Source organism: Desulfonauticus sp., assembly GCF_055126295.1.
The window spans coordinates 1-56,541 of the sequence record NZ_JBSRHE010000009.1; the positions used below are offsets into that span (position 1 = coordinate 1).

Genomic DNA, 56,541 nt, shown 5'->3' on the forward strand with positions numbered 1-56,541 from the left:
GATTATTGACTCTGAGTATCAGGCCATGGCTTCAGAAATTACCCGAATTGCCAATGCCACAGACTTTAATGGCATTTATCTCTTAAATGGAAACCTCTCTGCAGGAACTTCCCATCTTGACCAATCTGCTTGGTACAATGACCACAATGGTGCTGGCTTAACTCCCACAGGTCCTTTAAAGGTACACTTTGGTACAGGTAATGATTCTGCAGAAGACTATTACTACATTGCCATTCAAACCGCCACAGCCTCTGCCTTTGGCCTGGGTAATAGTGCTGCTAGTACTGCTGCTGGTTATACCATCTCCACTCAAAGTGCTGCCCAAAATGCCCTTACTGCTATTCAAGACGCCATTGTTTCCAAGGATAGAATCAGGGCCTCTTTAGGTGCTTTACAAAACAGATTGCAAAACACCATTACCAACTTACAGATTCAGGCGGAGAACCTCCAGGCTGCAGAATCTCGTATCTCTGACGTGGACGTGGCCACAGAAATGACCGAATTCGTAAGACAACAGATTCTCACTCAATCTGCAGTAGCCATGCTGGCTCAGGCCAACAGCTTACCCAGAATGGCCTTGCAATTGATTTCTGGTTAATGTTTAAGTGCTTTCTTAGACTAAAAAAGGGTAGGCTCAGCCTACCCTTTTTTTAACTCAGGCATTCTTTTTGCATATTTTCCAGGCAAAAGGACTTTTTTGCCGGGGGAAAAATGGTTGCAGAAACTGATTATCTCACTTCAGGACAAATCCACTTTACAGGTCTTGGCTCAGGCACAGATTTTGACACCATGATTAACAAGCTGGTGGAATTAGAAAGCCAGCACATTACTCGTTTACAAACCTGGAAACAATCCTGGCAGGATAAAATAACTGCCTTTCAAGAACTAAATATTGCCATGCTCAACCTGGAAAGCACCTTAAAGGGCATGGATTCCTTGCAAGAATTTTTTATCAAAACCACTGATACCACAGATAGTACTGTTTTAACTGCCAGTGCTTCCAGTTCAGCGCAGGTGGGCACTCACTCCATTGAAATCAACCAGCTGGCCCAAAATCATGTCCTGGTCAGTAAAAACTCCTTTGCCTCTGAAGATACTATCATCAATAATACCGGCGGAGACGAAACCTTAACTTATACTTACAATGGAGAAAATGTAACCCTTACCATTCCTGATGGGACAAGTCTTTCTACCCTGGTTAACCTGATTAACAACGACCCCAATAATCCGGGTATCAGGGCTTCTATTCTCAAAAAATCAGATAATACCTACCATCTACAGCTAAAAGGCCTGGATCTGGGCAGTAATTATAGCATCACTATTAGTAGTGGTCCCAGTAGTTTTGATTCAGATGCCTCTTCTAGCATAGACAACAGTGATTTTTTTGAAACTCAAAGTGCCCAAAACTCCCAGATTAAGGTAGATGGTTTTCCCAGTGATGGCACCTGGATTGAACGCAGTTCCAATACCCTGGATGATGTGATCACAGGGCTTACTCTGAACTTAAAAGATACAGGAACTGTTCAACTTACTGTAAGTAATGATACTTCGGCCATAAAAGAACAAATCGTTACCTTTGTGGACCAGGTAAATAGTATCTTAAGCATTATTCGGGAGCAAACCAAGGTAGATAATTCCACCGGAGAAGGCTCCCTACTTACTGGAAACTATGGCCTGCAAATCATTCAGCAAAAAATAAAAGATATCCTCTCCTCTAAAGGTATAGGTTTTGACCGCAATAGTGATACCTACACAGTACTTGCCAGCATAGGCATAACCACAGATGCCAATGAATCCTCTCCCACTCTGGGACAACTACTTCTAGATGAAAGCAAGTTGGATGAAGCCTTAAGCAATGACCCGCAAGCAGTAGCTGAAATTTTTAGTGCTGATTATGTACCTACTAGCTCCAGTTCTGATTTTCGCTATTATTCCCATATCTCTGGCATAACCCAGGGAGGAGTTTATACTGTCTCCTATACGGTGAGTGGAGGAGTGATTACTTCTGCTACCATAGACGGCAAAACAGCTAGTATTTCCAATAATATTCTCACCGCTACCGAAGGAGATGCCAAGGGTCTAGCCATTCAGGTGGACAATCTTACAGATGGCACCTATAGCGGAACCCTGCGCTTAAAATACGGTAAAATTTTGGAATTAAGGGACAGCCTAGATGAACTAACAGACTCTGATACAGGCCCCCTGAATGTGCTGGAAGACAATTATAATGAAATCATTGAAGATATAGACGAAAAAATTGCCTGGGAACAAAAACGAATTGAGCGCTATGAAAGCGACCTGCGAGATAGATTTGCCCGTTTAGAAGAATTACTGGGCTACTACAATCAACTGGATACTCAACTATCTTCCCAAATCAAATCCTTAGGTAGTGGAAGTAGTTCTTAAGGAGGAACACCCAAAATGCAACTAGCTCAAAACTATCTTAAAGTTCAGGTAAATACCACTTCCCAAGAAGAACTGGTGGTGCTAATCTTTGAAGCTGCAATCAAATACCTGGAACAAGCCAAGGAAAAAATAAAAGAAAAGGATTATGCCCAGAAGGGAATTTTAATCTCCAAGGCCTTGGATTGTATAGCTGAGCTAGATTCCAGTTTAAATATGGAAAAAGGGGGAGAAATAGCCAAAAACCTTCACGCCCTTTATTTTTACTGTCAAAGTAAACTCCTTATGGCCAACCTAAAGCTAGACTGCCAGGTCATTGATGAGGTCATTGGTATTTTGCGCAAAATAGGCTCTGCCTTTGCAGAAATTACCCAATCTAGCTAATTCTTTTCTTGTGTTTTTTTTCTCTTACTTGCCTTTTTAAAGCCAACAGCCTATCTAGGTTTTATATCTTTTTAGCTGGTAACTTATGTCCTACTTATTACAATTTTATCTCTTAATTGACCCCTTGCTTATTTTCTTCTTTAGAATTCCTAAAATCCCCATTCTGGGCTTTTACCTGGGCAATGGGGTGCTAAGCCTTATCTGTGTACTTCTAGGCGAAATAACCATGGTCTTAATTTATCGCTACAATAAATCCTATTTTGACCAATTAAACCAGGAAATGCTCCAAAACCACACCCTATCCATCAAGGCAATTCTATTTAAAAGTAAAGAGCACTACAAAGCTGCCAACACCCTGGCCAACGAAGCCTTTGGAAAAACCTTTTTTGCCAGCTTAGCCCTTTTTGCTTCTTCTCTCTGGCCTATTCCCTTTGCTTTGGGCTGGCTTAGTTTTCGTTTTAATGAAGTAACCTTTCCCCTTTGGCCCACTTCTTTTGAATTGGGATATGTGGGAGTATTTATTCCCATCTATATTTTAATCCGAATGCTCTTGGGAAAAGTGAAAAAAAAGATTTCCTGGTTGCAAATTGGAGACAGCAGCCTAGAGGAAGAGGAAATTCTCTCCTGGCAAGACTTACATAAAAAAAGTGAGGAAAAATAAATGCGTTTGGGCGAATACTCTTTTCAAGAATTTATTGAAGTCGTCAGAAAGTTTCACGGTAGTCCTGCTCCAGGCATACTTTTAGGTGGAGTTATGTTGGAAGTGGGTAAGAAACTTCTTCCTCCCAAAACCATTTTTGACGTTATCTGTGAAACCCCCAAGTGTCTCCCTGATGCTGTGCAACTCCTTACTTTATGTACCATTGGTAATGGCTGGTTAAAGATTTTTAACTTAGGCCGCTATGCCCTTACCCTCTATGACAAATATGAAGGTACAGGAGTCAGAGTATATGTAGATAGCGAGAAATTAGACCAGGCACCTGCCTTAAGGGATTGGTTTTTAAAACTGGTTCCCAAAAAAGAACAATCCTTGAGCCAGATTCTGGAAGAAATAAGGGAAAAAGGAGAAAACATTCTATCCACTACCGAGGTAAAGGTTAATTTAAATCTGGTCAGCAAAAGTAAGCGCTCTCAAATAGGTATTTGTCCCTTATGTAAAGAAGCCTATCCTCTAAAGGACGGCTCCATTTGCCGTGCCTGTCAGGGAGAAAGTCCTTATCTGGATACAGAAATTAGTACTCCTCAGTTAAAAACCATTCCAGCCCATAAGGCCCTGGGCAAACCCTTAACTCACGACCTTACCCAAATAATCCCGGGCCAAAGCAAAGGAGCAGTCTTTAAAAAAGGAGATATTCTCAGTGCTGGCGATCTCTGTCGACTCCAGCAAATGGGCAAGGAACATCTCTACGAACCCTTAGATGATAATCAAAATTTTATCCATGAAAACGAAGTAGCAGAAGCCTTTGCCCAAAAAATGGCTGGACCTGGAGTAAGTTATGACCTTCCTCCCAAAGAGGGAAAAATAAACTTTAAAGCCAGTAGGGATGGACTCTTTGTAGTAGATAGGGAGAGACTTGTTTCCTTTAACCTGGTGCCAGAAGTAATGTGTTCCTGCAGGCAAAACTACTCCCTGGTCAAAAAAGATGGGCTCCTGGCTGGCACCAGAGCTATTCCTCTTTATCTGGCAAAAAAGTATTTTCTCCAGGCCTTAAGTTTTTTGGATACTCCTCTTTTTAAGGTACTGCCTCTACCAGAAAAAAAAGTAGGGCTTCTCATTACTGGCAATGAGGTCTTTTATGGACACATAGAAGATAAATTTGAACCCATTATTACCAATAAGGTTGAAACCCTGGGAAGCAAGGTCATAGCCACTGTAAAAAGCCCGGACAATACTAAAGAAATAAAAGACGCTGTTCACTTGCTCCTGGAGAAAGGGGCAGACCTTGTCATTACCACAGCGGGGCTTTCTGTAGACCCGGATGATGTCACCCGCAAAGGGCTAATAGAAGCTGGGTTAAAAAATTACCTCTATGGAGCACCCATTTTGCCAGGAGCCATGACCCTTATAGGGGAAATAGGCCAGGCAAAAGTGCTGGGCGTGCCAGCTTGTGCCCTTTATTTCCAGAGGACCAGCTTAGACCTTATTTTACCCAGACTTATTGCTGGAGTTAACATTCAACGCAAAGACCTGGCTGAAATGGCTGAAGGCGGACTTTGCCTTAATTGCAAGCAATGCACTTTTCCCAAGTGTTATTTTGGTAAATAGCCCTCCTAATCCTTCTCCAATAACCCAAATCTCCTAACCCACCTGGTTTCTTAAGAAGAGGTGGGTTTCCTTTTATTTTTTTCTTTAACTTGACTTAAAAACTACTCTTTTTTAGTTTTAAAACCAGAATAACCAATAAAGGGAGATCCTACATGGAACTGAGTAAAAAATTCCTGGTTACGGTAAGTGAAGATTATTCCAAACTTTATGGAGTAAAATTTTTAGCCAGTTTTTTAACCAACCTCAAAAACATCTTCATTGACCTTATCTACATCGCTCCCAACCCCAAAAAAAATCACCCCCAAAACGGTAGTGAAGCTCTCATTACACATAATTTAAAAGAAAGTTATCAGAAAAAAGGCCAAGAGGCTTTAAATACAGCTCTAGACTACCTCGTTAACCACAATTTTAAAAAAGAACATATAAAAACTATCTTTAAGTATCAAAGTTATTCTACAGCAGAAGATTTAATTTATGAAGCCCATAAGGGGTTATATGATGCGTTAGTCTTAGGCAATAGAGGCCTTTCCTTTTTAGAAGAAAAAATATTTGGAAGTGTAACCAAAAACATTTTAAAGGCTAAAATAGATTTTCCAGTCTGGGTCTGTAGAGAGCCTCAAATCAAAAATAGAGATGTAGTTATTTGTGTAGATGGAAGTAGAGAAAGTTATTGTGTAGCTGACCATGTGGGATTTGTTCTAAATGACCAGCCAGAGCACAAGATATACCTTCTCCATATCTTAGATAAAGATAGTAAAGATCCCTATCAACTATTTAAAAAAGCAGAAGAAGAGATTACTGGCAATGGCTTTCCTCGTACCCACATTGAAAGCAAAATACTCCAAGGAAAAGATGTGTGTTCCCTTATTTTAAATTTTGCAAAAGAGAAAAAAGCTGGGGTGGTAGCTTTAGGTAAAAGCGATTCGGAAGAAAAAATTTTTAGTTTATTCTTCAAAAGTAATTCAGTCTCTTCCGAAATATTCAAACGCTTTGAACATATGGCCTTGTGGATGTGTAAATAAACTAAATATATCCCTTCAAGTCAGACCAAAGGAGGCCCAAAAGCTCGTAAAAAAGCCTCTCGCTTTTTTGCACTCCCTTATAAGAGGGAAAATACTCCCAGAGGGTATAATTGGAAGTTTTTCTCGTTAGGTAAGGACTGGGCGAGGGAATGGGATTAAGGCCTTCTTTTTGAAAAAGTAAAAGAGCTCTTTGCATATGGGTAGCTGAAGTAACCAGGACAAAATTTTTACCCTTTAATAAGCGCTTCAAATTTAAAACTTCTTCTCTCGTATCTAAAGAAGTTTCTTCCACTAAAATATCTGTAGCAGGCACTCCTAACAACACAGCCACTTCTTTCATTACCTGGGCATTGCTCTTTTGGTCCTTTATTTTACCCCCAGAATAAATCAATTTAGCCCCTGGGAACATCTTTTTCAATCTAATGCTTTCAATAACCCTAGGTAAAGTCAAGGGCTGGAGCTCAGAATTGGGAGGCAAAAATTCATTACTATCATGCCCTCCGCCTAAAACCACAATATAGCTAATGGGTTCTTTAGGGATTTCATTTAAAGGTAAATAGCGATGTTCAAAGGGATAAAGTACCTGATCCATAAAAGGTTCAGAAGAAACTAAAAATAAAAAAACTGCACCAAAAACTACAAACCCAATCCCATAGTTTCTTTTTTTCTTATTTTTATAGCAGATATAGACACCTAAAAGTATAAATTCCAGGGCCAAAGGCAAAGGGAAAAGCAGACGCGAAATTATTTTTTTTAAATAAAAGGCAACCAAAATTTACTCCCTTTTTATTTTGCTTTGTTGTAAAAGGACAAAATCCGCCAGCACCAACAAAACCATTGCCTCCAATACTGGAACTATCCTGGGAATAGCTGAAATATCATGCCTTCCACCAATACGAATCTCTACCTCTTCTCCCTGCTGATTGATGGTTTTCTGGGGTTTGGCAATAGACGGAATGGGTTTTACCGCTGCTCTTAAAACCAAAGGTTGGCCAGAAGAGATTCCTCCCAAAATACCTCCGGCCTGGTTGCTTAAAAAGCCTTCTTTACTCAAAGGGTCATTATTTTCACTGCCCAAAAGCCTGGCTGCTTCAAATCCACTTCCTATTTCCACTCCTTTTACAGCTCCAACTCCCATGAGGGCATAGGCCAATCTGGCATCCAGCTTGTCAAAAACAGGCTCTCCCAAACCTGCAGGCACATTTTCCACCACTATTTCCACTATTCCACCCAGCGTATCTCCGGCCTTACGCACCTCTTTTATCCTTTGCTCCCACAGGGAAATAACTTCCGTTTCAGGGGCAAAAAAAGGCCTGCTTTTAGATCCCCTTATATCTTCTCTTTGAGCTCTAATTCCTCCTAACTCCAGAGTATAGCTAAAAATTTCTATCCCTAAAGTTTTTAAAAAGGTCCTGGCAATAGCTCCTCCTACTACCCTGGAAACAGTTTCTCTACCTGAAGCCCTGCCACCACCTCGATAGTCTCGAATCCCGTATTTCCGGGCATAGGTAAAATCAGCATGCCCTGGTCTATAGATATCCTTTAGGAAACCATAATCTTTTGAACGCATATCTTCATTGGCAATATAAAAACCAATGGCAGTACCAGTGGTTTTACCCTCAAAAACCCCGGAAAGCAGTTTAACCTTATCCCCTTCTTTCCTCTTGGTAGCCGCTATACCCTGCCCAGGACGACGCAAGTCCAAATCCCTTTGAATTATTTCTTCACTAAGTTCTATTCCTGGAGGGCAACCTTCTACTACACCGCCCAGGCCCGGGCCATGAGATTCTCCAAAAGTAGTTAACCTAAAAATTCTGCCAAAGGTATCTCCACTCATTTTCTGACCTTATTTAAAATCTCATTTACAATTAGTTCTAAATTTTTATTTCCATCTATAATTTCAGTAGCACAGTCAAGATAAAATTTTTCCCTTTCCTGTAAAACTGTTTCTATTTCTTTTTCTAAAGACAGGTTGGTTAAAGGAGGCCTGTTGGTTAAGGCCTCTTTATGGCCAAGTCTCTTTAACACTTCTTTAACACTTACCTCTAAATAAAATACCCATTTTTTCTGTTTTAAAAAAGCTCTATTTTCCTTTTTTAAAATAATTCCACCACCAGTAGCTATTACAGTACTAGTCAAATTACCAGTTAAGTAAAGCACTTCTGTTTCCAGAAGACGAAAATAGTCCCAGCCCTTTTCTTCTACCAGTTGAGTAATATTTTTCCCCTCTTTTTCAACGATGAGCTCATCAGTATCCAGAAAAGCAAACTCTAAATTTTGAGCCAACAATTTACCCACCGTGGTTTTTCCACTTCCCCTGGGGCCTATTAGATAAATGTTTTCCTCTGCTTTTATTTTTGCGCCCATTTTAGCTCCCACTCAGCAAGTTCTTCAGGAGTTAAAGAAGGGCTTGCATACAAGCCTTTTTTTTCTCTTTGCCTGAAGGCTTCATACAAGATAATGGCTGCAGCTACAGAAACATTAAAACTTTGCACCATGCCCACCATGGGGATATAAAGCTCATGGGGCACAAGTTTAATTAAGGCTTCTTCCACGCCCCTGTGTTCATTACCCAAAATAACTGCCGTAGGTTTACTAAAATCCCAATCCTGCACCCTAAGAGCTGTGGAAGAAAAACCAGTTCTAACCAAGGTAAATCCCTGACTTTGTAAAGATTCAACCATGTCTCTGGCCTCTTTGTGCCGAATACACTCCACCCATTTTTTGGCTGAAGCAGAAGACTTTTTACCCAGTACAGGAAAGGCTTCTTTTGAATAGTAAAGATGTACCCAGCCCACGCCAAAGGCATCACAACTTCTCAAAATAGCCGAAACATTGTGAGGGTCATGAATATTGTTCAGGATTAAAGTAAGTTCCTTTTGTCTTTTGCTTAAAACCTGCCTGATTTTCTCCCTTCTTTTCTCTGTAAGAGTCTCCACTGGTCTAAACAAGGCTAACTCTCCTCCTTAATTATTCTCCATTTTTTAAAGCATAGAGAAGATATTCCTGGTTCCCTTTAGGGCCTTTGATTTTAGAAGGGACCGTACCTCTAACTTCCAGTCCCAGTTCTTCTACCTTAAGACATATCTCTGTAAGCACTTGCTGTTGCTTATCCCAGGAAGTCACCACTCCCTTTTTAGTTTCGCCTTTGCCTACTTCAAACTGGGGCTTAACCAGAGCAACTACTTCTCCTTTGGCCTTTAAAAACTTCAATGCTGCAGGAAGGACCAGCTTTAAACTGATAAAGGAACAATCTATGGTCAAAAAATCTACCTTTTCAGGCAAAAGTTCTGGCTCGGCATAACGAATGTTTATCTTTTCCAGATTAATCACCCTGGGATCCTGGCGCAATTTATAATCCAGTTGTCCTTCCCCCACATCCAGGGCATAGACCTTTTGGGCTCCGTGTTGTAAAAGACAATCTGTAAATCCTCCAGTAGAAGCTCCCACATCCAGGCACACCTTATCCTTTAACTGTAACTTAAAGTGCTCAATGGCAGTTAAAAGTTTATAGCCCCCTCGACTCACAAAGCGCTCTTTTTCTTTGAGTTTAAATTCTGTTTCTTCTAAATAGGCACTGCCAGGCTTTTCCACCAGATACCAGTGTCCCTCTCTTTGAAAGAAAACCTGGCCAGCCATAATAAGCCTTTTGGCCTTTTCTCTAGAATCCACCAGTTTTTTTCGCACCAAAAGAATATCTGCCCGCTCTTTTCTTTTTTTGCTAGCCAACCCCTTCCTCCAATTTACATCTTGCTTTCCCCAGGCGTTAGTTCTATTATTCTTTTTACCTCAAGCCAAAGGAGTAGTAAGTAAAAGTGAATGAGCTTCCTGTAAAAGTCAAATTTTTATCCCCTCTTTGTACCCCTCAAAACTTAACCTATGCTACAGAACACTCCGCCGGGCTGGACCTTAGGGCCTGTATCTCAGAAAAAGAACTGTGGATAGCTCCTGGGGAAAAGAAAAAAATTCCCACTGGCATTGCCATAGAAATAACTCAAAAGAATATAGCTGGCTTTATCTTTTCCCGTAGTGGTCTAGGGACCAAAGAAGGACTGGTGGTAACCCAGGGAGTAGGCGTGGTGGACCCAGATTATAGAGGGGAAATCTTTGTCTCTCTTTACAACTTAAGCTCTACTCCCCAAAAAATAGAACAAGGCCAGCGCATAGCCCAGCTTATTTTCCTGCCTTTTTTTAGAGCCAAGCTTATTCCTGCTGATACCCTGGCTGAAACTAAAAGAGGGGCAGGAGGTTTTGGACATACTGGCAAACAATAACTACCCCCCACTAACACTATGGATTCCTTTTTAGCCATTTTAAATACAGTTTTACCTGTGTTTTTACTGATTTTTCTGGGTTATGGATTAAAAAAAGTGGGTTTAATCTCTGAAACTTTTTTGCAAGAAGGCAACAAAGTTATCTACTATGTTTTCTTACCCCTGCTTATCTTTTATAAAATAGCTCTAGCTGACTTTAAAACCAGCTTTAATCCCTATCTGGTTTTAGCCTCTTATCTGGCCTTAATCCTTTGTTTTCTAGCTTTTATGCATATACCTAACAAATCCCCGGCCCTAAAGGGTACTTTTGTTATGTCTTCTCTACGGGGGAATTTGGCGTACATTGGACTTTCTGTAATCTATCAAGCCTACGGAGATAAAGGGCTCCTGATTGGCAGTGTTTTAATGGGATTTCTGGCTCCTCTGCTCAATTTAATCTCTGTGCTAGCCTTTGCCTTTCGCAAAGACATTCAGGTCTCTATTAAACATATTATAGTCAAAGAAATCTTACTCAATCCTCTTATTTTAGCTTCTTTTTTGGGTATTGCCTTTAGTTTGTGGGAAATAAAACTTCCTATTCTTATTGACAGGACCATAGCTCTTTCCTCTGGACTTACTTTACCTCTGGCTTTAATCTCCATAGGTGGCACTTTTACCTTTGAAAAGATAAAGGGAAATTTAAAAATACTTGTGCTCTCTACTGGCTGTAAGCTTTTCTTCTTACCTTTGTTAACCTATCTTTGCCTTTTACTTTTTCCTATAGAACCTCTAGAAAAGGCTGTGGCCCTAATTTTAGCTGCCACTCCCACTGCCATTGCCACCTATGTAATGGCTCAGGAGTTAAAAGGAGATTTACACCTGGCCAGAAGTCTGGTTATGCTAACGACACTTCTCTCTATTTTTAGTTTCACTTTATATCTTTTTTTACTGCAAAAATATCTTTTCTAGGAGAGAAATATGAAGAGTTTACAAGAATTTCAACAAAAGGAAAAAGAGTTGTTAATGCCCACCTATGCCAGATATCCCCTGGCCATTGAGCGGGGAGATGGATATTTTCTCTATGATTTTGAAGGAAAAAGGTACTATGACTTTTTGGCAGGAATTGCTGTTTGTATTCTGGGACACAATCATCCAGCCATAAATCAAACCCTAGCCAGACAGAGCCAAAAACTTATCCATGTAAGCAATCTCTTTTTTCAGGAAGAGCAGCTAAAATTAGCTGAAAAATTACAAAAATACTCAGGCCAAAGAAAAATCTTCTTTTGTAATTCAGGTGCAGAAGCCAACGAAGGTGCCATAAAACTGGTTCGGCGTTATTTTCAAAGAATAAAAAAAGAAGAACGCTACGAAATTATCACCTTTAGCAACTCCTTTCATGGCAGGACTCTGGCCACCCTTACGGCTACAGGGCAAGATAAAGTAAAAGATGGTTTTGCCCCTTTACCTGCAGGCTTTAAAACCATTCCCTTCAACGAAGTACAGGCCCTAGAAGAGCACTGCACTTCTAAGACTGCTGCTATCATGCTGGAGGTGATTCAAGGAGAAGGAGGAGTTAATCCCTTAAGTCCTGAATTTGCCTTGCAAATTAAAGAAATTTGTAAACAAAAAGACTTATTACTGATTATAGACGAAGTACAAACAGGCATAGGCAGGACAGGCAAGTTCTGGGCTCATGAACATTTTGCTCTGGAGCCAGACATTATTACCACGGCCAAGGGCTTAGGAGGAGGGCTGCCCATAGGCGCAGTTCTGGCCAAAGAGGAAGTAGCTCAGGCCTTTACTCCTGGCTCCCATGGAACCACCTTTGGTGGAAATGCCCTGGCTTGTGCTGTAAGTACTACGGTTTTAGAAGTATTAGAAAGGGAAAACTTAGTGGAAAATACCCAAAAATTGGGAGATTATTTTTACATCAAAGGGGAAAGCTTACTTCAAAAATATCCTCAAAAAATAAAAAATATCAAGGGAAAGGGCCTGATGCTTGGCATTGAATTGCAAGAAGAAGGAAAAAAAATCTGGCAGTCCCTTTTAAACAAAGGCTTTATAACCAACCTTACTCAAGATAAAATTCTACGCCTTTTGCCTCCCTTAACCATAGACCAAAAGGCAGTGGATGCATTTTTCTTGGCTTTGGAAGAAAGTTTTAAGGAATAATGGAAACTCGTTTAAAAGAAAATACTTTTGACCTGGTGGTCATTGGAGGAGGAGCCACTGGTTGTGGCCTGGCCCTGGATGCTGCCACTCGTGGTCTTAAAACCCTGTTGCTGGAAAAAGAAGACTTTGCTTCAGGCACCAGCAGTAAAAGCAGCAAACTCTTACACGGTGGGGTCAGATATTTAGAGCAGGCCATAAGACATCGGGACAAAGGCCAGTATCAGTTAGTAAAGGAAGCCTTAAAAGAGCGCTTTTTACTCTTACAAAATGCCCCTCATCTCTGTCACTCTTTAACCTTTATTGTCCCCCTTTATAGATGGAAAGACCTACCTTACCTCTTTACCGGGCTTTGCCTCTATGATTTTATTGCCAAGGATAAATCCCTGGGTAGAACCAAACTTATTTCAGCCCACACCACCTACCAAATTTTTCCTTTCTTAAAAGAAAAAAAACTAAAAGCAGGTCTAATCTACTATGACGGCCAGTTTAATGACTTTAGGCTGGCTATCTCTCTGGTAAAAAGTGCCAGTAAGTATGGGGCTACTCTCTTAAATTACGCTGAAGTGCAAGATTTTATCCTGCACCAGGGGAAAATTAAAGGAGTAGTATTTGTAGATAAGTTAACTGGAAAAACCCTGGAAGTAAAAGCCAAGGTAGTTATCAACGCTACAGGACCCTGGCTGGATAAAATAAGAAAACTGGCTAATCCCGGGGCTGAAGACCTCTTAATTCACTCCAAAGGTTCTCACCTGGTTTTTAAACTACCGATAAAAGACCCCTATGCCCTTTTAATTCCCAGAACAAAAGATAATCGGGTCATTTTTCTTTTACCCTGGTTTAATCAACATTACCTTCTGGGCACCACAGATATTCAATCTTCTTTAGAAGACCCCTTAAAACCAAGTAAGGAAGAAATAGATTATCTCTTACAATATTTTCACCTCTACTTTGACTACCCCCTGGAAGTGAAACACCTTACCTCTTCCTGGGCAGGCCTAAGACCCCTTTTAAAAAACAATTCCAGTAAGGACACTGCTTCTTTGAGTAGAGAGCACTACATTGAAATCATGGAGAATAATTTAGTAAGTATTGCAGGTGGTAAGTGGACGACCTTTCGCAAAATGGCCCAGGAAACCTTAGACCTGACCTTAAGCAAATTTAATCTAACTGCTAAAAAATGCCTTACTTCTCAAATCAAACTCTTTGGCAGTGAGACCTTTGACCAAGCCTTTAAACAAAACTTTCTGGCTCAAAAAGAACTAGCCCCTGACATCTTAAACCACTTACTAAATACCTATGGAGATAGAGCCTATAAAGTCCTGGAGTTAGCTAAAAACCTAAACCTTACAGAAAGAATCCTAGAGGGTTTTCCCTATATCCTGGCTGAAGTGGTTTATTGTTTAGAAGAAGAATATGTATTTAATTTTCTGGATTTTTTGGCCAGAAGAATTGATTTGGCAGAAATAAATGTGGAAAAAAGTATTCTGGCTATAGAAAAAATCCAGGATATATTTTGTACAAAACTCAATTGGGATAGAAAAACCCTGGAAGAAAATAAAAAACAGGCCATAACCCAATTAAAAAATTTTACTTTTTAAAGAAAGGAAACACGCAAATGAAAATAATCGCCCACAGAGGAGCTTCCTTTTATGCCCCGGAAAACACCTGGGCTGCTTTTAACCTGGCGATAACTCAACAGGTAGACGGAATAGAAATGGATGTACACCTAACTAAAGATAAAAAAATAGTAGTCATACATGACCTTAACACTGATAGAACTGGTAGTGAAAGCCACATCATAGAAGATAGCTCTTATGAAGTGTTAAAAGACATAGATGTTGGTAGCTGGTATGGAACAGAATTTAATACGGAAAAAATACCTCTTTTAGAAGATGTTTTAAACAAAATACCTCAAAACCTAGAGCTTTACATAGAAATAAAAAGTGATTTAAAGATAATTGACCCTCTTTTAGAGCTAATCCACAAATACCCAGAACAAAAAAATAGATTGGTTTTATTTAGCTTTAACTTAGAAGTGGTTAGTACCCTAAAAAAATATCTTCCAGACCATACCCTCTTGTGGATAGTTGAATATGGCTATAACCATGCCTTAAGTAAAAATATGTACCAAGAGACCATTACCAAGGTGGAAAAGGCGCATCTAGATGGTCTTTCTACTCTGGCAGACTTACGACACTGTCAAAACTTGGCTCCAGAAATAATAAAAAGGCAGTGGATTTTTAATGTCTGGACAGTGGACAATCTTGCCCTGGCCCGAAAATTAAAGGAACTGGGAGTGACTTCTCTTTCCACCAACAGGCCAGATTGGATTATAAAGGCCTTAAAAAGCTAACTACTCCTTTTTATGGCTAAAATAAAGATTTATTAAGGCCAGGGTAGAAGTAAAGACAATCATCAAAAAGGAAATGGCGTTAATAACTGGCGTACTTCCATCTCTTACCTGCAAGTAAAGATTTATGGGCAAGGTAGGTTCAGAGCCTACCAGAAAAAGGGTAGTATTGAAGTTTTCAAAACTCATTAAAAAGGCCACTGCTCCAGAACCAATAAGAGAAGGTTTTAAATATCTTAAGGTAATGTGCCATATTACCTGCCAGCGGTTAGCTCCCAAATTTAAAGCAGCCTCTTCCAGAGTCCGATCAAATTTTTTCAACCTGGCTGAAACCACCAGCACCACAAAGGTGGTAATAAAAGAAAACTGACCCAACACCACCAGCCAGAAGCCAGGGGCCAAAAGGGACACATCCCAACCAAAATGGTTCTCCAAAAACACCCCCAGGCCATTGCTGGCCAATAAAATGGAGATGCCCAAAATAACCCCGGGAATTACCAGAGGAGCAAGGGTCAACATATACAGGGCTTGCTTGAATCTAAAATTCTCCTGTTCAAAGAGAAAGGCTCCCATGGTGCCTACGACTAAAGAGAAAAAACTTACGACCAGAGCAGTCTTGATACTTACCCAAATACTCCTAAGGTTATTGCTGTCATAAAAAATACCCACTCTATCTGGGCCCTTGGCCAAAAACCAATCCAGAGAAAACCCCTTCCAGGGCAAACTGGGAAAGTCAGAATTATTAAAGGCGAGTACACAGGTAATTAGAAGTGGAGCAAAGAGAAAAATATAAAAAAGCACAATGTATAGTTTAAACAAAAAGGAATAGCTTTTACTGTGGGGAAGAGTTCTAATCATTGCACTACCTTGGTCAAATTTTGTCTAGTTAATTTCAGGCCTATCCAGATAATCAAGCTGGATAAAGCTAAAAGCAAAAAGCCAAAAGCTGCACCCTGATTCCAGTTAAAACTGGCAATAAACTGGGTATAAATCTGTTCAGTAAACCAAAGAGAGCTTTTACCCCCAATCAGATTGGGAGTAAGATAATTGCCCAAAGTAAGCATAAAAACCACTATAGCGCCAGAAGTAAGGCCTGGCTTGGAATGAGGTAAAATAATTTTGGTCAGAATGGTCCAGGAAGAAGCCCCTAAATCATAGGCAGCTTCAATTAAACTATCATCTAAACTCTCCAGAACTGAAAGCAAAGGCACCACCATAAAGAGCATGGAGGTGTAAACCAGGACCATGACCATGGAAATGTCGTTATACAACATTTCCACAGACTTAGAAATTAGTCCCAGTTGTAACAAAAAGTGGTTTATAACCCCACTTTCCCGCAGTAAAATCATCCAGCCATAGACCCGAACCAACTCACTTACCCAAAAGGGCATGAGTAATAATACAGCTAAAAAGCCACTAAAGCGAGGATTGGCCACCTTGGTAATAAAAAAAGCCACAGGAAAGGCAATAATAGCGGTTATACAGGTAACCAGGATAGAATAAATGGCTGTGCGCACAAAAGTCAGCCAATAAATGGGCTCAGAAAAAAAATTCTTATAATTGGCAAGACTCCAGGAAGTATTACCCACCCAATCCTCAGTGCGCAAGGACATTAAAAACAGCTCAATATGAGGAACCACAATGAGCAAAAATAACCACAAAAACACTGGAATAAAAAATACATAAAAGCCAAGTTTTTTCCCTGCCACCTGGGATTCTCCTTAAGAAAAGGCTAGGCTGTCCTCATAAAACCAGCCAATGTTTAAGTCATCTCCGGGCTTAAGATGAGCAAACTTTTTATTTTGGGGCAAGGCAACCATTATTTCTGGTCCTGCAGGTAAAAGGCAGAGCAATTTAGAATTGGCTCCATCAAAAAGGATATCCTTTATCTTTACCTTTAACCTGTTAACCTTGCTCAAATTTTCCTCAGGCTCCAACAAAAAGCTTTCTGGTCGAATAAATACACTTATTTTTTTACCCAAGCGATAGGAGCCAGCCCTTACCCAGAACTCATGACCATAGGCAGAAACCAGAACCATTTCCCCTTCTTTTTTAAGCATCTCTCCTTCTAGGGCATTGTTATCTCCTACAAACTTAGCTACAAAGGCAGTCTTGGGGCTGCGGTACAAATTTTGAGGAGTATCTATTTGTTCAAATCTGCCCTTATTCATTACGGCCACAAAATCAGACATAACCAGAGCTTCTGACTGGTCATGGGTAATGTAGACAAAAGTAGTGCCCACTTCTGCCTGAAGCTTCTTTAATTCTACTTTCATCTGCTCTCTTAGCTTCAAATCCAAAGCGCCCAGGGGCTCATCTAAAAGTAATACCGAAGGTTCTAAAACCAGAGCTCTGGCAATGGCTACCCTTTGTTTTTGTCCTCCGGAAAGTTCATTGATTTTTTTCTTCTCAAAACCAGACAATCCCACCCTGGCTAAAATATCTTTTACTTTGGCTTCAATAACCTTTTTCTCTACCTTTCTTCTCTTCAGTCCAAAGGCTATATTTTCAAACACATTCATCATGGGAAAAAGAGCTAAATTCTGAAAAACCAGATTCACGGGCCTTTGATTGGGCGGAATGCCATTAACCAGCTTCTGCCTGATGTAAATCTGGCCCTCTGTAGGTTCTAAAAATCCAGCAATCATTCTCAGCAAAGTTGTTTTACCACATCCAGAAGGGCCTAAAATGGAAAAAAAATTCCCAGAAACCACCTCAAAGGAAACTTCATCTACAGCCTTAAATGTCCCAAAAACCTTGCTTACCTTTTCTACTTTAAGATCAACTACCATAAGAACCTCAATAAAGGCCCTGCCCTAAAAACAGGGCCTTTAAATTATTTTTAACGAGCAGCTTTTACTTTATCTAGGATTTTGGCCTCAATGGCCTCAATCTGAGCTGGCACAGGGGGATACCATTTAATGTTGTCAATGTCAGCAGAAGAAAAGGAGCGTGTCAAATTATCTTTAATTTCAGGCAGTAAGAACTTTTCTACCCCTTTGGAAGCAGTAAAATACCCTTCCTTGTTGGTAAAATAAGCAGCATTTTCTGGCTCTAACATAAAGTTAATCCACTTATAGGCAGCGTCTACATTCTTGGCCTTGGCAGGCAGGGCAAAGGTATCTATCCAGCCCAGGGCCCCACTTTTGGGAGCAACAAAATCAATATCAGGATTTTCCTTATGTAACTTCCAGCCACCACCATCCCAGCCCATGGCCACAAAAACTTCCTTGGAACGCAAGAGCTCCAGCAAGGCATCTCCATTGGTCCAGTAGTTCTTCACCAGGGATTTGCTGGCAATAAGCTTTTCTCCAATTTTTTCCATCATCTTAGCATATTCTTGAGGATTGGAGTAAAGTTCAAAGGGATTATAACCCAAAGCAAAGGCCAAACCAATAAGGGTAGGTCTTTTCAAACGATAACTAATTCTACCTTTGTATTTGGGATTTAACAGGTCTGTATAGTCACTGGCTTCTGGAGCGAACTTCTTATTGACAATAAGTCCAGAAGTCCCCCAGCAAAAGCACTGCATAGGATTTTCCCTGGACCAAAGTATTCTTTTTTACTGCTTCTAACATGGAAGGAATGATGTTTTCTGTCTTTATTTTGGAGTAGTCCAAGGGTTGATAAATGTGATATTTGGCCTGAACAGAGGCAATCCTATCCTGGCTGGGCTGAATTAAATCAAACCCACCTCCTCTGGTTGCCCTTAATTTGGCAATCATCTCCTCATTGTTGGAATAGGTGACTTCCACCTTAATTCCTGTCTGTTTTTCAAACTTTTCCACCAGTTCCTTGGGAGCATACCCCTTCCAGGTTAATAACTTTAAAGTGGACTGGGCCCATCCCAAAGACACACTTAAAAGCAATATGCTTATTACACCCACCAACACCTTTTTCATAGCTAACCTCCTAAAATATTTAGACCTACCTGAAAAAGACTAAAAAATATTTTGCATCAGGTCAAGCTAAGGTTCAAAAAATTTACCCTTCATTACCACCAGGTAACATTTTCTTTACCTTTTAGTAATACTATTTTTTAAATTTTATGTTGACATAAAAAAATAAAAACAATAACACAAAACGCAAATATTTTCTCAGGAGGTAAAAATGAAAAGATTCTTTTTAACCATTTTTTTTCTTTTGTGGGGCATAAGTAATGCCCTGGCCCATGAATTTATCCTCAAGCCCTATTATTTTTCCCTGTCCCTGGGACAGGTTAATCCTTTTCAGGTGATTTCTGCCCATACTTTTATGCTCAGTGAAGAAACAGAGCCTGTGGATAAGGTAAAAATCACCCTCTTAACCCCTTCTCAGCAAAAACAAAGTTTAAGCTTAAAGCCTAATGAGCAACTCCTTACCCTAGACGGCAGTTTTGAGCCTCAGGCAGAAGGGACTTACATCCTTTTAGGCCATCGCGAGGGAATGATCTGGACCAAAACCACTTCTGGCTGGAAGCAACAAAGTAAAAAGGGCTTAACTGGAGTTCTTAGCAGTGGAAAATATGAAAAGCTGGCCAAAACCATTATAAATGTGGGCCAGGTTTCTCCCCAAGACAGCTTCTTTAAGCACAAAACCGGACAAATTCTGGAAATAACCCCCCTAATAAATCCCTATTTTTTAAAAGCAGGAGACCTTTTACCTGTGCAAATAACTTATAAAGGGAAGCCCTTTTCCCTGGAAGTGCGAGCCACTTATGACCGTTTTTCTCTCCAGGAAGGCACCTATGCCTATCTCACCCAAAGCAATGAACAAGGTATAGCCTACATCAAGATTACTGCCCCTGGCATCTGGATGGTAAGGGTGGAAAAAGAAGAGCAGGTTTCTTCCCCTGATTATGACAAGCATGTAATAAGGTCTGTATTGACCTTTGAGGTGCGCTAGATGGTTTTCTGGATTTTTTGGTTTTTGCTTGGCCTGCCTTCTTCCTCTCTGGCTCACGGGCTTGGTTGCAATCTCTATACCCAGGAACTACCTTACTTTGAGGTCTATTTTTTACCTCAAGAAAGCGCCTCTTTTGCTGAAGTAAAAGTTATTGACCCTACAACCAGAGACATACTTCTTAGGGGGCAAACCGATTTTCAGGGTCGGTTTGCCCTTCCTCCCTTTACTCAAAGGGTAAAGGTGGAAATAAAGGCAGGCATGGGGCATAAAAAAGTCTTTTACCTGGAACCCAGTTCTTTAAAAAAGCCAAAAACTTTAAACAACACCCCTTCTCTTTTCCTGAAAATAATCCTGGGCCTATCTTTGCTCTTAAATGGCTACCTCCTAGCCCGCATAAACACCTCCCGCAAGGCTTAAAGGCCAGCTTTAAGCCTTGCCTTTTAATCCCTTCTCCTTTACCTTTTGAGTATGAAAATTGAGCTCAAAAAAGCTAATATCTACCGCCAGGATAAGCTATTACTTAAAGACCTCTCTCTTACCATCTCTTCAGGAAAACACTTCTTTATCCTGGGGCCCAATGGAAGTGGGAAAAGCTCTCTTTTAGACTTCTTACTGGGCTATCTATCTCCAAAACCTGAGGAGATTAAAACCAGAATTTATTACCTAAACAATACTTATTCCCACTCACCCTTAACCCTAAGGCCTTATATCAGCTATCTCAAACCTGAAGATGTGGATTTTTACTGGGAGCAGGAATTAAACTTTAAAGTACAGGAAATTTTAGCTTCTGGACTCAAGGGAGAAATTTTTCCCACCCTATCCTTTGCCAGCTTGCCTGAAGAATTAAAACAACTAACCAACTTCCTTGGCTTAACCCCTTTCCTGCAAAGAAATTTTTTCAGTTTATCCACAGGAGAAGCTAGAAAGGTACTTTTGGCCCGCACCTTTTTTAGCAAACCCCAATTTCTCTTTTTAGACGAACTATTTTTAAATCTGGACCCAAAAGCCAGCCAGGACCTTATCCAGTTATTAAGCAAGTATCTGCAAACCCATAAAGCCGCTCTGGTTTTAACTTCTCATCACAAAATAGATTTTCCCTTCCCTGTTAATTACTTATGCATAAAAGACCAAACCCTGGTTCCCTGTACCAACCCTAAAACTACCCTGCCTAAAAACAAATTTTCTTCTCAACTTCCTTCCAGTCCCACTCTGCTCTCGCTAAAAAAATGTCTGGTAAAAAGAGAGCATAAAACCCTTTTGGAAGTAAAAGAGCTAAACATAAAAGAAGGTGCTAAGCTTGCTATCTTAGGCCCTAATGGAAGTGGAAAAACCACCTTTTTTAAACTGGTTAAAGGAGAAATCTATCCCTTAAAAGGTGGAGAGCTTATTTTTAAAGGACAAAACTTACCTCCCAGAAATATTCGGGAAAAAAACTTGGGCTTTTTCTCTCCAGAAATAAAAAACTATTTTGACCAGGATTTAAAAGCCTGGCAAATCATTGCCACAGGTCTTTACGCCAGCTACCATCCCTTTAAACCTTTGCAAGCACAGGACAAGCAAAAGACCTTAGACCTGATGAAAAAATTTTCCTGCTTGGATTTGGCTAAAATAAAGTTTAAGCACCTGTCTTTTGGCCAAAAGAATAAAATTCTGCTTTTAAGAAGCATTATTTTAAATCCCCCAATATTGCTTTTAGATGAGCCTTTTATTGGCCTAGATGAAGTTCAAAGAGAACTTTTTATCTCCTATTTAAAACTCAAGCCAGAACTTACTTTACTTATTAGTGCGCACGAAACTAATTTGCTGGAAGAATTATGCCTGGAAGGAATAGTTTTAGAGAAAAACCAATTGGTTTTTCAGGGGACTTTTCAAGAAGCAAAAAGGTTTTATCTTCAGAGGATAAAAATTTAGTCCAGCAATTTTAAAATATCTTTTAACTCCTTTCTAATATCTTCTACTTTTTCTAACCAGCGGTTATGCTCCTGTAAGCGAAGCTTTGCTCCTTCAATGGTCAACTTTTCTTCATAAAGGAGATACTTGATGCGTTTTAAAAGTTTTAAGTGTTCTTCAGTATAAAGACGCTGGCCCTTACTGGAACGCTCAGGAGTAAGCTGGGGAAACTCCTTTTCCCAGAAACGCAGGACATAAGGCTCTAATTCCAACTCTCTGGCCACTTCACCTATTTTATAATATCTACTTTTCATTGCTTTGAAAAAACAAAGGCGAACCCCAAAAAGGTTCGCCCTCAAAAAACAGAAATTTATTTTTGTCTAGGGAAAACGTACATCTAACTTCTCCAGTAAGGTTTTACCAATCTTATCGTGAATTTTATTTACTTCTTTATCTTTGAGACTCTTGTCCTTGGAACGATAAAATAACCTTAAGGTAACATTCTTTTCTGCTTTACCTTGAGGATAAAAAATATCTATTACCCGCACTTCTTCCAGCAAAGCCACTTTAAGTTCAGAAATTACCTCTAAAACTTCAACTAACTTTAAACTCAAAGGACAAACTAGAGTAATGTCCCTGGTAGTACCTGGGAACTTGGGTAATTCTTGAAAGCTATATCTTTTTTGTTGATAACAAGCAAAAATCTTTTCCAAATTTAAATCTGCATACCATAGTTCTTGATTGGCCTCAAACCTATCAGCTATTTCCTCTTCTACCAATCCCAGAAAACCAATCTCTTCTCCTTGCTGGAAGACTTTTACCCAGGGTTTAAGATAAAAATCCTTATTTTCCACAAGACGAAATTCTAAATCCTGACAACCAAAGACCTGGGCCAAATGCTCTACCAACCCCTTTAAATCCAGATAATCAACCTTCTTGTCTGCGGAATAAGGCCAAAAATTTCCCTCTCTACTGCCTGTAAGTAAAAGGGCCAGCCTGTGCTCTTCTCGACACAGGGTCTCTTGCTCTTTATCCAAAAAAAAGGTTTTGGCCACTTCAAAAAGGCGTAAGTCCCTATTTTCTCGTCCAAAGTTCACTCGAACAGTATTTAAAATTCCAGCCAGCAGGTTAGTGCGCAGGACATTTTGTTCTTCGCTTAAGGGATTTAAAATATAAACCCTTTGCTCTTTGTCTTCTTTCTGCAACAAATCCAGGGTCTCTTCTGCCACAAAACTATAGTTAATGGCTTCGTTTAAGCCCACGCCTTTAGCCCAGTGCTTTATTTTACTCAAAAACTGAAACCAATCTTCTTTTTCTACCTTTAAACTCTTACTTACCTTGGGCAAGGTAGCAGGAATTCTATCCAGACCATAAATGCGTCCCACCTCTTCTATAAGGTCCACTTCCCTTTCCAGATCCTGGCGATAACTGGGAGGAGTTACCAGCCACTTTTCAGCTCCAGGTTGCAATCCACAGCCCAAACTCTCTAAAGTCTTAGAGCAAAATTCCTCAGAAATTTCTATGCCCAGCAGTTCACTTACCTTTCCAGGCCTAAAGATAATTAGTCTCTCTTTATAGGGTTTGGTCTCTTTTCTGGCTACGCCTCTTAATACCCTGGCCTGAGTAAGTTGTTGCAACAGATAAGTGGCCCTTTCCAGGGCAAAGGGAGATAAAAGCTGGTCAATACCGCGTTCAAAACGATAGGAGGATTCACTACTTAACCCCAGTCTGCGTGCGGTTTTTCTAATGGTAACAGGGTTAAAAACAGCGCATTCCAATAAAACCTCTGTAGAGTTTTCATTGATTTCACTGTTTTCTCCTCCCATGACTCCAGCCAGGGCCACAGGTTTTTCTGCATCCCAGATAAGCAAATCCGAACGCAAAAGTTTTCTCTTTTTGCCATCTAAGGTAGTAAAATCCTGGCCTTCTCTGGCCAGGTCCACCTGGATTTTCTTCCCGGCTAAAAGTTTGCGGTCAAAGGAGTGTAAAGGTTGACCCAATTCCAACATCACATAGTTGGTTACATCTACGATATTATTAATGGGTCTGATACCTGAAGCAAGTAAACGAAATCTAAGCCAGGCAGGGCTTTCCTTTAAAGTACAATCTGTTAACAATCTGGCCTGATAAAGATAACAATCCTCTGGGGCCTTGATTTCTATTTCATAGTCTATCTCTTCTGTACTTTCTTTCACCTCCACGCAAGGAAGTTGCAAGGGCAAAGAATAAAGCACTGCCACTTCTCTGGCCAATCCCAGCACGCTCAAACAATCTGCCCTATTGGGAGTAATTCCAATGTCCAGAACATACCTATCCAGCCCCAAGGCATCTATCAGATTATCTCCCACTTTGAGATTAGAAAATTCTTGATTTAAAACCCAAATCCCAGAGCTATCCTCACCCAGTTCCAATTCCTGGGCCGAACAAATCATGCCCACAGAAAGCTCACCTCTTAGCTTGGCCTTTTTGATAGTCAGCCCAGAAGGTAAGGTAGTTCCAATCAATGCTACAGGAACCAGCTGGTCTTGGGCCACATTGGGAGCACCACAAACTATAGGCAAGACTTCTGTACCCACATCCACCTTACACAAAGACAGGTGGTCACTTTTGGGATGAGGCTTACACTCCACTACCTTACCCACCACTACTGTTTCCAGGTAGGCAAAAGGAGAGGCTATTTCTTCCACTTCCAGACCAACCATGGTTAAACGATGGGCCAGGTCTTCTACATCTCCAGCAAAGGGAACAAAATCTTTTAACCAATTTAGACTAAGCAACATAAGAAAAACCTCAAAAAAAGCGGGAGTTTATACAAACTGCTTTAAAAAGCGAAGGTTATTATCAAAGAAAATGCGTAAATCACCAATAGAATATTTGAGCATAGCAATCCTTTCTACGCCCAGACCAAAGGCAAAACCAGAGTATTCTTCTGGGTCATAATTGACCATCTTAAACACAGCCGGGTCTATCATGCCACAACCCAAAATCTCCACCCAGCCTGTTTCCTTACACACGCGGCAGGTCTTACCAGCTACCTTTCCTTTTCCTCCACACATTACACAACTAATATCCACCTCTGCACTGGGTTCTGTAAAGGGGAAAAAACTGGGACGAAAACGTACTCTGGTCTCACTACCAAATACTCTATGTAAAAACAGGGTTAAAGTCCCCCTTAGGTCAGCCATGGTAACCTTTTTATCTACCAAAAAACCTTCTATTTGATGGAACATGGGACTATGGGTCAAATCAGAGTCCCGCCTGTAAACCTTGCCTGGAGCAATGGCTGCCACAGGAGGCTTTTTGGCCAACATGGTCCTTACTTGTAAAGGAGAAGTATGGGTACGCAAAAGGGTTTTATCCGTGATATATAAACTGTCTTGCATATCCCTGGCAGGGTGCTCAGGGGGGATGTTTAAGGCCTCAAAATTGTAAAAATCTGTCTCCACCTCAGGCCCTAAAACCACTTCAAAGCCCAAAGAAGTAAAAATAGCAGAAACTTCTTCAATCACCAAGGTAATGGGATGTAAAGTGCCTACAGGTGGAATACGGCCTGGCAAGGTGGGGTCAAAGTCGCGTAACCGCTCTTCTTTTTCCTTTTGTTCAAAAAACCTTTTTTTTGCTTCCCACAGACTACTTAACTTTTCTTTTATTTCATTGGCTTTGCGTCCAGCTTCAGGCCTTTCTTCTGGAGCAAGTTTAGGCAGTCCCTTCATTACCTCAGCCAGTCTTCCTTTACGGCTAAGATAACGAATCCGGACCTCTTCTAACTGAGAAATAGACGAGGCCTTATCCAGGTCTTTTTCCAGTTCCTGAATAAGGCCATCTAGTTCAGCCAAAAAAGTTGTGAGAGACATGGCTTACAAACTGGCTTTAGCAAGTTCAGCTAAACGGGCAAAGGCTGCCTTCTCATACACAGCCATATCTGCCAGAGACTTGCGATTGATAACCACCCCAGCCTTATTTAGCCCACTCATAAAACGGCTATAGGAAAGGCCATACTCTCTGGCAGCAGCATTAATTCGAATAATCCAAAGTTTACGAAATTCTCTTTTGCGCTGTTTTCTGTCTCTATAAGCATAGCAAAGAGACCTTTCTACCTGCTCTCTAGCAATACGATAGAGTTTTCCCCTAGAGCCAGTATAGCCCTTGGCCATCTTCAAATATTTTTTATGCCTGCGATGGCGAGTTTTTCCAGATTTTACACGCATCTTATATCTCCTCCCTAAAATAAATTAAGCATAAGGTAATAATTTCTTTACCTGACGAATATTGGCAGAATCTACCAAAGCAGCTTGACCCAATCTTCTTTTTCTCTTGGCATTCTTTTTGGTCAAGATATGTCTTAAATTTTGTCTTCTTCTTTTAAATTTTCCACTGCCAGTTTTAGTAAATCTTTTAGCGGCGGCTCTGTTGGTCTTCATTTTGGGCATACAATCATCCTCCTTCAAAACTAAACACAAAGTTTATTTCTTTTTACCCTTAGCAAGTGGAGCTAAAAGCATAGTCATGGTGCGACCTTCAAACTTAGGTGTTTGCTCTATTTTAGCTACTTCCTCCACTTCTTTGGCAATTCGCTCTAAAACTTCTAAACCTTTCTCCTTATGAGCCAGTTCTCTACCTCTAAAAAAGACGGTCACCTTACACCTATCACCACCATCCAAAAACCGCTTTATGTGGCGAAGCTTGGTTTGCAAGTCATTTTCATCGGTTTTGGGACGAACTTTTATCTCCTTTATCTGAACCTTAACTTGCTTTTTTTTGGCCTCTTGCTGTTTCTTCTGCTGTTCATAGAGATACTTGCCATAATCCATCACCTTACAAACCGGTGGATTGGCATTGGGGGCTACTTCCACTAAATCCAACCCCACTTCTCTAGCATAACTCAAGGCTTCGTCTAAAGAAACAATCCCTGCTTGCTCACCATTTTCCTTAATTAAGCGTACTTCCCGGGCCCTAATCTGATTATTCTTGCGGGCATTAGTAGAGGTACCTATAGCTCATTCCTCCCTGTTTAAATGGTTCATCCATATCTTGATAAATAATATCCACTATCTCTTCTAGGCTCTTTAAGCCCATGTTTTTACCACCTCTTAAACGCACATTTAAGCCGCCAGCTTCTACTTCCTTTTCTCCAGCAACCAGCACATAGGGTATCTTTTCCAGTTGGGCTTCTCTTACTTTATAACCCAATTTTTCATTACGCAAATCTTTTTCTACCCTTAAACCTGCCTGGCGCAAAACCTTATAACAATTTTCCACATATTCATTCTGAGCATCAGTAATGGTTAAAATCCTGGCCTGTACAGGAGCCAGCCAGGTAGGAAAAGCGCCCGCATAATGTTCAATCAACACTCCCAAAAAGCGCTCTATAGCGCCTAAAATAACTCTATGTAACATTACAGGTCGATGTTTTTCGCCATCTTCCCCAATGTAAGTCAGGTCAAAACGCTCTGGCAAAGTAAAATCGCATTGAATAGTAGAGCACTGCCACTTTCTGCCCAAAGCATCTTTGAGTTTTACATCTATCTTTGGCCCGTAAAAAGCCCCTTCTCCAGGGCAAATATCATATTTCAGCCCCAAACTTTCCAGAGCTTGAGTCAAAGCTGTTGTAGCCCTGTCCCAATCTTCATCTGAACCAATGGATTTTTCTGGTCTGGTGCTTATCTCCAATTCGTACTCAAAACCAAAAAGTTTCATTACATCCCGGACAAAGTTAAGCACCCCCACAATTTCTTCCTGCAATTGATCTGGACGGCACAAGATATGGGCATCATCCTGGGTAAACTGCCTTACCCGTAAAAGCCCATGCAATACACCAGACTTTTCATGCCGATTCACAGTACCCAGTTCAAAAAAGCGTAAAGGTAAATCCCTATAACTACGGAGCTTGGACTTGTATATAAGCATATGCGAAAGGCAGTTCATGGGCTTTAAACCATAAACCTGCCCATCTATTTCTGTAAAATACATGTTTTCTCGATAGTTATCATAATGGCCAGAACGCTTCCAAAGCTCCTGCCTTAAGAGTCTGGGCCCCCTAACCACCTCATAACCACGCCGCAAATGTTCTTTTATTTCAAAGTCTTCTAAAATAGCTCGAAGTAAAGCCCCTTTGGGATGAAAAATGGGCATTCCAGGACCAGCTTCTTCAGAAAAGCTAAACAAATCCAGTTGTGCCCCTAGTTTGCGGTGGTCTCTTTTTTTGGCTTCCTCTAACTGAGCCAGATATTTTTTCAGATCCTTTTCACTGGCAAAGGCAGTGCCATAAATCCTCTGGAGCATGGGCTTGTTTTCATCGCCCCGCCAATAAGCTCCAGCCACTGAAGTAAGCTTAAAGGCCTTTAAGTAACCAGTAGAAGGAAGATGAGGACCACGACACAAATCCACAAAATCCCCATGTCTATAAATGGAGACTGTTTCCTCCCCAAGCTCGTCTATAATTTCCAGTTTATAGGTTTCATTTAATTTTAAAAAAAGTTTTTTAGCTTCTTCCTTGGACAACTCTTCACGCACAAAGGGATGATTAGCAGCCACACTTCTGGCCATTTCCTGCTCAATCTTTTCCAGGTCTTCAGGCGTAAAAGGACGCTCATAGTCAAAATCATAGTAAAAACCGTTTTCAATGTCAGGACCAATTGTAACCTTAGCTGAAGGAAAAAGCTTTTTCACTGCTTCAGCCATAATATGAGCAGCACTGTGGCGCAAAACCTTTAAACCCAAAGCATCATCTATAAAAACAGGAGTAAGTTTTTTACACTCTTCAGGAATCTCCCTGGAAAGGTCAAAAAGCTTATCTTCACATTTAAATGCCACTATTTTTTTAGCTTTTTTCTTGGAAAAATAAGCCAGCAAAGAGCCCAAAAGGGCTCCCTCTTCTACTTCTATTTTATCTTGTAACCCTTCTATTTCTAATAACATTTCTCTACCTAAAGAAACAGTTTAGGGAGGCTCAAAAGGCCTCCCTTTTTAACTAAAATGGTAGGCGCGAGGAGATTTGAACTCCTGACCCCTTGCGCGTCAAGCAAGTGCTCTCCCCCTGAGCTACGCGCCTAAAAAGTAAAAGGGATACCTACAAACCTTGCCAAAACTTGTCAAGTAGACTATTTGCCAGGAAAAAGCAAAGGTTTTTTCCATGATTACTCAGGAAAACATCCTTCAATCCTTAATTAAAGCAGGTCAAGAAAAAGCCCAAAACATCTATATCCAGGAAGTAGTAGTGGGCAAGAGTCTGGTGGCCATAAAGAACTCTTTAGGACAAGCAGGACTGGCTGCTTCCTTCCCGGGCTCTACCCCTCCTAACCTTGTTTCTACTCCTCTTATAAATATTTTACCCTGGTTAGAAAAGCAAAACACCCTAGAGGCCAGCCTGGCTCTGGCAGCCTTAAACAGCCTTCTTTTTCCTGAAAATTATCTAACTCAGAAAGCTCAAGAAATTTTGCTCCAACAGGGGCAAAATAAAAACCTGGCAGTTATTGGACATTTTCCCTTTGTGGAAAAATTCCGCCCCTATTTTAAAAACCTTTGGGTATTAGAACTACATCCCAGACCTGGAGACTTGCCTGCTAATAAGGCCAAAGAAATATTACCCCGGGCAGAGATTGTGGCTCTTACAGCAACTACTCTCTTAAATGGAACTTTAGCCTCTCTTTTAAACCTTATTCCAGCTAACAGCCTTAAACTTATGCTGGGGCCAAGTACGCCCTTAAGCAACTACTTATTTACTCTTAATTTTCACTACCTGGGAGGAGCCAGGGTCCTGGATTTTGAACTGGTTCGACAGGGGATTTTAAAGGGAGCTTGTTTTAAGCAATTAACAGGAGTAACTTCTATTTTAATTTCTAAAGAAAATAGTCATTAACCCAGGAGGTTAAACAATGTGGACTCTGGAAGTAAAAACATCTACCAGAGAAGAGTTAAAAGACATCACTTCTCAGGTGCAAAGCCTGGTAAGACAAGAACAACTACAAGAAGGAGTACTTCTCCTCTATAGTCCTCATACCACCTGTGGAATTACCATTAATGAAGGAGCTGACCCAGCTGTAGCCAGGGATATTATTCAATCTTTAAAAAAACTAATTCCCCTTCATTGGGATTATGCCCACCTGGAAGGCAATTCAGATGCCCACCTCAAAACCAGCCTCATAGGGCCTTCACAACTGATTATTCTGGAGCAGGGACAGATTAAATTAGGAACCTGGCAGCGTATTTTTTTAGCTGAATTTGATGGACCCAGAAATAGAAAGGTGTGGATAAAATTGTTAAAATAAAAACCAGAAGGCTCTGCTCTGGGCAAGGCAATGCTTATTTAGGGGCTTATCCCAGGCTGGCTTCCAGTAAACTCTGGGTATAAGCATGAGTTGGATTAGCCAGAATTTCTTTGGTTTTACCCTGCTCTACTATTTCCCCCTTCCACATAACCAGCATTTCTGAACACAAATAACGCACCACAGCCAAGTCATGAGAAATAAAAATATAATTTCTTTTCTGTTCCAGGTGTATTTTTTTCAGCAAGGTCAAAATCTGAGCCTGTACTGAAACATCCAAAGCAGAAACAGGCTCATCTAAAATCACAAGTTTGGGCTCCAGTAAAAAGGCCCTGGCCAGAGCAATGCGCTGCCTTTGTCCACCACTGAATTGATGGGGATAACGATTTAAAATTTCAGGCGAAAGATTAAAGGCCTGCAACCAAAAAACTATCTTTTCCAGGCGCTGTGAAGCAGACAGAGAAGTGTTAAGCTTTAAAGGCTCTTCTAGAATGCTTTTTATTTTTTGTTTAGGGTTTAAAGAGGCATAGGGGTCCTGAAATACCATCTGAATATGTTTAGGGTTGGGCTTACGAGGATAGGAAAGAGGTTGACCTTCCCAAAATAGTTGACCTTGAGTTGGAGCTTCCAGGCCAGCAATTATCTTGACCAGAGTACTTTTCCCACTGCCAGACTCACCTACAATACCCAAACTTACTCCTGGCTTTAAATTAAAACTTAAGCCCTTTAAAACTTCTATTTCTTTACCCTTAAGCCCCACTCTGACCTTATAGGTTTTATGTATATTTTTGACCTCTAATACATACTCATTCATACAACCAGCACCTTACTTCCTGGTCAGCAAGTTTAAAAACAGGAGGTTCCTTTTGGATACAAATGTCTTTTTTCTCAGGACACCTGGGATGAAAGGCACAACCAGAGGGAATAGCTTTTAAGTCTGGCACCTGTCCCAAAATAGGCTTTAATTCTTTATCTGAGGTTAAAGAAGGAATGGAGTCAAGCAACCCCCGAGTATAAGGATGTCTGGGGCTAGAAAGCAGGCCAGGTGTACTCCCCACTTCTACCAGTTGCCCCAGATACATCACGCCTATACGCTCACAGCAACGCGCCACCAATTTAAGGTCATGCGAAATAAGCAATAGAGAACTTTTTTCCTTTTGTCTTAGCCGTTCTAAAAGGTCCAGAATTTGAATTTTAAGGCTGGCATCCAGGGCAGTAGTGGGTTCATCAGCAATGACCAACTGAGGGCTACAAAGCAAAGCCTGTAAAATTAATACCCTCTGTCTCTGACCACCACTTAGCTGGTGGGGATAACTGTGAAAAACAGTTTCTGGTTCAGAAAACCCCACCTCCTGTAAGCCCAGTAAACACTTTTCTGTGGCCTCTTTTTTACTTAATTTATAGTGATAAAGTAGACCTTCCCTAACTTGATAACCTACCTTTAAAACAGGATTTAAAGCAGAAAGGGGGTCCTGCAAAATGATGGAAATTTCCCTGCCTCTAATCTTGCTCCAAACTTTTTCCCTCAGGCCAAGCAAACTTTTACCTTTAAAATAAACTTCTCCTTTAATGACCTTAGAAAAAGGTGGATTTAAGCCCAAAAGGGAAAGGGCAAATAAACTCTTGCCACAACCAGACTCTCCTACTAAGCCAAAACTTTCTTCTTGAGCTAAAGAAAGGCTAATACCTCTTAACACAGGTAAATAAGGGGAGAAAAGCAACTCTAAATCTTTGACTTTCAATAAAGACATTCTTAGAACCTAAACTTAAAGAGAAAATTTCCCTTAGGTTAAAGAAAAGGAGGAAAATTGCAAGCTAAGAAAAAAATCCTGGTAGTAGGCGGAGGCCTGGCTGGTTGTGAAGCAAGTTATCAACTTTTGCGCTTAGGCCTGGAAGTGTTACTAATAGACATGAAACCGCAAAAATTTTCTCCTGCCCACAAAGAACCTTCCCTAGCTGAACTGGTTTGCTCCAACTCTCTACGCTCAGAAGAGCTAACTACTGGAGTGGGTTTATTGAAAGCTGAGATGAGGGCTCTAGGCAGCCTTATTCTAGAAGCTGCAGATGCAAACAGAGTCCCTGCAGGCAAAGCCCTGGCCGTGGATAGAAAGCAATTTTCCCGGTATATAACCAACAAATTACATAGCTTTCCTGGCTTTAAACAGGAGTGCTACGAATTAACTTCTTTACAGGAAAGTTTTTTAAGTAACTTTGACAAAATTATTTTAGCACCTGGCCCCTTAGTAAGTGAACCCTTAGCCAGGTCTTTACAGGAAATTTGCACTCAAAACCTTTATTTCTACGATGCCATTGCTCCCATTATAAGTGCAGATTCCATTGATTTTTCCAAAGTATTCTGGGGGTCTCGCTATAAACCAGAAGATAAGGATTACCTCAATATTCCCCTTACTGAAGAAAAATACTTTGCCTTTATAAAAGAATTGCGGGCAGCAGAAAAAGTCAAGCTCCACCCTTTTGAGAAAGAAATTCATTTTGAAGGCTGTTTGCCCATAGAAGAAATGGCCCAAAGAGGGGATATGACCTTGGCCTTTGGACCACTAAAACCAGTGGGGCTCATTGACCCTCGCACCGGCAAACAACCCTTTGCAGTAATTCAGCTGCGCGCAGAAAATAAAGAAAAAACCGCCTTTAACCTGGTAGGTTTTCAAACCAAACTCACCTATCCAGAACAAAAAAGGATTTTTCGCCTCCTTCCTGGACTGGAAAAGGCAGAATTCCTGCGTTTGGGAAGCATTCACCGCAACACCTTTGTCAACAGCCCTGAAGTCTTAAATCCAGACCTATCTCTGAAAAAACTTGCGCACATCTTTTTAGCCGGCCAGATTACTGGAGTAGAAGGATATGTGGAATCTGCTGCCTGTGGTTTGCTGGTAGGACTTATTGTAGGCAGCCAAGTATTGGAGCAAGACTTTATCTATCCTCCTCAAGAAACTGCTCTGGGTGCTTTATGGAGACACACCCAAAAAAAAGAAAAAAACTTCCAGCCTTCCAATATCCACTTTGGACTCTTTCCGGCTTTAAAACAAAAGATAAGAAAAAAAGAGCGCAAACAAGCCTATGCCAAAAGAGCCCAAGAACACTTTGAATCCTGGTTAAAAATAATACACAATATCCTTTCTATCTAACCTTACATTCCTCTTCCAAGCTTTAGAAAATAAAAAATTATCTTGCCCTCTTCCCTTTTTAGAGCTACTAAAAACTGTAAAAAAGTGAAAGGGGAGGGAAAATATGGTGCTTTACATTATATTAGCCATAATTGTTCTCATCATTATTGGTTTTATTTTCTATTACAACAAGTTTATCCGCTTGAAAAATCAAGCAGAAGAAAGTTTTAGCGGAATAGATGTGCAACTGAAAAGAAGGCATGACCTTATCCCCAATTTAGTAGAAATTGTAAAAGGCTATGCCAAACACGAAAAAGAGACCCTGGAAAAGGTGATTCAGGCCAGGAATATGGCCATCAACGCTCAAAGTGTAGAAGATAAAGCTCAGGCAGAAAACATGCTTACTGGAGCCTTAAAAACCATCTTTGCCTTAAGCGAAAGTTATCCCAACCTAAAGGCCAATACCAACTTCTTAGACCTCCAACAAACTCTAAGTGAAATTGAAGACAATATTCAACTGGCCAGGCGCTATTATAATGCTGTAACCAGAGATTACAATGTCCTTTGTGAATCCTTTCCTTCTGTACTTATTGCCAATATTTTTGGGTTTCAAAAGAGAGCTTTCTTTGAAATAGAAGAAGCAGAAAAAGAAAATGTAAAAATAAGTTTTTAAACCATAAAAACCTGGAGATAAAAATGAAGAAGATAATTTTCTTTTTATTTCTAATCATCTATTCCAACAATTTACTTGCTGCTAATTTTTACATAAAAAATTATGATGTTGACATAAAAGTCAACCCAAATTCTGTGTTAGAGATAAAAGAAAACTTACTTGTTCATTTTTACCAACCAAGGCACGGAATAAAGAGATTCATACCCTATAAGTACCGGGTAGAAACAAAAACAGAAAATATGAAAAACCTCTTTATTTATGGCAATAAATACAAAGCATACATATTCGATATAGAGACTCCAGGGGTAAAAAATAAAATCTATAAAAAAGGAGCTTACCTAAATATCAGAATGGGAGACCCAGATAAATATGTAAATGGAGATGTAAATTACACCATAAAATATAAGGTTTATGGAACCATTGCTTTTTTTCAAGACTATGCTGAATTTTATTATAATGTAATCGGCACTAAATGGGACACTAAAATAGATAAAGCTACTTTTAGCATACATCTTCCCCAGAACTATCTACCTGCTCAGGACAAATACTATGTGGTCAGAGGAAAGTTTGGCAGTACAGAAAAAGTTCCTCTGGTAAGGGCTGATGCTGGAATTTTATATGGAGAAACCAGCAGGCCTCTTAATCCCTTTGAAGGCATAACTGTAGCTATCTGGTTTCCCAAAGACTTTTTAAGCCAGGGTTCTCTGGGACTAAACTTAAAATTATTTTTCTTAAACAACTACTCCTACTTTATTCCCTTTCTGGTCTTTGCTTTCTGGTATCTTCTGTGGCTAAAGTTCGGCAAGGACAAAAAAATAGTTAAAATGGTTCACTTTAAACCACCTGCTGGACTTACTCCTGCTGAAGTGGGATATCTCATTGATGATAAAGGAGATAACAGGGATTTAATTTCTCTAATCTTTTACTGGGCAAGCCAGGGACTTATTGACATAGAAGAAGTGGAAGGAAAAACCTTACTGGACCCCAAAAGAGACTATATATTGTATAAAAATAAAGATTTACCAGAAACTGCTAAGGACTTTGAAAAAACTATTTTTTACGACCTTTTTCCAGGTTCCAGCAATGTGGTTAAAACAAGCTCTCTCAAAAATAATTTCTATAAAACCATACTCAAAGCTTCCAAGGAATTGACGTCAAAACTTATCCAAAATGATGCCTATGAAAGGAAATCTATCTTACTTTCTTCTTTGGCTAAAATCAGTGCCTTTATTCTCTTATTTGCAGGAATAATTCTAGCCTTTACTCAGGAAGACATAGTCATTTTCATCTCCCTTTTCTTTTCTGCAATTATAACTTTCTTTTTTGGTAAATATCTGCCTAAAAAAACTGCTTCAGGGACCAAACAATACGAACAGATTGTGGGCTTTAAAGAATTTATAGAAAGGGCAGAAAAACCCAAGCTGGAATTGCTGTTAAAGGAAGACCCCAATTACTTTGACAAAATTCTTCCCTATGCTTTAGCTCTGGGCATAACTAAAAAGGTGGCTGAAAAGTTTAAAGACCTAGTTACCAGGCCGCCTGAATGGTTTAGGGGTCATTATACTGGATACTATACCCCCATACTTTTAGCCGAAAAAATGGATGATTCTTTTAAAACCATCTCCCGAGACCTTACTTCAGCTCCCCAGACCTCCAGTGGAAGCAGCTTTAGCGGTGGTGGCTCCAGTGTAGGCGGTGGCTTTGGAGGAGGTGGGGGTAGCGACTGGTAACCCTAGCGAATATAATTGGGTAAATTTAACAGAAGTTCACGGGTAAAAGTTATCATTTTGTCCATTATCCAGGGAAAGCTGATTAACAGCACTAAAAAAATAGAAATTATCTTGGGAATAATGGAAAGAGTCATTTCCTGAAGCTGGGTAGCTGCCTGGATAATGGAAATAAATACGCCCACTACAAGACCTACTCCCAGCATGGGTAAGGAAATGAGCAAAGTAAGCTCTATAGCCTGTCTGGCAAAGCCAATTACAAATTCTGGAGTCATTGTTCTTATCCTTATTTAGCTAATAAAAACTATTAACCAAAGAACCCACCAATAAGTTCCACCCATCCACCATCACAAAAAGCAAAATCTTAAAGGGTAAAGAAATCATAATGGGAGGAAGCATCATCATACCCATGGAAAGCAAAATACTGGCCACAACCATATCCAGGATTAAAAAGGGAATATAAATCAAAAAGCCTATCTGAAAACCAGTTTTTAACTCACTTATCAAGTAAGCAGGTAATAAAAGCAAAGTGGGTACATCTTCTTTGCTTTTAGGTCTTTCCAGGCCACTTATGGCAAAAAATACAGATAAATCCTTTTCTCTAGTGTGTTTGAATAAAAACTTGCGCAAAGGCTGTTCAGCCCTGCTCAAGGCTTCTTTATAACCAATTTCCTCACGCAGGTAAGGTTGTAAGGCTTGATCGTTTATTTGCTTGCCCACTGGAGCCATAATGGCTGCTGTCATAAAAATAGCCAGGGCAATTAGGACCTGGTTGGGAGGCATCTGTTGAGTGCCCAGGGCGTGACGTAAAAAGGAAAAGACTACAATAATTCGGGTAAAAGAAGTTACTGTCAAAACAATGGCAGGGGCCAAAGAAAGAACCGTTAATAAAAATAATATCTCCAGGAGAACTGAGACCTTCTCTGGGCTGGCTTCTCCTCCAGAGAGTTGTAAAGAAAGGGAAGGTAAAATAGGGTCTTGGGCAAAAGCTATGGAACTACTGGTTAAAATTAGACTAACTAGTAGAAGAATGATGCTTTTTTTCTTCTTCCAGAAGTTGTTGAAAATTTTGTTCACGGTCCGCTTCTACCTCACTTAATAGATTTACTTGAGTCTCGGTCACTCCTAGTAAAAGCTTCTTATTCAAAAAGCGGACCACCAAAAGGGATTTTTTCGGACCCAATCCCATTTGAGAAAGTATTTCCAATTCTTTCGTATTGCGGCGAGATAATCCCTTATAGCCAAACTTCTTAAGTAAATAAAATCCTAAAAAAATAAGTGCTAAAAGAAAAAATAAAGCCCCTGCCATTTTAAGGCCTATTAAACCCAGACTCATGGAAGGGGCAGCTAAGGTTGCATTAGCCAAGTTGTTTTATCCTTTCAATGGGGCTGATAATATCAGTCAAACGTACCCCAAATTTTTCATTAATGACCACAGCTTCACCTCTAGCCACCAACTTGCCATTGACCAGTATTTCTAAAGGCTCTCCTGCCAGTTTATTGAGTTCAATGACCGACCCCTGACCCAACTGAAGCAATTCATTAATCAAAAGCTGCGTACTTCCCAGCTGAGCAGTCACCGTAAGCGGAATGTCTAAAATAAATTCCAAATCCCTTTTATGCCCACTAGGAGCCTGCTTGGCCTCTTCTGTCAAATCTTTGAATTCTGCTTTTTTGCTTTGAGCTGCTAAGGTCTTTTGTTCCTTTTCCTTCTCCACCTTTTCGCCTTCTTCATTGGCCAGAGCCTGAGCCCACTCCTCAGCCAGGGCTTCTTCGTCAGGAGCTGGAGCACTTTCCGTTGCTTTACTTTCGGTAGCAGTTTCACCAGCAGCTGCAGTTTCTTCTGCAGATTCATCTAAGATATCATCTGCCCCTTCTTCTAGCGCTTTAGCCCACTCTTCTGCTAATTTTTCTTGATCATCAGTCATATTTTCACCTCTTTGTTAAAAGTGGGGTTCTTCCTCTTTTATAACTTTAAAGGCCTTACTACCTTTAACAAAACCAGGTAATCCATGAAATTTAAGCACACCCTGTACAAAAGCAGGTAATAAATCCTCTTCATCTGTATTTAAAAGCAAAATATCTCCCACTTCTAAATCCAAAAGTTGTCTTCCTGTAATGGTTGTTTTGCCCAGTTCTACCTTAAATTCCACAGGTACTTCCAGCAACCTTTCTTTAAACCTGGAAATCCAGGCATGATCCACTTCCAAACGCTCAGATTGATAGGCTGCATAGAGTTTGGAACGAATTGGTTCAATGGTAGCATAAGGTAAACAGACAATCAAAGAACCAATAGCGTTTTCCAGCTCTACCTCAAAACTTATTACCACCACCACATCACTGGGGGGGACAATGGCCGCAAACTGAGGATTTATCTCTGAACGTACATATTCAATTTTTACTTCGTGTACAGGCTGCCAGGATGTTTCCATATTTTGAAGCAAAATTTTAGCCACTTTTTTAATAATACTCTGTTCAATAGGAGTGAAGTCTCGACCTTCCACTTTAGGCTGAGAACCTGTTCCGCCAAAAAAACTTTCTACCAAAGCAAAAACCAACCTTGTATCCACAACTAAAATAGCATTTCCCCTTAAAGGATCTATTTTAAAAATATTTATACTCGTAGGCACAGGTAAAGAGCGCATAAAATCCCCAAATTTACTCATATCAATAGAAACAGGATTCACATCAACTCTTTTCCGCATAGCATTGGCTAAAGCATTGCTGGACAACCGCGCAAAACGATCGTTAATAATCTCCAAAACAGGCATTCGTCCCCTAATAATCCTATCTTGATTAGACAGGTCAAAGGGAACTACTCCAGAATCGTCATCAGCAATATCTGTCTCTGCTTCTATTTCCCCGCCTGTAAGCCCACGCAATAAGGCATCAACTTCATCCTGGCTTAAGACTTTATTCATCTTATTGAACCACCATTTCTGTAAAATAAACCCTTATTACCTTGTCCTGACCCAAAATCTGGGTAAGCCTGGACATTATTTCATTTTTTAAAGCCAATTTTTCTTCTATGCTATCAATATCATTAAAACTTTTGCTGGATAAAAGCAAGATAATAGCGTCTTTTATTTGCGGAAGTTTTTTATCCACCTCTTCTACCACCTTTTGATTTTTCACTTCCACATCCAAACTCAGCTTTAAATACCTTCTTCCCAAAGGATCTGCTAAATTGACAATAAACGCAGGTAAAGAATAGATTTCCGTTGGACCACCTTCCTCTTGCACTTCCTCTTTTGTATCCTTTTTTTCTCCTTCTTTACCTGCTTCTGGTTTTGCTTCTTCTGTAGCTGGCTTAGGCGCTAAAAAATATTTGTAGGCAAAAAAACCACCACCTCCCAATAAACCTAAGGCTAAGACAATAATTATAATTAACTTTAACTTTCCACCTTTTTTAGGTTCTTCCTGAGATTTCTCTTCTTTTTTATCTTTCTTTTTAGCCATTTCTAACCTCTACAAGTAGGTATAATTATTGAGTTTAAAAAGTATTTCTACCCTTCTATTCCTGGCCCTTCCCTCTCTTGTCTTGTTGTCGGCCAGAGGGAAATTGGGGCCATAAGCAGATACAGATAATCTATCTTCCCTGATTTTTTTCTCTCTAAAAAAGGCCAGCACACTCAAGGCCCTTTCTGCGGCAAGTTCATAATTGTCCACCCTTATGCCACCGCTGGAATCTGTGTATCCAGCTATGTTTACAGGTGCAGGCCAAATCATGGCTAACTCTACAATTTGCTCCAAGATCCTTTTAGCCTCTGGTTTTAAAATAGCACTACCTGGAGCGAACAAAATACCATCATGCAAAACCAGGGCCACTCCTTCTGGCCTTTGTAAAATTTCCAAATTTTTTTCTAAAGTACTTCTATTAATTTCTTTAGGAAGTACCATATCGGGAAAGAGTAAATCCAAAATCCTTTTTTTCTTTTCTAAAATCTCCCATGGTTTTTGCAAAATCTTTTCCAGAACCTTAAACCTATCTTCAATCTTCCCTGTAGAGCGAACATCTAAAAAACCAACATCTTCAGTAAAAACAGAAACCACCTGCCTTACAATACTTTTATCCATGCTGGACATGGATAAAAGTAAAACAAAAAAAGTAAGTAATAAGGTGACCAAATCAGAAAAGGTTACCAGCCAATTAGCCTGGACCTCTCCACCACCTCTTTTTTTGCGTCTGGCCATATTATCTCGTATTATTTAAGTCAAAAATAAAATCTTTATAAATGAATTTATCTTTTTCTACTGGCTTTCTTACTTTAAACTGAGCTATTTCTTCTACTGCCCAGGAAGAAACCCGTTTATCTAACACAATTTCAACCCTTCTATTTTTTTCCCTCCCCTGGGCCCTGGTCTCAGGATAGCGAGGACGAAAACGCCCAAAGGCCTCTACCCTGATGTTTTCTGAATTTAGCCCCTGCTCTAGCAAATAACGATATACGCTAAGTAATCTTCCCAAAGATAGTTTCCAGGAAAGGTCCAATCCACTATTTTCCTGCAATTTCAAAAATTCCGGACCAAACTCATCCCGCAAGGTAGAGGTATGGCTACGCAAGGCCAAAGGATAGTCCACCTTTTTTAAAATAGGTATTAATTTATTTAATAACTCCTTTCCTTGAGCGGTCAACTGGGTCTTGCCTGGTTCAAAAAGCACTGCTGAATTTATCTCCACAATCTGAATAAAACGATTGGCTATAAAGTTTAAATCCTTATCCTTTTCATCCCAGAGCAAAGGTTTAAGAGCTGCCAAATCCACCACATCTTCCATGGGTCCAGGCTCACCTACCTTCCCCCCTTTGTCTCCAGACAAAACATCCACCCCTTTAGTTCCTATGCCAAAAGAACCAATAATAGAGCCCAAAACTACTTTTATTTTCCTTTCATCTGTCAAAGAAGCCATGGAGAGCAAGAGCACAAAAAAGGTCAGCAACAAAGTCATCATGTCTGAAAAGGTTACCAACCACGCAGGCACTCCTTCTCCTGAACTTTGTTTTTTTTCCTTTTTAGCCATTATTCTGACTGCTTACGCAACTTAGGCGGTAAGAAACTATTTAGTTTATCTTCTATTATTCTGGGGTTTTCTCCCTTAGAAATGGAAAGTATCCCCTCTAAAATCATTTCCTTAATTAAGCGCTCTTCCTTACTTCTGGTTTTTAACTTTCCAGCCATGGGATTAAACACCAGGTTGGAAAGAACAGCTCCATAAAAGGTGGTAATCAAAGCTACAGCCATGGAAGGACCAATGGTACTAGGGTCATTCATGGTTTGAAGCATCTGAACCAAGCCAATAACAGTACCAATCATACCCATGGCCGGAGCAAAGGCGCCCATAATGCCCAGAATCTCTGCTCCTACTTCATGTCGCTCTTCCATATAGGAAATCTCTGTTTCCAAAATTTCCTGAATGGTTTGAGGTTCCAAACCATCTACAGTTAACTGTAATCCCTTTTGTAAAAAAGGGTCTTTTATTTCTTTTACCAGTGGCTCTAAAGCTAGAATTCCTTCTCTTCTGGCTCTATTGGCATAATCTATAAAACGCTCTATCACCTGGGTAGGATTTTCTCCTTTGGCAAAAAAGGTATTTTTAATTACTCCAATAACACCCAGTACATGCCCCAAAGGATAGTTTACTAAAGTAGCCCCCAGAGTTCCGCCAAAGACTATAAGCATGGAAGGGACATTGACAAAGACCATGGGGCTTCCTCCAGTCACAATTGCCCCAGCCACCAGGCCAAAGGAAAGGACTATTCCAACTATCGTTGCCAGATCCATAAACTACCTCTTAACTACTACTATTGCTTAAATCTTTTCGTCTTTCTCATCCATTATCTTTAGTTAACCTCTAAATTCTAGGGCCAAAAATACGGGTTCCAATTCTCACCAGGGTAGCACCTTCACTAATGGCCTCCTTAAAATCCTGGGTCATTCCCATAGATAAATGCGGTAAACTCAAAGCAAAACGCTTTTCTATTGCTTCTTTTAACTCCCTTAACCTGGCAAAAAGCGGTCTTACCTTTTCTCCATACCAACAAGGAGGCAAAGTCATAAGACCTTTTAATTTAAGTTGTTTGAGCTTTAAAACTTCTTCCACCAAACTAAAAAGCCCTTCTTCTTCCACCCCTGCCTTTTGCTCTTCCTTTCCCAGGTTAACCTGAATCAAAATCTCCTGGATAACCCCTTTCTTCTTGGCTTGTTTATCCAGTTCTCTAGCCAATTTCACTCTATCCACACTGTGAATTAAAGAAAATTTTCCTGCCACATATTTGGCCTTATTGGTCTGTAAAGCCCCAATAAAATGCCAGTTTAAAGACAGGTTTTTTAATTCTTCTTGCTTGGCCAAGACCTCCTGGACATAATTCTCTCCAAAGTCTTTCTGTCCCAATTGAGCTAAAAACTCTATATCCTTGCTACTGTGCTTCTTAGAAACAGCAACCAGCTTTACTTCTTCTGGATTTCTCCTGGCCTGCACGCAAGCCTCTTTTAACTCTTCTAAAACCTGCTCATAATTTTCTTTTAACTGCTCTGCTCTAGACAACTTGGCCTCCCAATCCCAAGGAAAGTAAAAAACCCGTATTTTCTGTCCATTTGGGTTTAACTTTAACCCACAAATCCAAAAACACTTTTTTCCCCAATAATTCTTCCAGTTCCAACCGAGCCTTAGTGCCTACTTCCTTTAACCTACTTCCCCTTTTTCCAATCACAATAGGCTTATGGGATTCTCTGGCCACATAAATAACTGCCCTGATGGTAACCAGATTTTCCTCTTCCAGCCAATCTTCCACCTGTACAGCCAGATAATAAGGTAATTCTTTATCCAGAAGATAAAAAAGCTTCTCCCGGACCAATTCAGCAGCCAGAAAACGTAAAGGTACAGTAGAGACCTGGTCCTCTGGATAAAGTGGTGGTCCATAGGGAAGTTCTCTGGCCACTTTATCCAAAACTTGGGCAACTCCATCTCCATTTAAGGCAGAGATATAAAAAATATCTTTTTCTGGAAAAAACTTTAAGATTTCTTCAGTTAAAGGCAACAAGGTATTCTTATTTTTTATTTTATCCACTTTATTGATTAAGATAAAAACAGGCTTTTCCACCTTACTTAGACGCTCTACTATTAAGCTTACCTCTTTGGCAATTAAATGAGGTTTACGAACATATAAATCTCCATCCAGTACCAAACAAACAACATCTGAAGATTCCAGGCCTGCAAAAGCAGATTTAATTAAAAAATCGTTCATTTTACCCTTTTGCTTATGTATTCCTGGAGTATCTAAAAATACAATTTGCAAATTATCTCTGGTTAAAATACCTGTAATTTGGTTTCTAGTGGTTTGGGGCTTAGGGCTAACTATAGCAATTTTTTCCCCTAATATTTGATTTAAAAGCGTAGACTTGCCCGCATTGGGTGGACCTATCAGTGCTACTACTCCTGAACGAAAGTCTTCTAACTGCATCTATTTCTCCTTTTAGTTCATATACTGTTTTATTTTTATAACTCTTATCTCTTCTAAATTGGGACGAAATATTTCCTTAATAGCTACAAGGGGATTTATATAGTTAACATCCCAGTTAAAACTTATCAAAATATCTCCTTTTTCTAAGTGTTTCATTTGCATTATGGCCTTTAAATCTAAATTGTGCACTTTTCTTTTGCCTTGCTTGGCAAAAAACCAGTTTTTTTGCTTGTTAAAAAAATCCATTTTAGCCACATAACAGTGTGCTTTAGCCAGAGGATAAGACAATTTAAAATCTTCTCTCCTACTTAGCACTATTTTATCCTTTAAATCAATACGCTCCCAATGAAAAATTCTCAGGCCCTGAGGTAAAAAGGAATTTATCAAGGCAAAACTCTTTTCTTTAACTTCCTGAGCCATAAAAATCTGAAAAATTTCCTCTTCACTCTCCAGCCCCACAGGTAAAGCCCGTCCAAAAGAAATTAAAGGTACAGGGTGAAACCCCTGGGAAAAGGCCAGAGGCAGTTTGGCCCTTCGCAAAGCCCTTTCCATTATCTTTTGTAATTCCAATTGACTTAAATAAGCTGAAAATCCTTTTTTCTTAAACCAGATTCTCCATTGTTCTTTTTTGACTAAAGCCTGCTCCCAATTGGGTTCAGTAAAAGAAAACTCCCTGCCCTTTTTTTTATTTAGTTTAGGCACTATTTCCTTACTCTTAAAATCACATACCCCACAGTTGCTACATTTGCCAGAACGACAGTCTTCTGTGGTTTTGGCTTGCAGAGATTTTTTAAGTTCTTTTAGTAAAAACTCCTTTGTCACTCCACAACTTAAATGCTCCCAGGGCAAGGTCTCTGTTAGCTCTCTTTCCCTTAAATATTCTTCCCACTCAATTCCCTCCTGGGCAAAAACCTGCAACCAGGTATCAAAATGCAAAAAGTCATCCCAGTTGGAAAGTATTTCTCCCTTTTGATAGGCCTTTACCAGAATAGGAGCCAATTCTCTGCCTGCACGAGAAAAGACACCTTCCAACAAGCTCATCTCTGGATTATGCCACTTAAGGGTAAGTCTTTTATTCTGCTGAAAAAGCTTGCGCAAAAGAGCAATACGCTCCTGCAATTCACCAAGATTAAGCTGTCTGGACCACTGAAAGGGAGTATGGGCCTTGGGCACAAAAAGAGAAACAGAGGCAGTCAATCTGACCTTTTTATCTGCCTGGGCCAAAATTTTAGTGCACAGATGATAAATACCCTCCACATCTTCTTTAGTCTCTGTGGGTAAACCCAACATAAAATAGAGCTTTATTTGTTTCCAGCCCAGGGCAAAAATCTTCTGGGTATATTCCAGAATCTCCTCTTCTTTAATATTTTTATTGATTACATCTCGTAACCGCTGAGTACCAGCCTCTGGAGCCAAAGTAATACCTGTTTTTCTAAGTTTACTTAAAAATAAGATTAACTCTTCAGAAACAGAGCCTACCCTTAAGGAAGGAAGAAATATGGCTACCCTTTCTTGAAAAAGCTTATTTATCACCTGGCAAAAAAGTTCTTCCAGAAGAGTAAAATCCCCAGTACTTAAAGAAAGAAAAGATAATTCCTCATAACCCGTATGAGCCAGGGCTTCTTTGAGATAAGAATTTATTTTTTCTAAACTCCTTTCGCGTACTGGCCTATAAATAAATCCTGCATGACAAAAACGACAACCTCGACTACATCCTCTTGCCACCTCTACTGTCAGGCGATCGTGAACAACCTTGCCATAGGGTAATAAATCTTCAGGTTGAAGGGATACCTGGTTGAAATCAGGATAGGTAAACTTTTTAACTTCTTTATAGTCTGAATAAAGAGGCTGGATAAAATATCCCTTCTTACCTTTATTTATTTCAAAAAAACCGGGAATATATATCCCTGGTTTGCTTTTTAAAGACAATAATAATTCTCTTTTGGACCAGCCTTTTTCCCTGGCCTGCAAAAAATCATCTAAAAAATCCAGAAAAAGCCCTTCTCCATCTCCTAAAAACATAAGGTCAAAAAAAGGGGCCACAGGCTCAGCATTAAAGGTTACTCCACCTCCAGCCACCACCAAAGGAAAGTCTTCTCCTCTTTGCTCAGACCAAAAGGGTATTTTACCTAAGTCTAAAATATAAAGACAGGTGGTATAGGCCAGTTCATTGGTAAGGCTAAATCCCAATATGTCTAACCTGGATAAAGGAGTATCACTTTCCAGAGTGGCTAAGGGCTCCTTTTTCTCCCTTAAAATTTGCGCTACTTCCCAAGAAGGTGCATAAACCCTTTCTGCATAATAATCTTTTTGCTGATTAACTAAATTATAAAGTATGCGCTGCCCATAGTAGGACATGCCCACTTCATACAAATCCGGAAAAGCCAGGCCTAAATGGACTTTTACTTTAGTCAAATCCTTATGGATTGAATTAACTTCATTACCCAAATAATGGCTGGGTTTATTAAAAAGAGGTAGATATTGTTTCATTTAGCTCCTCATAAAATAGAAAAGGCAGACCTAGGCCTGCCTTAAATTTAAACCCCAAGAATTTAGCTCCACAATAATTATTTCTTCAAAAGGTCAGAAAAGTCAGTAACTTTCCCTCCAGGCCCAGCTAGCCCTGCCAGATTTTTAAGATCTGCAGGTGAAGACAGGGTCAAATTACTTGAAGCCTCTAAGTATTTTGTCTTTAACTCCTCAGGGACATTTTTGTATTCATATAAAATATGCTTGGCATCTATTTCGCCTTCCAATTCAGTATCAAAGGGATAACCAAAAGGGAGCAATACCATCTGCACCCCACCTTGAGTGGGAACCATCTGTAAGGTGGCTGGATCTGCTAACTTTCCATCTTTCCACTTGGCAAGTACCATATCTCCATTGATTAACTTTACCAGTTTTACCTCATAAGCCATATTATTCTCCTTCTCTCGCAATCTTTTAAAATAATTTATTGAAGTTAATTAGAGATTGGGGTAGTGTCAAGCTGTTCCCAGAACAGAAAAAAATTAGACTCCTAACAGGGAGGAAAAAATGAACTTTTTAGATATCTTTTTTTTAGTTGTAATTTCCTTTTTTTTCCTCAGAGGAATTTATAGAGGGCTAGTTCAGGAAGTTTCTTCCTTGGTAGCTCTATTTTTGGGTTTTTTTCTGGCCAATAGATACTGGCAAAAGGTTTTACCTCTAATGGAAGAAATCATTCCCAGTGAAACCTGGGCCAAAATATGTAGTTATTTAGCTGTGCTCATTGGGGTAATGTTTATTATCTTTATCATTTCCACCATTTTAAAGCACCTTTTAAAAATGGCCTTTCTGGGCTGGCTGGATCGCATTGGAGGAGCAGCCATAGGCTTACTTAAGGCGCTCGTGCTTTGTTCTATCTTTTTAATGATTTTAACCTCTTTTTTACCTGCCAGATCAGAGGCATTACAGACCTCAAAACTTGCCCCTTATGTCCATAGAAGCAGTTTATTCCTGGCCAAACTTTTACCCAAAGAATTAAAAGATAGATTTGAGGAAAACAAAAAGACTTTAGAAAGAAAATGGAAGCAAAAATTATTACCAGGAATAGAAAATGAGTAAAAACAGTCTCAACAAGCTCCAGGAAGTAATTGCCACCCTTTTAGGTCCCAATGGCTGTCCCTGGGACAAAAAACAAACCCCTCAAAGTTTGTGCGATTACTTGATAGAAGAATGCTTTGAATTAGTGGAGGCCATAACATCTAAGGACATAGAAAATATTAAAGAAGAACTGGGAGATGTATTTTTTCTTTTATTTTTTCTTATCCATCTTTTTCAAGACCAATTTACTTTAGAGGAAGTTTTTGATTATACTGCAGCCAAGATGATTGGACGACATCCCCATGTTTTTGGAAATAAAAGTATCCAAAATATAGATGAACTTCTTTCTATGTGGGAAAAAATAAAAAAAGAGGAACAAAGAAAAAAACAAAAAAAATCCTCTTCTCTAGATTCTATTCCCTCTGCACTTCCACCACTTTTAAGGGCTTATCGAATAAATTCTAAGGCTGCGAGATTGGGATTTACCTGGCCCAATGAAGAAGAGTTGGAGAAAAAACTACAGGAAGAATGGGCGGAGTGGTTAGAAGCTAAAAAAACAGGTAAATTAGAAAAAATGGAAGAAGAACTAGGAGACTATCTCTTTTGCCTTACTGAATATGCCAGGCGTAACCAGATAAAACCCAATACAGCCTTGAATCTGGCCAACCAAAAATTTTTAACCCGCTTTAAACTAATGGAAGAGCTAGCAGAAAAAAGGAATTTATCCCTGGAGGACCTATCCCTGCAACAACTGGAAGCTTTGTGGCAAGAAGCCAAAGAACTACAACAAGCTACTTGATATAACTTAATATTTTAAAAAAAACCTCTTCCAAATTTAATTTCGTAGTATCAATAATAATAGCATCTGCAGCTGGCTTTAAAGGAGCAATGGGTCTATTGCGGTCCTGTTCGTCTCTTTGCTTAATTTGTTCTAAAATAAGAGTTAAGTCTGCTTCTTTGCCCAACATTTTCAACTGTTTATATCTTCTCTTGGCCCTCTCCTCACAATCGGCATCCAGAAAAAACTTATAATCAGCCTGAGGAAAAACCACTGTACCCATATCCCTGCCTTCTGCTACTAGAGAAGTATTTTCAGCCAGCCGTTGCTGTTCAGCCTTTAAGAAATCCCGTACTACTTTTAACTTACCCAGAGAAGAAGCTAAAAAACCTACCTCTTCTGTTCTAATCTCCTCTCCCAGTTTTTTTTGATTTAAATAAAGAAAGTAGCCCTTTCCTTCTAAAACCAGTTGAAACTGAAAGTTATTTAAAATCGGCTTTAGTTCTTCCTCAGATAAATTAAGCTTGTCCTGGCCCAGGTAATAGGCAAGGCCTCTAAACATAGCGCCGCTGTCCAAGTAGGCTATCTGTAATTTTTCAGCCAGTTTTTTGGCCAAAGTGGTTTTACCCACGCCAGCAGGACCGTCTAAAGTAATTAACACTCTTCCCCACTCCTTACAAAATCTGCTCTAGCGCTTCAATAAACAGTTTATTCTCCTCTTCTGTGCCCACACTTACCCGCAAATACTTATCAAGACCATAGCTTTTTAAAGGCCTAATAATTATACCCTGTTTAAGTAAAGCCTGAAATACTTCCAGGGCATCCTTGGGAGGTCTAAAGAGGATAAAATTGGCCTGAGAAGGGAACACCTGGCATCCCAATGCCTGTAATTTTGTACTTAAAAATTCTCTTCCCTCTATTACTACCCTTCTTGTTTCTCTGTAAAAAAAACTATCCTTTAAAACAGCTAGACCTGCTTTTTCAGCCAAAATATTTACGCTAAAGGGAAGCCTTATACGCCAATAATAATCTGCCAGGTCTTTATGTAAAACAGCATATCCCAGCCTCAGTCCAGCAAGGCCAAAAAGTTTGGAAAAGGTGCGCAAAAAAATCACCTGTGGATATTTAGACCATTCAGTTAAAAAATTATAGTCTTCCTGGGGAGAGGCAAAATCAATATAAGCCTCATCCAAAACCACAAATACCCCTTCTGGTAAACGAGCCAAAAATTCCTGTAACTGCGCTTTAGCAAGGGCATAACCAGAAGGATTATCTGGATTGGTGATAAAGATAAGCCTGGTCTGTTTATCTATTTTTTTTAGCAACCCTTCCAGGTCAAAAGAAAAATCATCCTTAAGAGGAACCTGTTCTAAATTTGCTCCCAAAAGTTTGGCCTGAGTCTTATAAATGCTAAAACAGGGTTTAAAGGCCAGGACCTTATGCTTGGCAGGATCTATTAAGAGACGAAAAAGTAAATCAATAATTTCATCAGAACCGTTCCCCAGGATAATATTTTCTGCTGGTACTTTTAAAAAATCAGCCAGGGCCTGACGTAAAGACTCATTTCCGCCCCTAGGATAGCGAAAAACATAATTTCTATATTTATGCAAAACCTCTGCTACTACAGGAGAAACTCCCAGAGGATTTTCATTACTAGCCAGTTTTATTACTCTACCCAAGTTATACTTTTTTTTGATTTCTTCAATACTAAGACCAGGTTCATAGGCCTTAAACTCCAGTAAGTGTGGTAAGATAAATTGCTTCAACTTTTCTCCCCCTTAAAAAACTAAAGCTCCCTTCTTAAAAAGGGAGCTTTAGTTTAGCTTCTTGTTAAAGGCAAGTTTCTACTTATTCAAGATCTTGGGACGAATAAAAATCAAAAGCTCTTGTTTAGAAACATTTTTATAATCATTTTTAAACAACCAACCCAAAAGAGGTATCCTGTGTAAGCCAGGAACCCTGGTTTGAGACTTATTATCTGTAAGTTTTCTCACTCCTCCAATTACAATGGTCTCGCCATCTTCTACAATCAATTTGGTCTTGGCAGTCTTGGTTTCTATATCGTCTTCTTTGGGAGAATCATCAGAAATATCCAGATCTAAAATAACCTTATTGTCTGGAGTAATTTGAGGAGTAACCGTCAGCCTCAGTAAAGCATCCTTATATTCTACAGTAGTCCCTCCACTTTCTGATTCTGTAGAAACAGCTATTTTGGTCCCCTGAGTTATCTCTGCCTTCTGATTATTTAAAGTCACAATTCTGGGAGAAGAAATGGTCTTGGCCAGGTTCTGAGATTCTGCCAGTTTAAGCTCTGCATCCAGGGTAAAGAGATCCTTTCCAGCCACCTTGGCCACCTGACCGGCAAGGGAAAAGTCCAGTGGTCCACTGGAGGGAAAGTTTATGCCACTGGCTCCATATTCTTTATAATATTGGTCTCCTTTTCCATAATATTCTCCTGGATTTTGGAAGCTCCACTTTAAGCCAAAAGCTCGCTGGAAATCGTCTGTAGCATAAACAATTCTGGCTTCAATCAATACCTGTTTTTCTGGCCTATCTAACTTTTCAATTACTGATTTTATTTCTTCAATCCTGCTTCTAATATCTTCTACAATAAGCTGATTGGTCCTGCTATCAGCAGTAAGTTTACCTCTATCCGAAAGGAAAGATTTTACCTTTGGCTCCAGCTCTGCAGCTGTAGTATAGTTTATTTGAATATATTCTCTTTCCAAAGGTTCGAGTTTTTTCATGCTCTCTTTGGCTCTCTGGGCTTCTTCTCTTGCCTTTTGAATGGCTTCTCTTTCAGCTCTTAACTTTTCCTGGGTGGCTACCCGCATAATATTGCCCCTGATCACCACCCCTAAATTCTTCTGGAGTAAAACCAGATCCAGGGCCTGATCCCAGGGTATGTTGTAAAGCCTTAAAGAAATTTTTCCTGTTACTCCATCGTCAATAATCAGGTTATAATTTTCCACTGAAGCTAACAAACGTAAAACATTTTCCACATCTGCATCTTGCAAATCAATGGAAATAAGCTTGCCTGTATATTTTTGTTTCATCCCAGGCAAAAGAGTATTTAATTCTGGGATATCCTGCTGTTCCTGCTGATTAAAGCTTTCCTTTAATTTGGCCTGTTCTTCTGCACTTGGCTTTTGTTTGAAATCATCAGAGGTCAAAAAGACCAAGGCTGTCTTCCCTTCAATCACATCCAAATTAAAGGGAACTTTTTCCTCTGTTAATAAAATCATTTCCACCTGATTTTGTTTATTCTGAAAAAGTGCACTACGAATAGGCGTATTAAACTTTTCTAAACGAAAAATCTTTTCATAGTTTTTAACCAGACTGGCCTTATTGATGGTTAAATAAATTTTATTCTCTTTACTTTTTTTAGGAACAATATCTAAAATACCTTTAGAATCAAAAAGAACTATTAAATTTCCTTTTTTATTTTTTAAAAAAGATACCTGCTTAATTTTTTGAATAGCCTTATCTTTTTCAACCAGTTTTTGTATTTCTTTGGAAGGGATAAAAGCAACTTCTAAAGTATTATCTTTACCTCTACTAAGTAAAAATTGACAGGGCTTATTTAGTTTAACTTCTAACTTATTTGCTGTAGGACCCAAAGCTGGAAAATATTTTAAAGAAGAAACTACTCCTTTAGGTAAGGGTAAAGTTTCCTTGGAATAAGCAGGAAAAAATTCCAGGCTAAAACTTAAATCATCCATAGAGGGGTTTACTGTAATCCCTTGTGGCAATACTAGCCTTAAAAGAGTCCTATCCCCCTGCTTTACTAAACTAATCGCTTTAAGCTCTTCCTTGGGCTGTAAATTTTCTTTCTGCTCAAGAAGGGTTGTCCCCTGAGTGGGAGTTACCCCTTCTTTTTGTTTAGGTGCACAGGAAAACAAAAAAATCAAACTACTAATAAGAATAAATACTCTACTCATTATTCTTCTCCCTTTTTGGGGTGAAGTTTTAAAACTACTTTTTTCTTTTCCACTTCTCCAAAAATGTTTGCCACTTCTTCCTCCACTATAATTGTATCTGGAGTAATTTTTACCACCTTACCTTCATTTCTACCCACTACCATACCTTTTTCTAAAAGAAAGCCCTTGCCATCTGGAAGCTCTACCATGGCCCTGGCCTGATTGGGATTTTCAGGCTCCCACAATATACCTATAACCTTTAGCTGAGTTACATCCACTCTTTCTAAAGGGCTTAAGGTGCCTTTTTTTCTTTTTTTAGCAGTTAAGCGCTCATTTACCTTATTGATAAAAGGAACAAAAGGATCCACTTTACCCTTTGGATCGTAACGAAAGGCTGGAGGTTTTATCCATTCCGGGATATTACTTAAAGCTTCTATAAACTTCTCACTTTCCTCTTTCACTGCAGAAGTATCTTTTGCCAGCGCTACACTAGGCAAAAGGGTTAAGAGTATACTTAACCAGATTAACCTTATTATTTTCACTGTTATTTCCTTCTTCTCTTACCTTTTTTCTTCTTGGCTTCTTCTGCCTGAGCCTTTATTTCAGCCTCTGTCAAGGCTCTGTAAACCTCTAAAGTACAATCCACAGTCAGATTACTGACCTGCCCCTGGGGTCCTTGAGGCAAAAATTTTACTGAACGCAAGCTAACCAGTCTATTCAAACGACTAAGTTCATCTAAATAACTAACAACATTGTGAAAGCTACCCAAAAGCCTGATGTTTACCAACCTGGCAGCATAAAAATCATATTTAGTTTCACTCAACGGTTTAAAATATGCGAATTCTATACCTTTTTCTAGCCCTTTTTTTTCAAAAGAAGCCAAAAGCTTTTCCAAAGCCTTGGCATCTTCTGGCAACAGATTTTTGGCTATAAAAAATTGTTTTTTATAAAAACCCAAATCTTTTTTTACCTTATTTAGATTAGCAGCTATTACTCGAAATCTGGTAATATCCCTATCCAGTTGAACCAGCTTGGCTTCCATTCTCTCTTTAGCATCTAAGGTAGGTAAAAGGAAAAAATAAGCCCACCCAGCTATCACCAAAAATAAAACACTCCCATAAACCAGCCAGCGCTTCCACAAAGGAAGCTTAAAAAACACCTTGACCTGTTCTTCTAAATTATTAGCCATAATACTTTTAAGCTTCTCCTGCTCTAAGGTTACAGGTAAACTCTACCAATTCATAGTTGCCAATTTTAGTCCTGCTAGTAACCACAATATCTACTCCCTTAACATAAGGAGATTTTTTCAATTGTTCAATATAAAAGGATAAAACCTGATTGTCCAAAGCCACTCCTGTGATGGTAATACTCCCAGAAGAAGCCAGACTCAAACTTTTATACCAAATTTTATCTCCTGGCAAAGAAGATACCAAAGCATCTATAAATAAAACTGGTAAAATCTGTTTTTTTCTTATCTTTTTAATTACTTCTATTTTTTTCTGAATATCTTCTACATCTTTTTTCAGTCTATTTACCTTAGCAATAAGGCTTTGTAGAGATTTCTTTTCTTTTATTTTCTGAGCTTCAACTGTCTTTAAGTAATCTACTTTTATTCCCATCCACCAATTAACGGCAAAACAACCTCCTAAGAAAACAACCAAAAGAAAAATAAAAACCCAAAAATCACCCTTTATAGGTAATTTTTTCTTTTTTTCTAAGACATTTAAATTTATTCTTAACACTTAAAACACCCCTCTTAAGGCTAAACCTGTTGCCACTACCATCTGTCTTTTTATCTCATCTAAGTATTTAAGGTCAAAACTCTTCGCACTTTTTTCAATTTTTCTCCAGGGATCTAGATAATCGACATTTAGCGAAAATTCCCTACTTAAACTTTCCTCCAAACTTAAAATATGAGCACTACCTCCAGACAAAAATACCTTTTTTATTTCCTGGGCCTTAGGATAAGTAGTGGCATAGAAATTAATAACCTTACGAACCTCTCCTACCCAATTTTCTATTTCTTCTTGAATCACCTTAGAGACCAAAGTCTTTTGCGCAGCCTCTAGATTAGTGGCTCCCTCCAGTTTTATCCGCTCAGCTTCCTCTAAACTCAGGTTAAGCCCTTCTGCAATACGCAAAGTAAGGTTAGCTCCACCAAAAGGCATCTCTCTAAAAATACTTAGCTCTCCTTCAGAAAAAACAGCAAAAATGCTTTGTTTTTCTCCAATATCAAAGAGGAAAGAACTTTTATCCATCTCTTCTGGATAATTAAATTCAAAAACATTAGCCAGAGCAAAGGCATCTAAGTCAATTACATCTATTTTTATTTGCGCCCTTTTAAATAACTCATTTAAGTTTTCTACCAGCTGTTTTTTACAGGCTACCAAATAAACTTCAAAGCCCTTTTCCTGCTTTTTGCTTTTCATTATTTGATAGTCCAGCACCACATCGTTAATATCAAAGGGAATATACTGTTTGGCTTCTTTAAACACCACCTTTTCCAGATCATCCTCATCTTTGGCCTTAAAGACTACCCTTTTAACAATTACAGACTGTCCACTAAAAGAAGTATTTACCACCTCTTTCTTTTTTATACCCAAGCTCTTAAAAAAGGCTTCCAAATGCTTGACAAATTCATCTGAACCTCTTTGCTCTTCAGAAAAGAGACCTCTACCCACTCTATCTAAAACAACCTTTTTCCCTTTCTTTTTTAAGCCAACCAGCTTAACCCATCTAGCTCCCAGGTCCAGACCAAAAGAAGTATTTTTCTTACTACTAATAAACACCTCTAAAAAGCTCCTTTGCTTAAGGACGAACAGTAAGAACTGGCATTTTTGCTCCTTTTACCACCTTTTCAGCCACAGAGCCAAATAAAATCCTATCTATCCCCTTACGCCCATGTGTACCCATTACTATCAAATCTACCTCTTCTTTTTCAGCTACTTCTAAAATCTCTTCTGCTGCATAACCAGTTTTTACTATGCCTTGAGCGGAAACAGATTCAAAGTTTTCCTGAATAAAAACTTCCATGGTTTTTTCCGCACCTGAAACTATTTCTCCCACAAAAGTTTCAATAGAGGCAGGAGGAACATGAAACCCTACATATTGGGAAAGAGAAGGAGCTACATACAAAACAACAACTTCTCCTTCCAGGGCCCTGGCTAAGGTAGCTGCATAATCTGCTACCTTTTTACTCATATCTGAAAAATCCACTGCACATAAAATCTTTTTTATACTGGCCATAACATTTCCTCCTTTTATTAAGAGCTTCAATAAATTATAAAAAAAAAAATGACAACTAATTTTTTAAATAATTTATTAAAAATTAAAACTCCAGCACATCAAAAGAATGAAATTTCATAAGCATATTAGCCCGTCCTTGGGTAGCAGAACGCAAATCTGTAGAAAAACCAAACATTTTCTTTAAAGGAGCCAAGGCCTGTACTATCTTTTGTCCTCCTCTTTCCAAAATATTTTCCACTTTTCCGCCTTTACTGCCAATAAGTCCCACACATTCTCCTACAAAATCCTCTGGCGTATATACTTCCAGAGACATAATAGGCTCTAAAAGCTGAGGATTAGCATTTTTCAAAGCTTCCTTTAAGGCTTTTACTGCAGCCATTCTATAACCTATATCAGTAGCTCCTTCTTTTTGTTTAAGTTCAATCACTCGCACCAAAATATCCTGAACAGGATAGCCCTTTAAAATGCCCGATTGCAGACCATCTTCTAAACCCTGGTACACACTTTCCACTATATTTTGAGACCAGGCTTGAGTATCCACTTCCAGGCGAATTTCTTTGCCACTACCTCTGGGCTTTGGTTCTACTTCCAAAACTACTCCACCGTAATGGAAATCATCTCCCAGTTCTTTAGCAAATTCTCCTTCTCCTCTGGCTTTATTTTTAATGGTTTCTTGGTAAACCACCTGAGGATTGCCAGATCTAAATTCCACCTTATACTCTCTTTTAAGTCTATCCATTACCACTTCTAAATGGAGCTCTCCCATGCCAGAAAGAATAATTTGCTGGGTATCTTCATCTCTTTCCAAAAGTAAGGTAGGGTCTTCCTGTAAAATTTTATCCAGAGCTTCCAATAACTTTTCTTCTTCTGCATTATTCTTAGGCTCCAAGGCCACTGCAATAACCGGCTTATATTCGCTAATTTTTTCCAAAATAAGAGGTGTCTCCCTATTGGCGAGGGTATCTCCTGTTTTAGAAAGCTTCAGTCCTGCTAAAGCAACAATTTCTCCAGCCCGTGCTTCCTCCACCTTTTCCTTATGATTGGCGTGCAAGCGAAAAATCCTGGCTACCCGTTCTTCTTTTTCCTGGGTAACATTAAAAACTATCTCTCCTGCTTTAATCTTCCCGGAATAAATCCTGGCTAAAACCAACTTTCTTCCGGTCTCCATGGATACTTTAAAGACCAAAGCAGACAGTGGGGCTTTAGAAGAAATGGGAAAGGAAACTTTTTTCTTAGTTTGGGGCTCTATACCTTCTATTTGAGGCACATCCAAAGGAGAAGGAAAATAATCAATTACCCCATCCAATAAAGGTTGGACGCCTATATTCTTTAAAGCAGAACCCGCATATACCGGAACTATTTTCCCCTGTAAAACCAGCTCTCTTAGTTTTTGTTTGATAAGTTCTGGTTGCAATTCCTGTCCTTCCAGATACTTTTCCATTACCTCATCGTCTAAATCAGCTATCCTTTCTATTAGCTCAGTCTTATAGTTATCTACTTCTGCCTGTTCTTCTGGTGTCAGATCTAAATATTCATAGCTCCTTCCCTGGTCTTCTGCACTGAAAACAATCTTTTTTTCTCTTAAAATATCAAAAACTCCCTTAAAATCATCTCCTTCTCCCCAGGGCGCTTGCAAAACAACTGGATTGGCCTTTAATTTTTTTCTAATCTCCCAAAGCACATTTTTAAAATCTGCCCCTAACCTATCCATTTTATTGATAAAGGCTATTTTAGGAATCTTGTATTTTTCTGACTGGTGCCAAACAGTTTCACTTTGAGGCTCTACCCCTCCCACTGCACAAAAAACAGCAATCGCTCCATCCAAGACCCTTAAAGCCCTTTCTACTTCAATAGTAAAATCCACATGCCCTGGAGTATCAATCAGGTTTACCTGTTTCTCTCTCCAATTAAAGGTAGTACAAGCAGAAACAATTGTAATACCTCTTTCCTGTTCCTGAGGAAGATAGTCCATCGTAGCAGTGCCTTCGTGCACTTCTCCCATGCGATGAATTTTTTGAGAATAAAAAAGGATTCGTTCACTTAAAGTAGTTTTTCCCGCATCAATATGAGCTATAATACCAATATTTCTAATCTGCTCCAGATATTTATCTGCGCCTTTAGCTACTCCCATCTAAGACCTCCTGCTTATAAAGACATACT

63 protein-coding genes and 1 tRNA gene (1 of these 64 only partly in view) are annotated in these 56,541 nt (G+C 39.5%); 21 read left to right on the plus strand and 43 right to left on the minus strand.

The features are described 5' to 3' along the window. The 6 genes from ACTCIM_RS06845 to ACTCIM_RS06870 all read left to right on the plus strand — a co-directional run. A partial coding sequence (locus ACTCIM_RS06845; protein ID WP_472314663.1) for a flagellin occupies positions 1-598 on the plus strand: 598 nt, incomplete at its 5' end. A gap of 113 nt (positions 599-711) precedes the next feature. Next, the gene (gene fliD, locus ACTCIM_RS06850; protein WP_464279097.1) at positions 712-2,406 is read left to right on the plus strand and encodes a flagellar filament capping protein FliD; all 1,695 of its coding nucleotides are present in this window, start codon (positions 712-714) and stop codon (positions 2,404-2,406) included. Positions 2,407-2,421: 15 nt separating this feature from the next. Then, positions 2,422-2,787: a flagellar export chaperone FliS gene (fliS, locus tag ACTCIM_RS06855; RefSeq protein WP_029970166.1), complete on the plus strand. Its 366-nt coding sequence runs from the start codon at positions 2,422-2,424 to the stop codon at positions 2,785-2,787. An 85-nt stretch (positions 2,788-2,872) separates the two neighbouring features. Continuing rightward, positions 2,873-3,448 carry a hypothetical protein gene (locus ACTCIM_RS06860; protein ID WP_035260881.1) on the plus strand — a complete coding sequence of 192 codons (576 nt, stop codon included), beginning with the start codon at positions 2,873-2,875 and terminating at the stop codon, positions 3,446-3,448. Beyond that, entirely contained in the window at positions 3,449-5,053 is a 1,605-nt protein-coding gene (locus ACTCIM_RS06865) for an FmdE family protein (RefSeq protein ID WP_472314665.1), read from the plus strand. It abuts the gene before it with no gap. Between the two features lie 152 nt (positions 5,054-5,205). Next, positions 5,206-6,075 carry a universal stress protein gene (locus tag ACTCIM_RS06870; RefSeq protein WP_464279094.1) on the plus strand — a complete coding sequence of 290 codons (870 nt, stop codon included), beginning with the start codon at positions 5,206-5,208 and terminating at the stop codon, positions 6,073-6,075. Between the two features lies 1 nt (position 6,076). On the opposite strand, the gene ACTCIM_RS06875 is transcribed toward ACTCIM_RS06870, so the two are convergent. Genes ACTCIM_RS06875 through ACTCIM_RS06895 form a run of 5 tightly spaced genes read right to left on the minus strand, consistent with a single transcriptional unit; the run spans position 6,077 to position 9,804 of the window. Beyond that, positions 6,077-6,847, minus strand: a complete 771-nt coding sequence (locus ACTCIM_RS06875; RefSeq protein ID WP_472314667.1) for an ElyC/SanA/YdcF family protein — start codon at positions 6,845-6,847, stop codon at positions 6,077-6,079. Positions 6,848-6,850: 3 nt separating this feature from the next. Continuing rightward, positions 6,851-7,912, minus strand: a complete 1,062-nt coding sequence (gene aroC, locus ACTCIM_RS06880; RefSeq protein ID WP_464279092.1) for a chorismate synthase — start codon at positions 7,910-7,912, stop codon at positions 6,851-6,853. After that, entirely contained in the window at positions 7,909-8,442 is a 534-nt protein-coding gene (gene aroL, locus ACTCIM_RS06885) for a shikimate kinase AroL (protein ID WP_472314670.1), read from the minus strand. Before aroL ends, aroC begins: the two co-directional genes overlap by 4 nt. Continuing rightward, entirely contained in the window at positions 8,427-9,026 is a 600-nt protein-coding gene (locus tag ACTCIM_RS06890; RefSeq protein WP_472314671.1) for a TrmH family RNA methyltransferase, read from the minus strand. The genes aroL and ACTCIM_RS06890 overlap by 16 nt, the downstream gene beginning before the upstream one ends. 19 nt (positions 9,027-9,045) lie before the next feature. Further along, positions 9,046-9,804 (minus strand): TlyA family RNA methyltransferase, encoded by a 759-nt coding sequence (locus tag ACTCIM_RS06895; protein ID WP_029967405.1) that lies wholly within the window; start codon positions 9,802-9,804, stop codon positions 9,046-9,048. A gap of 86 nt (positions 9,805-9,890) precedes the next feature. Between ACTCIM_RS06895 and dut the strand changes: the two genes are divergently transcribed. Genes dut through ACTCIM_RS06920 form a run of 5 tightly spaced genes read left to right on the plus strand, consistent with a single transcriptional unit; the run spans position 9,891 to position 14,853 of the window. Further along, the gene (gene dut, locus ACTCIM_RS06900; RefSeq protein WP_029967404.1) at positions 9,891-10,349 is read left to right on the plus strand and encodes a dUTP diphosphatase; all 459 of its coding nucleotides are present in this window, start codon (positions 9,891-9,893) and stop codon (positions 10,347-10,349) included. Positions 10,350-10,367: 18 nt separating this feature from the next. Next, positions 10,368-11,297 carry an AEC family transporter gene (locus ACTCIM_RS06905; protein ID WP_464279088.1) on the plus strand — a complete coding sequence of 310 codons (930 nt, stop codon included), beginning with the start codon at positions 10,368-10,370 and terminating at the stop codon, positions 11,295-11,297. Between the two features lie 9 nt (positions 11,298-11,306). Next, complete coding sequence (locus ACTCIM_RS06910; RefSeq protein ID WP_464279087.1) at positions 11,307-12,500, plus strand: aspartate aminotransferase family protein; 1,194 nt, start codon at positions 11,307-11,309, stop codon at positions 12,498-12,500. Then, positions 12,500-14,098, plus strand: coding sequence for a glycerol-3-phosphate dehydrogenase/oxidase (locus ACTCIM_RS06915; RefSeq protein ID WP_472314673.1), 1,599 nt, complete (start codon positions 12,500-12,502; stop codon positions 14,096-14,098). Before ACTCIM_RS06910 ends, ACTCIM_RS06915 begins: the two co-directional genes overlap by 1 nt. Positions 14,099-14,115: 17 nt before the next feature. Next, positions 14,116-14,853 carry a glycerophosphodiester phosphodiesterase gene (locus ACTCIM_RS06920; RefSeq protein ID WP_472314676.1) on the plus strand — a complete coding sequence of 246 codons (738 nt, stop codon included), beginning with the start codon at positions 14,116-14,118 and terminating at the stop codon, positions 14,851-14,853. Here the strand turns inward: ACTCIM_RS06920 and ACTCIM_RS06925 are convergent, their stop codons facing one another. Genes ACTCIM_RS06925 through ACTCIM_RS06945 form a run of 5 tightly spaced genes read right to left on the minus strand, consistent with a single transcriptional unit; the run spans position 14,854 to position 18,752 of the window. Beyond that, positions 14,854-15,708: an ABC transporter permease gene (locus tag ACTCIM_RS06925; RefSeq protein ID WP_029967399.1), complete on the minus strand. Its 855-nt coding sequence runs from the start codon at positions 15,706-15,708 to the stop codon at positions 14,854-14,856. Next, positions 15,705-16,559: an ABC transporter permease gene (locus ACTCIM_RS06930; RefSeq protein WP_029967398.1), complete on the minus strand. Its 855-nt coding sequence runs from the start codon at positions 16,557-16,559 to the stop codon at positions 15,705-15,707. The genes ACTCIM_RS06925 and ACTCIM_RS06930 overlap by 4 nt, the downstream gene beginning before the upstream one ends. Positions 16,560-16,571: 12 nt before the next feature. After that, complete coding sequence (locus ACTCIM_RS06935; RefSeq protein WP_029967397.1) at positions 16,572-17,642, minus strand: ABC transporter ATP-binding protein; 1,071 nt, start codon at positions 17,640-17,642, stop codon at positions 16,572-16,574. Between the two features lie 50 nt (positions 17,643-17,692). After that, positions 17,693-18,382, minus strand: coding sequence for an extracellular solute-binding protein (locus ACTCIM_RS06940; protein ID WP_472314679.1), 690 nt, complete (start codon positions 18,380-18,382; stop codon positions 17,693-17,695). After that, positions 18,339-18,752: an extracellular solute-binding protein gene (locus ACTCIM_RS06945; protein WP_472314680.1), complete on the minus strand. Its 414-nt coding sequence runs from the start codon at positions 18,750-18,752 to the stop codon at positions 18,339-18,341. Before ACTCIM_RS06945 ends, ACTCIM_RS06940 begins: the two co-directional genes overlap by 44 nt. Positions 18,753-18,960: 208 nt before the next feature. On the opposite strand from ACTCIM_RS06945, the gene ACTCIM_RS06950 reads away from it, so the two are divergent. From ACTCIM_RS06950 to ACTCIM_RS06960, 3 genes are read left to right on the plus strand one after another with little or no spacing between them, the layout of a single operon-like run. After that, positions 18,961-19,734 carry a DUF4198 domain-containing protein gene (locus tag ACTCIM_RS06950; protein ID WP_472314682.1) on the plus strand — a complete coding sequence of 258 codons (774 nt, stop codon included), beginning with the start codon at positions 18,961-18,963 and terminating at the stop codon, positions 19,732-19,734. Then, positions 19,735-20,151 carry a hypothetical protein gene (locus tag ACTCIM_RS06955; protein ID WP_029967383.1) on the plus strand — a complete coding sequence of 139 codons (417 nt, stop codon included), beginning with the start codon at positions 19,735-19,737 and terminating at the stop codon, positions 20,149-20,151. 51 nt (positions 20,152-20,202) lie between these two features. Further along, positions 20,203-21,645 (plus strand): ATP-binding cassette domain-containing protein, encoded by a 1,443-nt coding sequence (locus ACTCIM_RS06960; protein ID WP_472314685.1) that lies wholly within the window; start codon positions 20,203-20,205, stop codon positions 21,643-21,645. Here the strand turns inward: ACTCIM_RS06960 and ACTCIM_RS06965 are convergent. The 8 genes from ACTCIM_RS06965 to ACTCIM_RS07000 all read right to left on the minus strand — a co-directional run bounded on the left by ACTCIM_RS06965 (position 21,642) and on the right by ACTCIM_RS07000 (position 28,675). Beyond that, a complete protein-coding gene (locus tag ACTCIM_RS06965; protein WP_029967372.1) occupies positions 21,642-21,938 on the minus strand; it encodes a MerR family transcriptional regulator in 297 nt (98 codons plus the stop codon). The two genes, ACTCIM_RS06960 and ACTCIM_RS06965, sit on opposite strands and share 4 nt — an antisense overlap. A gap of 66 nt (positions 21,939-22,004) precedes the next feature. Beyond that, the gene (gene pheT, locus ACTCIM_RS06970) at positions 22,005-24,404 is read right to left on the minus strand and encodes a phenylalanine--tRNA ligase subunit beta (RefSeq protein ID WP_472314687.1); all 2,400 of its coding nucleotides are present in this window, start codon (positions 24,402-24,404) and stop codon (positions 22,005-22,007) included. 27 nt (positions 24,405-24,431) lie between these two features. After that, complete coding sequence (pheS, locus tag ACTCIM_RS06975) at positions 24,432-25,478, minus strand: phenylalanine--tRNA ligase subunit alpha (protein WP_029967368.1); 1,047 nt, start codon at positions 25,476-25,478, stop codon at positions 24,432-24,434. Between the two features lie 3 nt (positions 25,479-25,481). Further along, complete coding sequence (rplT, locus tag ACTCIM_RS06980) at positions 25,482-25,832, minus strand: 50S ribosomal protein L20 (RefSeq protein ID WP_029967354.1); 351 nt, start codon at positions 25,830-25,832, stop codon at positions 25,482-25,484. Between the two features lie 24 nt (positions 25,833-25,856). Further along, positions 25,857-26,054 (minus strand): 50S ribosomal protein L35, encoded by a 198-nt coding sequence (gene rpmI, locus ACTCIM_RS06985; RefSeq protein ID WP_029967352.1) that lies wholly within the window; start codon positions 26,052-26,054, stop codon positions 25,857-25,859. Positions 26,055-26,087: 33 nt separating this feature from the next. Next, complete coding sequence (gene infC / locus ACTCIM_RS06990) at positions 26,088-26,618, minus strand: translation initiation factor IF-3 (RefSeq protein WP_029967345.1); 531 nt, start codon at positions 26,616-26,618, stop codon at positions 26,088-26,090. Beyond that, complete coding sequence (thrS, locus tag ACTCIM_RS06995; protein ID WP_472314688.1) at positions 26,602-28,542, minus strand: threonine--tRNA ligase; 1,941 nt, start codon at positions 28,540-28,542, stop codon at positions 26,602-26,604. Before thrS ends, infC begins: the two co-directional genes overlap by 17 nt. 58 nt (positions 28,543-28,600) lie before the next feature. After that, positions 28,601-28,675: transfer RNA gene (locus ACTCIM_RS07000), tRNA-Val, on the minus strand. An 81-nt stretch (positions 28,676-28,756) separates the two neighbouring features. On the opposite strand from ACTCIM_RS07000, the gene ACTCIM_RS07005 reads away from it, so the two are divergent. Then, positions 28,757-29,482, plus strand: coding sequence for a Rossmann-like domain-containing protein (locus ACTCIM_RS07005; RefSeq protein ID WP_472314691.1), 726 nt, complete (start codon positions 28,757-28,759; stop codon positions 29,480-29,482). A gap of 16 nt (positions 29,483-29,498) precedes the next feature. Continuing rightward, positions 29,499-29,891 carry a secondary thiamine-phosphate synthase enzyme YjbQ gene (locus ACTCIM_RS07010; RefSeq protein ID WP_464279077.1) on the plus strand — a complete coding sequence of 131 codons (393 nt, stop codon included), beginning with the start codon at positions 29,499-29,501 and terminating at the stop codon, positions 29,889-29,891. A 46-nt stretch (positions 29,892-29,937) separates the two neighbouring features. Here the strand turns inward: ACTCIM_RS07010 and ACTCIM_RS07015 are convergent, their stop codons facing one another. Together ACTCIM_RS07015 and ACTCIM_RS07020 are read right to left on the minus strand one after the other, a co-directional pair. Continuing rightward, complete coding sequence (locus tag ACTCIM_RS07015; protein ID WP_029967337.1) at positions 29,938-30,702, minus strand: ABC transporter ATP-binding protein; 765 nt, start codon at positions 30,700-30,702, stop codon at positions 29,938-29,940. Further along, entirely contained in the window at positions 30,695-31,639 is a 945-nt protein-coding gene (locus tag ACTCIM_RS07020; protein WP_464279076.1) for an ABC transporter ATP-binding protein, read from the minus strand. The genes ACTCIM_RS07015 and ACTCIM_RS07020 overlap by 8 nt, the downstream gene beginning before the upstream one ends. A gap of 57 nt (positions 31,640-31,696) precedes the next feature. On the opposite strand from ACTCIM_RS07020, the gene trmFO reads away from it, so the two are divergent. The 3 genes from trmFO (at position 31,697) to ACTCIM_RS07035 (ending at position 35,416) form a co-directional block, all read left to right on the plus strand. Then, entirely contained in the window at positions 31,697-33,034 is a 1,338-nt protein-coding gene (trmFO, locus tag ACTCIM_RS07025; RefSeq protein WP_472314693.1) for a methylenetetrahydrofolate--tRNA-(uracil(54)-C(5))-methyltransferase (FADH(2)-oxidizing) TrmFO, read from the plus strand. A 103-nt stretch (positions 33,035-33,137) separates the two neighbouring features. Continuing rightward, on the plus strand, positions 33,138-33,686 hold the full coding sequence (locus tag ACTCIM_RS07030) for a LemA family protein (RefSeq protein WP_464279074.1): 549 nt from the start codon (positions 33,138-33,140) through the stop codon (positions 33,684-33,686). A 23-nt stretch (positions 33,687-33,709) separates the two neighbouring features. Continuing rightward, positions 33,710-35,416: a DUF2207 domain-containing protein gene (locus tag ACTCIM_RS07035; protein ID WP_464279073.1), complete on the plus strand. Its 1,707-nt coding sequence runs from the start codon at positions 33,710-33,712 to the stop codon at positions 35,414-35,416. 2 nt (positions 35,417-35,418) lie between these two features. On the opposite strand, the gene fliQ is transcribed toward ACTCIM_RS07035, so the two are convergent. From fliQ to ACTCIM_RS07100, 13 genes are all read right to left on the minus strand, one after another. Then, positions 35,419-35,688: a flagellar biosynthesis protein FliQ gene (fliQ, locus tag ACTCIM_RS07040; protein WP_029967322.1), complete on the minus strand. Its 270-nt coding sequence runs from the start codon at positions 35,686-35,688 to the stop codon at positions 35,419-35,421. A gap of 19 nt (positions 35,689-35,707) precedes the next feature. Beyond that, the gene (gene fliP / locus ACTCIM_RS07045) at positions 35,708-36,448 is read right to left on the minus strand and encodes a flagellar type III secretion system pore protein FliP (protein WP_464280260.1); all 741 of its coding nucleotides are present in this window, start codon (positions 36,446-36,448) and stop codon (positions 35,708-35,710) included. Continuing rightward, complete coding sequence (gene fliO / locus ACTCIM_RS07050) at positions 36,429-36,779, minus strand: flagellar biosynthetic protein FliO (RefSeq protein WP_472314696.1); 351 nt, start codon at positions 36,777-36,779, stop codon at positions 36,429-36,431. Before fliO ends, fliP begins: the two co-directional genes overlap by 20 nt. Next, a complete protein-coding gene (gene fliN, locus ACTCIM_RS07055; RefSeq protein ID WP_464279072.1) occupies positions 36,772-37,341 on the minus strand; it encodes a flagellar motor switch protein FliN in 570 nt (189 codons plus the stop codon). The genes fliO and fliN overlap by 8 nt, the downstream gene beginning before the upstream one ends. Before the next feature lie 15 nt (positions 37,342-37,356). Then, positions 37,357-38,334 carry a flagellar motor switch protein FliM gene (fliM, locus tag ACTCIM_RS07060; protein WP_472314698.1) on the minus strand — a complete coding sequence of 326 codons (978 nt, stop codon included), beginning with the start codon at positions 38,332-38,334 and terminating at the stop codon, positions 37,357-37,359. Between the two features lies 1 nt (position 38,335). Next, a complete protein-coding gene (locus tag ACTCIM_RS07065; protein WP_472314700.1) occupies positions 38,336-38,872 on the minus strand; it encodes a flagellar basal body-associated FliL family protein in 537 nt (178 codons plus the stop codon). A gap of 9 nt (positions 38,873-38,881) precedes the next feature. Further along, entirely contained in the window at positions 38,882-39,607 is a 726-nt protein-coding gene (locus ACTCIM_RS07070; protein WP_472314703.1) for an OmpA/MotB family protein, read from the minus strand. Position 39,608: 1 nt separating this feature from the next. Beyond that, a complete protein-coding gene (locus ACTCIM_RS07075) occupies positions 39,609-40,433 on the minus strand; it encodes a flagellar motor protein MotB (protein WP_472314705.1) in 825 nt (274 codons plus the stop codon). Further along, entirely contained in the window at positions 40,433-41,194 is a 762-nt protein-coding gene (locus tag ACTCIM_RS07080; protein ID WP_464279066.1) for a motility protein A, read from the minus strand. Before ACTCIM_RS07080 ends, ACTCIM_RS07075 begins: the two co-directional genes overlap by 1 nt. A 70-nt stretch (positions 41,195-41,264) precedes the next feature. Beyond that, entirely contained in the window at positions 41,265-41,957 is a 693-nt protein-coding gene (locus ACTCIM_RS07085; RefSeq protein WP_472314707.1) for a YggS family pyridoxal phosphate-dependent enzyme, read from the minus strand. Beyond that, the gene (gene era / locus ACTCIM_RS07090; RefSeq protein WP_472314710.1) at positions 41,950-42,873 is read right to left on the minus strand and encodes a GTPase Era; all 924 of its coding nucleotides are present in this window, start codon (positions 42,871-42,873) and stop codon (positions 41,950-41,952) included. Before era ends, ACTCIM_RS07085 begins: the two co-directional genes overlap by 8 nt. A 12-nt stretch (positions 42,874-42,885) precedes the next feature. Continuing rightward, entirely contained in the window at positions 42,886-45,363 is a 2,478-nt protein-coding gene (locus tag ACTCIM_RS07095) for a TIGR03960 family B12-binding radical SAM protein (RefSeq protein ID WP_472314712.1), read from the minus strand. Positions 45,364-45,440: 77 nt separating this feature from the next. Beyond that, a complete protein-coding gene (locus ACTCIM_RS07100) occupies positions 45,441-45,791 on the minus strand; it encodes a hypothetical protein (RefSeq protein ID WP_029967290.1) in 351 nt (116 codons plus the stop codon). A 118-nt stretch (positions 45,792-45,909) separates the two neighbouring features. Between ACTCIM_RS07100 and ACTCIM_RS07105 the strand changes: the two genes are divergently transcribed. Continuing rightward, entirely contained in the window at positions 45,910-46,458 is a 549-nt protein-coding gene (locus ACTCIM_RS07105) for a CvpA family protein (RefSeq protein WP_029967288.1), read from the plus strand. Beyond that, positions 46,451-47,236, plus strand: a complete 786-nt coding sequence (gene mazG / locus ACTCIM_RS07110; RefSeq protein WP_472314715.1) for a nucleoside triphosphate pyrophosphohydrolase — start codon at positions 46,451-46,453, stop codon at positions 47,234-47,236. The genes ACTCIM_RS07105 and mazG overlap by 8 nt, the downstream gene beginning before the upstream one ends. Here mazG and cmk read toward each other — a convergent pair. The 10 genes from cmk to ACTCIM_RS07160 form a co-directional block, all read right to left on the minus strand. Then, on the minus strand, positions 47,229-47,876 hold the full coding sequence (cmk, locus tag ACTCIM_RS07115; RefSeq protein ID WP_472314717.1) for a (d)CMP kinase: 648 nt from the start codon (positions 47,874-47,876) through the stop codon (positions 47,229-47,231). The genes mazG and cmk overlap by 8 nt on opposite strands. 13 nt (positions 47,877-47,889) lie before the next feature. Continuing rightward, a complete protein-coding gene (hisC, locus tag ACTCIM_RS07120) occupies positions 47,890-48,981 on the minus strand; it encodes a histidinol-phosphate transaminase (RefSeq protein WP_464279060.1) in 1,092 nt (363 codons plus the stop codon). A 78-nt stretch (positions 48,982-49,059) separates the two neighbouring features. Continuing rightward, the gene (locus tag ACTCIM_RS07125) at positions 49,060-51,156 is read right to left on the minus strand and encodes a type IV pilus secretin PilQ (RefSeq protein ID WP_472314720.1); all 2,097 of its coding nucleotides are present in this window, start codon (positions 51,154-51,156) and stop codon (positions 49,060-49,062) included. Then, positions 51,156-51,677, minus strand: a complete 522-nt coding sequence (locus tag ACTCIM_RS07130; protein ID WP_472314722.1) for a pilus assembly protein PilP — start codon at positions 51,675-51,677, stop codon at positions 51,156-51,158. The genes ACTCIM_RS07125 and ACTCIM_RS07130 overlap by 1 nt, the downstream gene beginning before the upstream one ends. Positions 51,678-51,679: 2 nt before the next feature. Next, the gene (locus ACTCIM_RS07135) at positions 51,680-52,324 is read right to left on the minus strand and encodes a type IV pilus inner membrane component PilO (protein WP_472314725.1); all 645 of its coding nucleotides are present in this window, start codon (positions 52,322-52,324) and stop codon (positions 51,680-51,682) included. A gap of 7 nt (positions 52,325-52,331) precedes the next feature. Further along, on the minus strand, positions 52,332-52,877 hold the full coding sequence (locus ACTCIM_RS07140; RefSeq protein WP_472314727.1) for a PilN domain-containing protein: 546 nt from the start codon (positions 52,875-52,877) through the stop codon (positions 52,332-52,334). After that, complete coding sequence (pilM, locus tag ACTCIM_RS07145; protein WP_472314730.1) at positions 52,878-53,924, minus strand: type IV pilus assembly protein PilM; 1,047 nt, start codon at positions 53,922-53,924, stop codon at positions 52,878-52,880. It lies immediately after the preceding gene. 19 nt (positions 53,925-53,943) lie between these two features. Continuing rightward, positions 53,944-54,381, minus strand: coding sequence for a universal stress protein (locus ACTCIM_RS07150; RefSeq protein WP_029967269.1), 438 nt, complete (start codon positions 54,379-54,381; stop codon positions 53,944-53,946). 82 nt (positions 54,382-54,463) lie between these two features. Next, the gene (gene fusA / locus ACTCIM_RS07155) at positions 54,464-56,512 is read right to left on the minus strand and encodes an elongation factor G (protein ID WP_472314731.1); all 2,049 of its coding nucleotides are present in this window, start codon (positions 56,510-56,512) and stop codon (positions 54,464-54,466) included. Beyond that, a protein-coding gene (locus ACTCIM_RS07160) for a hypothetical protein (protein ID WP_472314733.1) crosses the window boundary here: on the minus strand, positions 56,513-56,541 show its 3' end. It continues 751 nt past the right edge of the window; the window shows 29 of its 780 coding nt (coding positions 752-780); the start codon falls outside the window, past its right edge; its stop codon occupies positions 56,513-56,515.

Bases quoted from the DNA above. Each gene is read 5' to 3' on its own strand.
- fliD (WP_464279097.1), top strand. From the start codon at position 712: ATGGTTGCAGAAACTGATTATCTCACTTCAGGACAAATCCACTTTACA.
- fliS (WP_029970166.1), top strand. From the start codon at position 2,422: ATGCAACTAGCTCAAAACTATCTTAAAGTTCAGGTAAATACCACTTCC.
- ACTCIM_RS06860 (WP_035260881.1), top strand. From the start codon at position 2,873: ATGTCCTACTTATTACAATTTTATCTCTTAATTGACCCCTTGCTTATT.
- ACTCIM_RS06865 (WP_472314665.1), top strand. From the start codon at position 3,449: ATGCGTTTGGGCGAATACTCTTTTCAAGAATTTATTGAAGTCGTCAGA.
- ACTCIM_RS06870 (WP_464279094.1), top strand. From the start codon at position 5,206: ATGGAACTGAGTAAAAAATTCCTGGTTACGGTAAGTGAAGATTATTCC.
- aroC (WP_464279092.1), bottom strand. From the start codon at position 7,912: ATGAGTGGAGATACCTTTGGCAGAATTTTTAGGTTAACTACTTTTGGA.
- aroL (WP_472314670.1), bottom strand. From the start codon at position 8,442: ATGGGCGCAAAAATAAAAGCAGAGGAAAACATTTATCTAATAGGCCCC.
- ACTCIM_RS06905 (WP_464279088.1), top strand. From the start codon at position 10,368: ATGGATTCCTTTTTAGCCATTTTAAATACAGTTTTACCTGTGTTTTTA.
- ACTCIM_RS06910 (WP_464279087.1), top strand. From the start codon at position 11,307: ATGAAGAGTTTACAAGAATTTCAACAAAAGGAAAAAGAGTTGTTAATG.
- ACTCIM_RS06915 (WP_472314673.1), top strand. From the start codon at position 12,500: ATGGAAACTCGTTTAAAAGAAAATACTTTTGACCTGGTGGTCATTGGA.
- ACTCIM_RS06920 (WP_472314676.1), top strand. From the start codon at position 14,116: ATGAAAATAATCGCCCACAGAGGAGCTTCCTTTTATGCCCCGGAAAAC.
- ACTCIM_RS06925 (WP_029967399.1), bottom strand. From the start codon at position 15,708: ATGATTAGAACTCTTCCCCACAGTAAAAGCTATTCCTTTTTGTTTAAA.
- ACTCIM_RS06935 (WP_029967397.1), bottom strand. From the start codon at position 17,642: ATGGTAGTTGATCTTAAAGTAGAAAAGGTAAGCAAGGTTTTTGGGACA.
- ACTCIM_RS06940 (WP_472314679.1), bottom strand. From the start codon at position 18,382: ATGCAGTGCTTTTGCTGGGGGACTTCTGGACTTATTGTCAATAAGAAG.
- ACTCIM_RS06945 (WP_472314680.1), bottom strand. From the start codon at position 18,752: ATGAAAAAGGTGTTGGTGGGTGTAATAAGCATATTGCTTTTAAGTGTG.
- ACTCIM_RS06950 (WP_472314682.1), top strand. From the start codon at position 18,961: ATGAAAAGATTCTTTTTAACCATTTTTTTTCTTTTGTGGGGCATAAGT.
- ACTCIM_RS06955 (WP_029967383.1), top strand. From the start codon at position 19,735: ATGGTTTTCTGGATTTTTTGGTTTTTGCTTGGCCTGCCTTCTTCCTCT.
- ACTCIM_RS06960 (WP_472314685.1), top strand. From the start codon at position 20,203: ATGAAAATTGAGCTCAAAAAAGCTAATATCTACCGCCAGGATAAGCTA.
- ACTCIM_RS06965 (WP_029967372.1), bottom strand. From the start codon at position 21,938: ATGAAAAGTAGATATTATAAAATAGGTGAAGTGGCCAGAGAGTTGGAA.
- pheT (WP_472314687.1), bottom strand. From the start codon at position 24,404: ATGTTGCTTAGTCTAAATTGGTTAAAAGATTTTGTTCCCTTTGCTGGA.
- pheS (WP_029967368.1), bottom strand. From the start codon at position 25,478: ATGTCTCTCACAACTTTTTTGGCTGAACTAGATGGCCTTATTCAGGAA.
- rplT (WP_029967354.1), bottom strand. From the start codon at position 25,832: ATGCGTGTAAAATCTGGAAAAACTCGCCATCGCAGGCATAAAAAATAT.
- rpmI (WP_029967352.1), bottom strand. From the start codon at position 26,054: ATGCCCAAAATGAAGACCAACAGAGCCGCCGCTAAAAGATTTACTAAA.
- thrS (WP_472314688.1), bottom strand. From the start codon at position 28,542: ATGTTATTAGAAATAGAAGGGTTACAAGATAAAATAGAAGTAGAAGAG.
- ACTCIM_RS07005 (WP_472314691.1), top strand. From the start codon at position 28,757: ATGATTACTCAGGAAAACATCCTTCAATCCTTAATTAAAGCAGGTCAA.
- ACTCIM_RS07010 (WP_464279077.1), top strand. From the start codon at position 29,499: ATGTGGACTCTGGAAGTAAAAACATCTACCAGAGAAGAGTTAAAAGAC.
- ACTCIM_RS07015 (WP_029967337.1), bottom strand. From the start codon at position 30,702: ATGAATGAGTATGTATTAGAGGTCAAAAATATACATAAAACCTATAAG.
- ACTCIM_RS07020 (WP_464279076.1), bottom strand. From the start codon at position 31,639: ATGTCTTTATTGAAAGTCAAAGATTTAGAGTTGCTTTTCTCCCCTTAT.
- ACTCIM_RS07030 (WP_464279074.1), top strand. From the start codon at position 33,138: ATGGTGCTTTACATTATATTAGCCATAATTGTTCTCATCATTATTGGT.
- ACTCIM_RS07035 (WP_464279073.1), top strand. From the start codon at position 33,710: ATGAAGAAGATAATTTTCTTTTTATTTCTAATCATCTATTCCAACAAT.
- fliQ (WP_029967322.1), bottom strand. From the start codon at position 35,688: ATGACTCCAGAATTTGTAATTGGCTTTGCCAGACAGGCTATAGAGCTT.
- fliN (WP_464279072.1), bottom strand. From the start codon at position 37,341: ATGACTGATGATCAAGAAAAATTAGCAGAAGAGTGGGCTAAAGCGCTA.
- fliM (WP_472314698.1), bottom strand. From the start codon at position 38,334: ATGAATAAAGTCTTAAGCCAGGATGAAGTTGATGCCTTATTGCGTGGG.
- ACTCIM_RS07065 (WP_472314700.1), bottom strand. From the start codon at position 38,872: ATGGCTAAAAAGAAAGATAAAAAAGAAGAGAAATCTCAGGAAGAACCT.
- ACTCIM_RS07070 (WP_472314703.1), bottom strand. From the start codon at position 39,607: ATGGCCAGACGCAAAAAAAGAGGTGGTGGAGAGGTCCAGGCTAATTGG.
- ACTCIM_RS07075 (WP_472314705.1), bottom strand. From the start codon at position 40,433: ATGGCTAAAAAGGAAAAAAAACAAAGTTCAGGAGAAGGAGTGCCTGCG.
- ACTCIM_RS07080 (WP_464279066.1), bottom strand. From the start codon at position 41,194: ATGGATCTGGCAACGATAGTTGGAATAGTCCTTTCCTTTGGCCTGGTG.
- era (WP_472314710.1), bottom strand. From the start codon at position 42,873: ATGCAGTTAGAAGACTTTCGTTCAGGAGTAGTAGCACTGATAGGTCCA.
- ACTCIM_RS07095 (WP_472314712.1), bottom strand. From the start codon at position 45,363: ATGAAACAATATCTACCTCTTTTTAATAAACCCAGCCATTATTTGGGT.
- ACTCIM_RS07100 (WP_029967290.1), bottom strand. From the start codon at position 45,791: ATGGCTTATGAGGTAAAACTGGTAAAGTTAATCAATGGAGATATGGTA.
- ACTCIM_RS07105 (WP_029967288.1), top strand. From the start codon at position 45,910: ATGAACTTTTTAGATATCTTTTTTTTAGTTGTAATTTCCTTTTTTTTC.
- mazG (WP_472314715.1), top strand. From the start codon at position 46,451: ATGAGTAAAAACAGTCTCAACAAGCTCCAGGAAGTAATTGCCACCCTT.
- ACTCIM_RS07125 (WP_472314720.1), bottom strand. From the start codon at position 51,156: ATGAGTAGAGTATTTATTCTTATTAGTAGTTTGATTTTTTTGTTTTCC.
- ACTCIM_RS07135 (WP_472314725.1), bottom strand. From the start codon at position 52,324: ATGGCTAATAATTTAGAAGAACAGGTCAAGGTGTTTTTTAAGCTTCCT.
- ACTCIM_RS07150 (WP_029967269.1), bottom strand. From the start codon at position 54,381: ATGGCCAGTATAAAAAAGATTTTATGTGCAGTGGATTTTTCAGATATG.
- fusA (WP_472314731.1), bottom strand. From the start codon at position 56,512: ATGGGAGTAGCTAAAGGCGCAGATAAATATCTGGAGCAGATTAGAAAT.